Source organism: Shewanella saliphila, from assembly GCF_014648295.1.
GTDB lineage: Bacteria > Pseudomonadota > Gammaproteobacteria > Enterobacterales > Shewanellaceae > Shewanella > Shewanella saliphila.
This window is the reverse complement of the sequence record NZ_BMQV01000027.1, coordinates 1-57,671: the sequence shown is the minus strand read 5'-3', so window position 1 is coordinate 57,671 and position 57,671 is coordinate 1. Positions and strand designations below refer to the sequence as shown.

49 protein-coding genes (1 of these 49 running past the window's edge) are annotated in these 57,671 nt (G+C 44.1%); 15 read left to right on the top strand and 34 right to left on the bottom strand.

What is annotated here, in order from left to right; genetic code table 11:
• The 15 genes from IEY48_RS13170 to metA all read right to left on the bottom strand — a co-directional run.
• Positions 1–1,894 carry the 5' portion of a methyl-accepting chemotaxis protein gene (locus IEY48_RS13170; RefSeq protein ID WP_188921031.1) on the bottom strand. Its footprint begins 107 nt before the window's first position, so 1,894 of the gene's 2,001 nt are visible here — the first part of the coding sequence; the start codon lies at positions 1,892–1,894; its stop codon lies off the left edge, out of view.
• A gap of 205 nt (positions 1,895–2,099) precedes the next feature.
• Positions 2,100–2,912, bottom strand: coding sequence for an alpha/beta fold hydrolase (locus IEY48_RS13165; protein WP_188921029.1), 813 nt, complete (start codon positions 2,910–2,912; stop codon positions 2,100–2,102).
• Positions 2,913–2,941: 29 nt separating this feature from the next.
• Positions 2,942–3,307: a hypothetical protein gene (locus IEY48_RS13160; RefSeq protein ID WP_188921027.1), complete on the bottom strand. Its 366-nt coding sequence runs from the start codon at positions 3,305–3,307 to the stop codon at positions 2,942–2,944.
• A 121-nt stretch (positions 3,308–3,428) separates the two neighbouring features.
• The gene (locus IEY48_RS13155; protein WP_188921025.1) at positions 3,429–5,021 is read right to left on the bottom strand and encodes an ABC-F family ATPase; all 1,593 of its coding nucleotides are present in this window, start codon (positions 5,019–5,021) and stop codon (positions 3,429–3,431) included.
• Positions 5,022–5,298: 277 nt separating this feature from the next.
• Positions 5,299–6,216: a M14 family metallopeptidase gene (locus IEY48_RS13150; RefSeq protein ID WP_188921023.1), complete on the bottom strand. Its 918-nt coding sequence runs from the start codon at positions 6,214–6,216 to the stop codon at positions 5,299–5,301.
• A 26-nt stretch (positions 6,217–6,242) separates the two neighbouring features.
• Positions 6,243–7,241, bottom strand: coding sequence for a DMT family transporter (locus IEY48_RS13145; RefSeq protein ID WP_188921022.1), 999 nt, complete (start codon positions 7,239–7,241; stop codon positions 6,243–6,245).
• A 21-nt stretch (positions 7,242–7,262) separates the two neighbouring features.
• Entirely contained in the window at positions 7,263–7,469 is a 207-nt protein-coding gene (locus tag IEY48_RS13140) for a hypothetical protein (RefSeq protein WP_188921039.1), read from the bottom strand.
• Between the two features lie 136 nt (positions 7,470–7,605).
• Entirely contained in the window at positions 7,606–8,364 is a 759-nt protein-coding gene (locus IEY48_RS13135; RefSeq protein WP_188921020.1) for an SDR family oxidoreductase, read from the bottom strand.
• Between the two features lie 12 nt (positions 8,365–8,376).
• Complete coding sequence (gene mmsB, locus IEY48_RS13130; RefSeq protein ID WP_188921017.1) at positions 8,377–9,276, bottom strand: 3-hydroxyisobutyrate dehydrogenase; 900 nt, start codon at positions 9,274–9,276, stop codon at positions 8,377–8,379.
• Between the two features lie 14 nt (positions 9,277–9,290).
• The gene (locus IEY48_RS13125) at positions 9,291–10,409 is read right to left on the bottom strand and encodes an enoyl-CoA hydratase/isomerase family protein (RefSeq protein WP_188921015.1); all 1,119 of its coding nucleotides are present in this window, start codon (positions 10,407–10,409) and stop codon (positions 9,291–9,293) included.
• Positions 10,409–11,191, bottom strand: coding sequence for an enoyl-CoA hydratase (locus IEY48_RS13120; protein WP_188921037.1), 783 nt, complete (start codon positions 11,189–11,191; stop codon positions 10,409–10,411). Before IEY48_RS13120 ends, IEY48_RS13125 begins: the two co-directional genes overlap by 1 nt.
• 77 nt (positions 11,192–11,268) lie before the next feature.
• Complete coding sequence (locus IEY48_RS13115) at positions 11,269–12,426, bottom strand: acyl-CoA dehydrogenase family protein (protein ID WP_188921013.1); 1,158 nt, start codon at positions 12,424–12,426, stop codon at positions 11,269–11,271.
• Positions 12,427–12,619: 193 nt separating this feature from the next.
• Entirely contained in the window at positions 12,620–14,113 is a 1,494-nt protein-coding gene (locus IEY48_RS13110; RefSeq protein WP_188921011.1) for a CoA-acylating methylmalonate-semialdehyde dehydrogenase, read from the bottom strand.
• A 165-nt stretch (positions 14,114–14,278) separates the two neighbouring features.
• Positions 14,279–15,469: a thiolase family protein gene (locus tag IEY48_RS13105; protein WP_188921009.1), complete on the bottom strand. Its 1,191-nt coding sequence runs from the start codon at positions 15,467–15,469 to the stop codon at positions 14,279–14,281.
• Positions 15,470–15,773: 304 nt separating this feature from the next.
• On the bottom strand, positions 15,774–16,721 hold the full coding sequence (gene metA, locus IEY48_RS13100) for a homoserine O-acetyltransferase MetA (RefSeq protein ID WP_188921007.1): 948 nt from the start codon (positions 16,719–16,721) through the stop codon (positions 15,774–15,776).
• 336 nt (positions 16,722–17,057) lie between these two features.
• Here metA and IEY48_RS13095 point away from each other — a divergent pair, with 336 nt between their 5' ends.
• Positions 17,058–17,801: an SDR family NAD(P)-dependent oxidoreductase gene (locus IEY48_RS13095; RefSeq protein ID WP_188921005.1), complete on the top strand. Its 744-nt coding sequence runs from the start codon at positions 17,058–17,060 to the stop codon at positions 17,799–17,801.
• Between the two features lie 90 nt (positions 17,802–17,891).
• Here IEY48_RS13095 and ompW read toward each other — a convergent pair whose 3' ends face one another.
• From ompW to phhA, 6 genes are all read right to left on the bottom strand, one after another.
• Entirely contained in the window at positions 17,892–18,539 is a 648-nt protein-coding gene (gene ompW / locus IEY48_RS13090; protein WP_188921003.1) for an outer membrane protein OmpW, read from the bottom strand.
• Between the two features lie 469 nt (positions 18,540–19,008).
• Entirely contained in the window at positions 19,009–19,659 is a 651-nt protein-coding gene (maiA, locus tag IEY48_RS13085) for a maleylacetoacetate isomerase (RefSeq protein WP_188921001.1), read from the bottom strand.
• A 118-nt stretch (positions 19,660–19,777) separates the two neighbouring features.
• On the bottom strand, positions 19,778–20,764 hold the full coding sequence (locus IEY48_RS13080; protein WP_188920999.1) for a fumarylacetoacetate hydrolase family protein: 987 nt from the start codon (positions 20,762–20,764) through the stop codon (positions 19,778–19,780).
• A gap of 240 nt (positions 20,765–21,004) precedes the next feature.
• Complete coding sequence (tyrR, locus tag IEY48_RS13075; RefSeq protein WP_188920997.1) at positions 21,005–22,543, bottom strand: transcriptional regulator TyrR; 1,539 nt, start codon at positions 22,541–22,543, stop codon at positions 21,005–21,007.
• Between the two features lie 160 nt (positions 22,544–22,703).
• Complete coding sequence (locus IEY48_RS13070) at positions 22,704–23,042, bottom strand: 4a-hydroxytetrahydrobiopterin dehydratase (RefSeq protein ID WP_188920995.1); 339 nt, start codon at positions 23,040–23,042, stop codon at positions 22,704–22,706.
• A 78-nt stretch (positions 23,043–23,120) separates the two neighbouring features.
• On the bottom strand, positions 23,121–23,918 hold the full coding sequence (gene phhA / locus IEY48_RS13065) for a phenylalanine 4-monooxygenase (RefSeq protein WP_188920993.1): 798 nt from the start codon (positions 23,916–23,918) through the stop codon (positions 23,121–23,123).
• Positions 23,919–24,166: 248 nt separating this feature from the next.
• On the opposite strand from phhA, the gene galE reads away from it, so the two are divergent.
• The 3 genes from galE (at position 24,167) to IEY48_RS13050 (ending at position 26,220) form a co-directional block, all read left to right on the top strand.
• Complete coding sequence (galE, locus tag IEY48_RS13060; RefSeq protein ID WP_188920991.1) at positions 24,167–25,189, top strand: UDP-glucose 4-epimerase GalE; 1,023 nt, start codon at positions 24,167–24,169, stop codon at positions 25,187–25,189.
• 64 nt (positions 25,190–25,253) lie between these two features.
• Entirely contained in the window at positions 25,254–25,739 is a 486-nt protein-coding gene (gene napF, locus IEY48_RS13055; protein WP_188920989.1) for a ferredoxin-type protein NapF, read from the top strand.
• Between the two features lie 97 nt (positions 25,740–25,836).
• On the top strand, positions 25,837–26,220 hold the full coding sequence (locus IEY48_RS13050; protein ID WP_188920987.1) for a bactofilin family protein: 384 nt from the start codon (positions 25,837–25,839) through the stop codon (positions 26,218–26,220).
• A 24-nt stretch (positions 26,221–26,244) separates the two neighbouring features.
• Here IEY48_RS13050 and IEY48_RS13045 read toward each other — a convergent pair whose 3' ends face one another.
• The 8 genes from IEY48_RS13045 to fucP form a co-directional block, all read right to left on the bottom strand.
• Positions 26,245–26,649: a GFA family protein gene (locus IEY48_RS13045; protein ID WP_188920985.1), complete on the bottom strand. Its 405-nt coding sequence runs from the start codon at positions 26,647–26,649 to the stop codon at positions 26,245–26,247.
• A 36-nt stretch (positions 26,650–26,685) separates the two neighbouring features.
• Positions 26,686–27,360 carry a DUF2982 domain-containing protein gene (locus tag IEY48_RS13040; protein ID WP_188920983.1) on the bottom strand — a complete coding sequence of 225 codons (675 nt, stop codon included), beginning with the start codon at positions 27,358–27,360 and terminating at the stop codon, positions 26,686–26,688.
• The gene (locus tag IEY48_RS13035; protein WP_188920981.1) at positions 27,361–28,134 is read right to left on the bottom strand and encodes a YdcF family protein; all 774 of its coding nucleotides are present in this window, start codon (positions 28,132–28,134) and stop codon (positions 27,361–27,363) included.
• 140 nt (positions 28,135–28,274) lie between these two features.
• Positions 28,275–29,180: a fructokinase gene (mak, locus tag IEY48_RS13030; protein ID WP_188920979.1), complete on the bottom strand. Its 906-nt coding sequence runs from the start codon at positions 29,178–29,180 to the stop codon at positions 28,275–28,277.
• Positions 29,181–29,239: 59 nt separating this feature from the next.
• Entirely contained in the window at positions 29,240–30,040 is an 801-nt protein-coding gene (cysQ, locus tag IEY48_RS13025; protein WP_188920977.1) for a 3'(2'),5'-bisphosphate nucleotidase CysQ, read from the bottom strand.
• Between the two features lie 336 nt (positions 30,041–30,376).
• On the bottom strand, positions 30,377–31,447 hold the full coding sequence (locus IEY48_RS13020) for a glycoside hydrolase family 16 protein (protein ID WP_188920975.1): 1,071 nt from the start codon (positions 31,445–31,447) through the stop codon (positions 30,377–30,379).
• An 87-nt stretch (positions 31,448–31,534) separates the two neighbouring features.
• Entirely contained in the window at positions 31,535–34,171 is a 2,637-nt protein-coding gene (locus tag IEY48_RS13015; RefSeq protein WP_188920973.1) for a glycoside hydrolase family 3 protein, read from the bottom strand.
• Between the two features lie 9 nt (positions 34,172–34,180).
• Positions 34,181–35,494 carry an L-fucose:H+ symporter permease gene (fucP, locus tag IEY48_RS13010; protein ID WP_188920971.1) on the bottom strand — a complete coding sequence of 438 codons (1,314 nt, stop codon included), beginning with the start codon at positions 35,492–35,494 and terminating at the stop codon, positions 34,181–34,183.
• A 345-nt stretch (positions 35,495–35,839) separates the two neighbouring features.
• Between fucP and IEY48_RS13005 the strand changes: the two genes are divergently transcribed.
• From IEY48_RS13005 to IEY48_RS12965, 9 genes are all read left to right on the top strand, one after another.
• On the top strand, positions 35,840–37,171 hold the full coding sequence (locus IEY48_RS13005; RefSeq protein ID WP_188920969.1) for a GH1 family beta-glucosidase: 1,332 nt from the start codon (positions 35,840–35,842) through the stop codon (positions 37,169–37,171).
• Positions 37,172–37,259: 88 nt separating this feature from the next.
• Entirely contained in the window at positions 37,260–38,588 is a 1,329-nt protein-coding gene (locus IEY48_RS13000; protein WP_188920967.1) for a glycoside-pentoside-hexuronide (GPH):cation symporter, read from the top strand.
• A gap of 66 nt (positions 38,589–38,654) precedes the next feature.
• Positions 38,655–39,656, top strand: a complete 1,002-nt coding sequence (locus IEY48_RS12995) for a LacI family DNA-binding transcriptional regulator (protein WP_188920965.1) — start codon at positions 38,655–38,657, stop codon at positions 39,654–39,656.
• A 476-nt stretch (positions 39,657–40,132) separates the two neighbouring features.
• Positions 40,133–43,036, top strand: coding sequence for a TonB-dependent receptor (locus IEY48_RS12990; protein WP_188920963.1), 2,904 nt, complete (start codon positions 40,133–40,135; stop codon positions 43,034–43,036).
• A 282-nt stretch (positions 43,037–43,318) separates the two neighbouring features.
• Positions 43,319–44,899 (top strand): tryptophan halogenase family protein, encoded by a 1,581-nt coding sequence (locus IEY48_RS12985; RefSeq protein ID WP_188920961.1) that lies wholly within the window; start codon positions 43,319–43,321, stop codon positions 44,897–44,899.
• Between the two features lie 82 nt (positions 44,900–44,981).
• Positions 44,982–45,704 (top strand): SapC family protein, encoded by a 723-nt coding sequence (locus IEY48_RS12980; RefSeq protein WP_188920959.1) that lies wholly within the window; start codon positions 44,982–44,984, stop codon positions 45,702–45,704.
• A gap of 72 nt (positions 45,705–45,776) precedes the next feature.
• Positions 45,777–46,736: a cupin-like domain-containing protein gene (locus tag IEY48_RS12975; protein ID WP_373293728.1), complete on the top strand. Its 960-nt coding sequence runs from the start codon at positions 45,777–45,779 to the stop codon at positions 46,734–46,736.
• A 44-nt stretch (positions 46,737–46,780) separates the two neighbouring features.
• Entirely contained in the window at positions 46,781–48,274 is a 1,494-nt protein-coding gene (locus IEY48_RS12970; protein WP_188920955.1) for a tryptophan halogenase family protein, read from the top strand.
• A gap of 7 nt (positions 48,275–48,281) precedes the next feature.
• Positions 48,282–49,004 (top strand): DUF6445 family protein, encoded by a 723-nt coding sequence (locus IEY48_RS12965; protein WP_229786456.1) that lies wholly within the window; start codon positions 48,282–48,284, stop codon positions 49,002–49,004.
• Between the two features lies 1 nt (position 49,005).
• Here the strand turns inward: IEY48_RS12965 and IEY48_RS12960 are convergent, their stop codons facing one another.
• Complete coding sequence (locus tag IEY48_RS12960) at positions 49,006–49,560, bottom strand: DTW domain-containing protein (protein WP_188920954.1); 555 nt, start codon at positions 49,558–49,560, stop codon at positions 49,006–49,008.
• A gap of 152 nt (positions 49,561–49,712) precedes the next feature.
• Here IEY48_RS12960 and IEY48_RS12955 point away from each other — a divergent pair, with 152 nt between their 5' ends.
• Positions 49,713–50,327 carry a LysE family translocator gene (locus IEY48_RS12955; protein ID WP_188920952.1) on the top strand — a complete coding sequence of 205 codons (615 nt, stop codon included), beginning with the start codon at positions 49,713–49,715 and terminating at the stop codon, positions 50,325–50,327.
• Positions 50,328–50,335: 8 nt separating this feature from the next.
• Positions 50,336–51,334: an NADH:flavin oxidoreductase gene (locus IEY48_RS12950; RefSeq protein ID WP_188920950.1), complete on the top strand. Its 999-nt coding sequence runs from the start codon at positions 50,336–50,338 to the stop codon at positions 51,332–51,334.
• A gap of 432 nt (positions 51,335–51,766) precedes the next feature.
• Here IEY48_RS12950 and IEY48_RS12945 read toward each other — a convergent pair whose 3' ends face one another.
• The 4 genes from IEY48_RS12945 to IEY48_RS12930 form a co-directional block, all read right to left on the bottom strand.
• Positions 51,767–51,958, bottom strand: a complete 192-nt coding sequence (locus tag IEY48_RS12945; protein WP_188920948.1) for a hypothetical protein — start codon at positions 51,956–51,958, stop codon at positions 51,767–51,769.
• A gap of 22 nt (positions 51,959–51,980) precedes the next feature.
• A complete protein-coding gene (locus tag IEY48_RS12940; RefSeq protein ID WP_188920946.1) occupies positions 51,981–55,187 on the bottom strand; it encodes a DEAD/DEAH box helicase in 3,207 nt (1,068 codons plus the stop codon).
• A 399-nt stretch (positions 55,188–55,586) separates the two neighbouring features.
• Positions 55,587–55,901, bottom strand: a complete 315-nt coding sequence (locus IEY48_RS12935) for a hypothetical protein (protein ID WP_188920945.1) — start codon at positions 55,899–55,901, stop codon at positions 55,587–55,589.
• Positions 55,902–56,039: 138 nt separating this feature from the next.
• On the bottom strand, positions 56,040–57,164 hold the full coding sequence (locus IEY48_RS12930) for a HupE/UreJ family protein (protein WP_229786451.1): 1,125 nt from the start codon (positions 57,162–57,164) through the stop codon (positions 56,040–56,042).
• Positions 57,165–57,671 lie beyond the last annotated feature (507 nt).

The following is a 57,671-nucleotide window of genomic DNA, read 5'->3' as shown; positions in this document are numbered from 1 at the left end:
TATGATAAATCTCAGTAATTTTCATCGCATTGCGGTTCACTTCTTCAGCGACTGCGGATTGTTCGTGGGTGGATGCGGCAATTTGTTCGTTCATGCTGTCAATCACGCTAACGTGATCTGCGATTAACTTAAGTTCGTTTCCGGCATGTTTGGACTCATCAACACTGACTTGTGCTTGTTGTTGCCCACGTTTCATTGCGCTAACGGCAGTTGCTGCACCGGCTTGTAAACGCTCTGTCATGTTTTTGATATCTTCAGTGGAGGTTTGTGAACGTTGGGCTAGCGTCCGTACCTCGTCTGCAACGACCGCAAAGCCGCGACCTTGCTCACCTGCCCTTGCCGCTTCAATTGCGGCATTAAGAGCTAACAAATTGGTTTGTTCTGCAATAGAGCTAATCACATCAAGAATGGTCACAATGCTTTGAACATCAACATCTAAACGCCCAATCGCGTCTGCAGCATCTGCTATCTCATTCGCCAAAATTTGTATAGCATCGCTGGTTTTATTGACATCATTTTCACCATTTTTAGCTTCTAAGTTGGCTTTAGCTGAGGCGTCGGATGCTTGCACTGCATTGGCGGCAATTTCATTAACAGTGGCGCTCATTTCTGTCATTGCTGAGGCAACTTGCTCAGCTTCTGATGAACCTTGTTGAACATCGCTTTGTAATGATCGTGTGTAACCATTCATTTGCTCAACAGCATCCACAAGATTAACGGCATTGCTGTGCACTTGACCGATAACCTCTTCAAACTCGGCCATCATTTGATTAAACGCCAGTGATATTTGGCCAAACTCATCTTCTGATTGATGAGGTAAACGGGTGGTTAAATCAAACTGGGTGCCTGCGTGAGTAATCTCTTTGTGCAGTACGCCTAAGCTGTGGTGTAAATATCGAGTCACCGCTAAACTCATAAAAATCACAAATGCTAACGCGATAATTAATACCGCGATACTGATATACATTTGCTCGGTTGCTTGCTCAAGTTTTTGTTGGCTAAGCTGAGTTAAGTCATCACCAAATTGTTTTTCTAGTTGGGTCAGCATGGTAATTCTTGCAGTCGATATTTTGAACCAATCTTCAGGGTTTTGTGCAAGCATTGCGGCACGGTTTTGCGTAAAAGCGACTTCACGTAATGCTTGTACATCGGCCATCGCTTTGCTGCGTTGGGCCTGTTTAAATACTTCAATGTTATTGCTATGGGCTGCCGCCATGAAGCGTTCGGCATAGGTCTGTTGCTCTGCCACTAGGGTGACAAACTTACGATATAAATTAGGGGCAAACTCACTATGACCAAAGGTGGTGCTTAACACTGCGCGCTCTATGCCTGCTCGTTCTTTCAATTGCAAATAAGCCGCAAATGATTTGAGTCTCATCGACAGCTCACTGTCTTTGCTTTGACTGGCTGCAGCATCGACCATAGACAATAGTAAGGTATTCATTTGAGTGTAATAGCTTACTTGCTCGGCCACTGTAATCGTTAAATTACTGACATTGCTGCGCATGGCGTTTAATTGGGTTAACGATGAAGCAACTTGATTGTATGTAGCTTGTAAATGTTGAGGAAAGTCATCTTGTTGAGCAAATTGTTTAAAACGAGCAATTTGAGAGTCGGTGAGCTTACGTTGACTGGGAAGTGCGTCTTTAAAGGATTGACCTTTTGAGCCAATAAATCCTGCACTCATACCGCGCTCTTTTTGTAATTCATGCACTAATGCGCTGTTTATAATGGCCACATTAGACAGATCTATCACCAGTTCAAGCTGTTGCTTACCGCGGTATTCATCACTGACAAATAACCCACCAAATACAATACTTAACAGTAATGGCGGTAGTACAAGTAAGGCAAGTTTGCGCGATATTTTAAGGTTGCTAATCCATTGCCAGTTCATATTGGAGCCTTATGTCAAATGATTTAATACTCAGTCATGTTTGCAATAACCATAAACGAATTAAAAAAATTTACATTAATTGACAATCTAAACTCAGACATTGCTCACAGCTAAATTAGCTTTTGTCGTTTTAAACTGTCGCGATTTATCTACAAAGAGGTATGTGTGTTTATTCAACTATTTAAGATGTAAATCAGTTTAGCCGCTAAGGCTTTAAACCGAGACAAAACTCACTGATAAGCTCTGGCCAATCATTAACATGCTCCATTGTGCTGGCAACACGCAAAGTCGAATTTGGAAGTGCTTTGTTTAATGCTTTTGCAGTTGAAACAGGGTGTGCTTCATCGCCTTGCCAAGCCAAAATCAAAGTGGGTACTTGTATAGTGGAAAGCTGTTGTTTAGTGGGTAAGTCGTTTAATGCTGCGGCAGTAAACAACTGATTTAAGGTGTGGCGTTTCATCGATTTTAAGCCATCTAGCATGCCTAACACGCTATGCTTGTGGGCATCGATTATCCAACTTGGGAGCATTTTGTCTAAATGTTTAGCGTTCATTTGCGCAAGACCTTTACCGCCTAATATCCGCGCTGCTTTGGCTATTTTATGGTAATAATCCACTTTTGCGGCCCTTGCTTGCCATGCAACAGGCGGCGTCATTAACACAAGCCCTTTTACGTTTTCGGGCTTTGCTAATGCAGCAAATAAACTGGTGGCGCAGCCCATTGATTGGCCGCCTAACATAAACGGCTTAGGCGCGTGATAATGCTGAGCAATATTGAGCATATCCTGGGCGAGACTTGACCAAAGATAATCATCAACGCTGTCAGCGGTGTCTGACAAACCATGCCCAACTGCATCATAACGAATAAGTTGTAACTTTTTAGGAAACCGATGCCATGCATACACACCAATGGCATCTTCACTTTGCATACAACCACATAAACCGTGCGCCCAAATTAGGCTTTGTCCTGAACCACTAATGGAACAATTAAACTGATTGATATTAAATGGCTCGGTCATGGCGTGAAGGTCTCCTAATAAATCGTGGATTATCCTTTGACGATTTCAACCAATCGCTTAATGAATAATCTGACTGCTTCAGCATTATCAAAACGGAATGCGAGGCCGTAGTGGGTTTCGTTTAAGCCTTTGTATTGCCTTGTCGGAAACCGTGTCATTTGTGCATTGTGGTAATAGTCGTATTTGGCGTGCACGCCGTCAATGGTGGCTAACTCACTTGAGAAAACTTCAAATGCAGGACGGATAATTAATAATGGCACTTTACCCTCTACATGCAAATACACGGGTTCTTTGAGCTCTGGCAACATGTATTCGGTAACATTCTTAATATTAAAATTAGTACGACATTTGAGTTCATTCAAGGTGGTTGAAGCTTGTTCGAGGGTAATGCTCATAAATTTGCCTGCCTGTTATCATTTTAATTGAGTATATTTCTAAATCTATAATATAAAAACAAAAAAGCCCCGAACATATGTTCAGGGCTTTTTTTATTAACTTGCTTGAAAGCGAATTAACTTAACCTTCAATACCTTTACTGGCAAGGAACTCATCGTAAGTACCTTTAAAGTCATTAATGCCTTGTGGCGTGACTTCAAGGATACGTGTCGCCAAAGACGATACAAATGCACGGTCATGCGATACGAACATTAACGTGCCTTCGTACATTTCTAGGGCGTTGTTTAATGATTCAATCGATTCCATGTCCATGTGGTTAGTCGGTTCATCAAGCAATAAGATGTTTGGCTTTTGCATGATAAGTTTACCGAAATACATACGACCTTTTTCACCGCCCGATAACACTTTAACCGACTTTTTAATGTCGTCTGAGCCAAACAACATACGGCCTAAAATGCCACGTACTGATTGGTCGTCATCGTTTTCTTTACGCCATTGACTCATCCACTCGAACAAGGTCATGTCGTTAGCAAAGTCTGCTTCGTGATCCTGTGCGTAGTAACCAATGTTGTTGTTTTCAGACCAGTGGATCGTACCTTCATCTTGTGGGATGTCATGCACTAGAGTACGTAAAAGAGTCGTTTTACCCACACCGTTTTGACCTAAAATCGCAATGCGCTCGCCGACTTCGACCATCAAGTCAAATTTGCTGAACAAAGGTGTGTCGTAACCTTTTGCTAGGTTTTCAACAACTAATGCGTTACGGAACAATTTCTTTTCTTGTTCGAAACGAATAAACGGGTTAACACGGCTCGATGCTTTAATATCATCAAGCTTAATTTTATCAATCTGTTTTGCACGCGATGTCGCTTGTTTTGCTTTAGATGCGTTAGCCGAGAAACGCGCTACGAAGGTTTGCAGCTCCGCAATTTGGGCTTTTTTCTTGGCGTTGTCGCTCATTAAACGTTCGCGCGACTGCTGTGCTGCCATCATGTATTCGTCGTAGTTACCTGGGAATACGCGCAGCTCACCGTAATCTAAGTCAGCCATGTGAGTACACACTGAGTTTAAGAAATAACGGTCATGCGAGATGATGATCATGGTGCTGTTACGTTGGTTCAACATATCTTGTAACCAACGGATGGTGTCGATGTCCAAGTTGTTGGTTGGTTCGTCTAGTAGCAATAAATCCGGGTCAGAAAACAGCGCTTGCGCTAGCAAGACTCGTAATTTAAAACCCGGGGCGATTTCGCTCATTAAACCAAAGTGCTGCTCAGTGCCAATGCCGACGCCTAATAGTAAGTCACCCGCGCGAGATTCAGCGGTGTAACCGTCCATTTCAGCAAATTCCATTTCAAGCTCGGCCACTTTAATGCCGTCTTCTTCGCTCATTTCAGGTAGTGAGTAGATGCGGTCACGCTCTTGCTTCACTTTCCATAATTCGCGGTGGCCCATGATCACAGTGTCTACGACTGAAAAGGCTTCGTATGCAAACTGGTCCTGGTTTAGTTTACCCATGCGCTCGTTAACGTCTAACGATACGTTACCGCTTGAAGGCTCTAAATCACCGGCAAGGATTTTCATAAAGGTGGATTTACCACAACCATTCGCGCCAATTAAACCGTAGCGATTACCGCCACCAAATTTGACAGAGATATTTTCAAACAGTGGCTTAGCGCCAAACTGCATTGTGATGTTAGCTGTTGTAATCAAAATGAAATTCCAAATCGTGTTGTGTGTTTAAACCGGTATCACATTATAGCTTAACGGTGCGAGTTGACATCTGTATGACTCAAGTCAGCTCTTAAAAAATGTTAAACAAATAATAGTGAGATTTAAACTGATATACGGCATCGCCGAAGGGGTAGATATAAAGCGCGACATTGTAAGGATTTTTGGTCTATTTATCAACCTAAACCCAATCATAATGCTTTGCCGTTGATGCAATGAAAAACCGCAACAGCAAAGCATTTGCAATTTAACGACTTTGTTAATTTAAATAACCCACAATGTAATCTAAGCCGCCTGTAATGGCAGCCACTTGCGCATCGTTACATTGTTGCGTCGTAACATGTGGGCTGTCTGGATACACTTCTGTGGTGGTATTGAAATGATTTACGGTGATCCCTGCGCACAGGCTGAGCTTTTTAACCGGGTAATTAATCACCCCAAATTGTTCAATCGGTACTTCAATTAATTGACCGTCATCATCTGGTGCAATATGAGTCACTTTGGCCACCGAATCGATAATGGCTTTTTGAAACTCAGGGGTTGGATTATCACTGTCGCCAACCAAATAAAATCCGTCAGGAATAACGCCTTTATCGTATTCAACGCCATCACGGGCAGACAGTAGCGGTCTAAACTCTAGCTCGTCTGTGTCGGTGGTTTCATGCAAATCGATGTGGGCATACACCTCACCTAATGTGGCGACAAACGCCATTAAGGCCGCAGACTCTTCTGCTGGGCTATTGGCATAAAATGAGCGGTTTGGGTCTATCGCTTTTGGGTTCCAACGATTAATGGTTTCATAACCCCACGGGCTGACACAGGGCGCCACGGCAATGTTAAAATACTGGCTGTAGTGTTTGGCTTTAGTGGCTAAAAATTGAATTGCGCCATGGACACCACTGGTTTCGTAGCCGTGTACGCCACCGGTCACTAAAATGGTCTTTTTGTTGCTGTCCCAGTTAGGCGTTTTAAAGCCAAATAACGGATACTTGTCAGTGTCATAAGATAATGCGCCGTATTGCACTTGCTCAAATTGGTTTGCCAGCGGGGTTAATTTACTCACCACTTCTTCTTGATATGAGCGCTTAATCGTCACTTGGGCAAGCCATTGGGCTTTTTCAGCGTCGGTCCATTTTTGTCCCGGTGTGCCAATTGGGTATACAGTCGAATCTGTCATGAAACCTCTTTTATCGTTAATTCTCGTTAAAGTTTATGTTTTGTTTTGGCGAAAATAACCAGGGCAATGCCAAACAAAATAATACTGGTACAAATAATAAGATGAACACTGATTTGCTCGCCAACAAAGATAACGCCGCCAACGGCTGCTATCACAGGCACAGACAGTTGTAATACTGCGGCATGATTAGCACTTAACCCTCTCAGTGCTTGATACCATAACGCATAGCCCACACCCGAGGCCAGCGCGCCAGACAGTATAGCCAGTCCAACCCCTTGAGCACTTAATTGAAATGCTAGCCCTGCCGGTTTTGATTGCATTGGGTCGACGGGCATTAACATCGATAATAACCAAACGCTGGCAAGCATTAACAACACTAAGGGTAAAGTGCGAATAAAGTTGTATCCTGTGGCAAACAATGGATTTGCCGTGCCTTTGCCCATCAAGGTATAACCGCCCCAGGCGCAACCACTGATGGCCATCAGCACTAAGCCGCTAATTGATAATGTTTCACTGCCAAGGCTGAGACTTGGCCACACTAAATAGCCAAAGCCTGCAAACGCCACTAGCGCGCCAACTATCTCAAGCACATTCAGTCTGTGACCTTGTAAATAACTGATAAACATCATGCTAATTTGCACCGCGGCAAATAATACTAATGCTCCGGTCGCGGTGTCTAGCAGTACATACGCGTACGAAAACCCAATGGCATAAACAAACAACAGGCCTGCGGCTAAAAAACTGCCATGGGCTTGTGTTGGCAATGTATGTTTTGTTGCTCGGTTTTCTGTTGCGAGATCTTGTGTTGATCGCTTTTTTGCCGATGTTAGCAGCATCAATAAGACCAACATCAATGCACCAGATGTTAATCTGATGGCGGTGAAACTGCTTGGGTCAATCAGTGGCACAGCCTGCTCATTTGACAACGCAAGGCGGCAAAATACTGAGTTAGCCGCAAACGCGATTAAAGCGATTAAGGTATAAAATGTGAGTGCGGTGCGAGATAGCGGCGTGGCAGAAGCCATAAGTTAACCTTGCTGAATGCGTTATTTAGATGACTTTCTAAAACTGAACTTATTGGCAAACCAGCTAATCACCGCCACTTGTTGTACGTGGCTTAAACCAAAATACACACAAATCCACGGAGAAATAAGTAAGAACCACGGCAATGCTGCAGTTGATCGCCCGGAAAAAAACAAATACAAAAAGCCGCCGTATATAATGACAACGCCGAAAGTGCCCACGATAAGCATGATTTTTTTTAATATAAGTTCTAATTTTGCCACGTGATCAATCCCTAAAAATAAAAAAGTCACGCCGAGCGAATACACATTGTATTGCTCGGCGTGACTGCATCATAACAAACTGACTAAGCTAAATACCACCGCTCTATAAGCGAATACCGCCGTCAATTTCAAATACGCGGCCGTTTACATAATCATTTTCGATAATAAAACGAACCGTTGAAGCGATTTCTTCTGGCTGACCTAAACGACCTGCTGGGACCATTTTTTCTAAACGCTCGAGCGCCTCTGGTTTCATAGCTGCGGTCATTTCAGTGGCGATAACACCCGGAGCCACTGCGGCGCTACGGATATTGTAACGGGCGAGTTCTTTAGCCCAACCTACCGACATTGCAGCGACACCCGCTTTAGACGCCGAATAGTTTGATTGGCCCATATTGCCGCATTTAGCAATACTAGAGATATTAATGATCACCCCAGCTTGCTTGGTTTCAATCATCGCAGCGGCGGCTTCACGGCCACATAAAAAACTGCCCGTTAAGTTAACATTAATGACCGATTGAAATTGCTGATAAGACATACGCTCAGTGACTTTGCCCTCTTTGGCTTTAATCATTAAACCATCACGTAGAATACCGGCGTTGTTAATCAGCACATTCACCTGGCCAAAGTCTTCAATGATGTATTGAAAACCCGCAACCACGTCTTCTTCATCAGTAATGTCTAGGGCATAACCTTGCACTTCAGTTGTTGCGCCTAAATCTGCACAAGCTTGCTCTAGCTTGGTTTGGTCAACATCGATAAGCGCCAATCTAGCACCCTGGGCAGCTAAATCGTGAGCCATTGCCAGACCTAAACCGCCTGCTCCGCCAGTAATGACGACAACCTTATCTTTTAATTCCATCAACTGAATCCTTTATTTTTTCTTTGCAAACTGTTCAAAAATACTCGAGAAATCGCGGCTACCATTGCCTTGACGCGCATGATTAACATACAAACTACGTGCAAGTGAGCCCATCGGTGTACTCGAGTTAGAGGCTAATGCCGCCTGTTGCGACAAGCCTAAATCTTTTACCATGAGGTCGACCATAAAGCCGCCTTGATACCCTTTAGACGACGGCACATTTTCCATCACATCTGGACATGGATTGTACTTTTCGAGTGTCCAGTTACCGCCGCTGCTGACTTTCATGATATCAGACAACACTTTAGGATCTAAGCCATTATCTAATCCTAATTGGATTGATTCACTGGTACCAACCATCAATACTGATAACAGCATGTTATTACAAATCTTGGCAACTTGCCCTGCACCCACTGCACCCGCATGAAAAATATTACCGCCCATGACGGTTAACACGGTTTGTGCTTGCGTGTAAGCAGCCTCTGAGCCACCACAAATAAAGGTTAAGGTGCCCGCTGCAGCGCCTGCGGTGCCGCCCGATACTGGTGCGTCCATAAACTCAATCCCCATGTCGGCAGCTTTTGCACCCACAATACGGGCACTGTCGGCATCAATGGTTGAGCAATCAATTAATAAGGTGTGCTTTGACACCACCTCAAGTAAACCTTTGTTATTGGCATCGCCTAAATATAAACCCAGAACATGTTTGCTTGCAGGCAACATGGTAATCACAAAGTCTGCTGATGCTGCTGCGCCGCAAGCAGTTTTGGCGCAAAGCGCTCCTTGTGAGGTGAGTGCTTCAACGGCCACTGGGTTTAAGTCAAACACTGTGACTGTCATGCCGGCTTTGATTAAATTGGCCGCCATTGGGCCACCCATGTTACCTAAACCAATAAATGCTACTGTTGCCATGTTATCAATCCTTGTTAAATAAAATCTGCTAATGGGTGGTGACTAACGTCCCAGGGAGAGGTAATCAATTGCTCAATGGTGCTTTGTTCTACTGCTTCAACATCGCTAAATAGCCATTTAGGTTGGCGATCTTTATCAATCAATAACGCCCGAACCCCTTCGCAAAAATCACCCATTGAGCAACAATTCACGCTGACGCCAAGCTCCCACTGGAAACATTGTGCCAAACTAAGTTCAGTACCTAATTGGGCTTGAGCAAAAATTAAATGCCAGCTAATTGGGCTTCCCGCTAATGCAGTTTTTTGTGCTCGTTGCAGCCACTCAAGATCAGTATTAAGAGTGGATAATTGATGATGCACATCCAGAATATCCCCTGACATCAATAAATCGATTTGAGTTTGAAATTGTGCGAGGTGGCTTATGGGGAGTTGAGCTAAATGAGGCGCCGACATTTGCGCTAATAAATCGGTTAACAGCTGATGATTGAGCTCAGCGTCCTGGCTCCAGTTAAGCTCCGCCATTGCATCGAACAATGACTCTTGTTGATCACTGGTTAAATAATGATTGCCCAGTTCAACATATAGCGCATCGCTCGCGTTCATGTTGTAGGCGGTTAAGCCTAAAAACAACCCTGTTTTGCCTGGCATGCGATTTAAAAAATAGCTGCCGCCGACATCAGGGTATAAACCAATGGTGACTTCTGGCATGGCAATTCGGCTACGCTCAGTGACAATGCGATGGCTACAACCGGCCATTAAGCCTAAGCCGCCACCCATCACAATGCCATCACCCCACACAAGTAGCGGTTTACCAAACTGATGCAGTAAGTAATCGAGTTGATATTCTTGGGTGAAAAAGCCGCAGGCTTCGTCGTTAATGGTATTGGGGCTGGCAATGGATGCATGGTAAATCGCCCGCACATCACCACCGGCACAAAATGCCTTATCACCCGCACCTTGAAGCACCACACACGCAATATTGTTGTCGGCTTTCCAGCGAGTGAGCTGTGTTTGCATTGCGGCCACCATATCGAGGGTTAACGCATTGAGCGCTTTTTCAATATTAAGGGTCACGATGCCAATTGATTGGCCTGAAAGCGTACCAAGAGTTTGAAATATTACCTCTTGAGTCATTAGCGATTCCTCCAGTTGGCTGGGCGTTTTTGTAAAAAGGCGTTAACACCTTCAGCTTGATCTTCGGTATCAAATAACCCCACAAACAATTCACGCTCAAGCGGTAATGCTTGGCTGCGCGGCATGGTTCGCCCGGCATTAATTAAGGTTTTGCATACACTCACACTACTCGGAGACTGTTTAGCCACTTTGGCTGCTAAGGCAACTGCAGCATCAAGAGCCTGGCCTTTTTCGACAACCTCTTCAACTAGGCCAATTCTTTCTGCTTTGGCGGCATCGATACGATCGCCACATAAAATCATGCGCTTAGCCCAGCCTTCCCCCACTAATGCTGTTAAATTTTGAGTGCCACCCGCGCAAGGCAGTAATCCTACGGTGGCTTCTGGCAGCGCCATTTGTGCTTGTGCTTCGGCAATGCGTAAGTCACAGGCTAAGGCGACTTCTAAGCCGCCGCCCATGGTGTAACCGTTAATGGCGGCAATCGACACGCCACGAAACGCGCTTAGGGCTTCAAAGGCTTCACCAAAATGCTTTGCCATGGAAGCGGCAGTGCCTTTATCACCATCGGCAAATAGATTTAAATCGGCGCCGGCAGAGAAAAACTTTTCGCCTTGTCCGGTGATCACTAACGCATAAATATCGTTGTTTTGATTTAACTTGATAACGGTTTGCTTCAGCAATTGTAAGCTGTCTGCGGTCCAGGTATTCGCTGGCGGATTATTAAGCGTTAAAATAGCCGTGTGACCAATAATATGTTCAATTATGGCGGTATTTGCTGTCATCATTTACTGTCCTTGAGTTAACCCGCTTGCAGGTTGCGCTGTCAACATAGTCGTTAAGATTATCTGTGAACTATCCATTACAAAATTGGATGGGCGTTTTCATCTAACAAGCGGCGGGCAATAATCAGCCGCATAATTTCGTTAGTGCCTTCTAAAATCTGATGCACTCGTACATCGCGGAAATGACGCTCAAGCGGATACTCGCGGATATAACCATAACCACCATGGATTTGCAGCGCGCTGTCACACACCTGGAAACCCACATCGGTCGCAAAGCGTTTGGCCATAGCGCAATAGGCGCTGGCTTCTGGGTCTTGAGTATCAAGTTTGAATGCCGCTAAACGCACCATTTGACGGGCAGCTACTAACTCTGTTGCCATGTCGGCTAATTTAAATTGCAGTGCTTGGAACGCCGCTAATGGTTTACCAAATTGCTTACGCTCATTCATGTATTGTGTTGCACGTGTTAATGCCGCTTGTGCAGTGCCAATTGAACACGTGGCAATGTTAATGCGCCCACCGTCGAGGCCTTTCATGGCAAAAGTAAAACCCTGGCCTTCATCGCCAAGTAAGTTTGCTGCAGGCACACGCACGTTTTCAAAACTAATCAGTCTGGTCGGCTGGGCATTCCAGCCCATTTTATCTTCGGCTTTACCATAAGTAATGCCGGCAGCGCCAGCCGGTACCGCAATGGCAGAAATGCCTTTTGGACCCGCCTCTCCTGTGCGGCACATCACCACTAATAATTCGGTTTCACCGGCACCAGAGATAAACATTTTTGAGCCTGTAATTAAGTAGTCATCACCGTCACGCACAGCTTTAGTTTGCAATGAGGCGGCATCACTACCAGCACCGGGCTCAGTTAAGCAGTAAGAAGCTAATAATTGCCCTGTGGTTAAGCCTTCTGACCACTGTTTACGTAAGGTTTCGGTGCCCCAAGTGGTTACCATCCAGGTGGCCATATTGTGAATGGTTAACATGGCAGTGGTAGCAGTGCAGCCATGGGCTAGCTCTTCAAAAATAATTGAGGCATCTAAACGAGATAAGCCCATGCCACCTTCTGACTCAGGCGAATACAATGAACAAAAACCCAGTTCACCGGCTTTTTGGATTACATCTTTGGGAAAGTGATGTTCTTCGTCCCATTTAGCGGCAAATGGGGTTAATTCTTCTGCGGCAAATTGACGTGCTAAATCAGCAAATTGGCGCTGATCTTCGTTTAAATTAAAATCCATGTCGGACTCCTGTTTATTGTCTGATTATGACTCTTGGGTCATTTAGTCACTTGCTCACTGCAACTTAAGTTGCTTGGCCATTGTGTACAAAAAAAGCAATGGTGTAAGTCAAGATTGTCTTGTTGTATTTAGCATAAATTGTCGCGATATATCGATGATGTATCGCGACAAATGGGGACTCACCACAGCATACTTATTTTAAGTTAATGCTCATGTTAGGACCGCTAACAGCTTCTGAGTCAAACCAACGAGTGGTGATGGTTTTGGTTTCGGTGCAAAAACGCACAGCTTGCTTGCCATAGGCGTGTTGGTCGCCATAGAAACTGCCTTTCCAGCCGGTAAATGAGAAGAAAGGTAGTGGCACAGGAATAGGCACGTTAATGCCCACTTGACCCACTTCAATTTCATGCTGGTACTTACGCGCTGCGCCGCCTGATGCGGTAAAGATTGAGGTGCCGTTACCGTATGGGCTGTTGTTCACAAGCTCAATGGCATCGTCTAATGTTTCTGCTTCCATACAGCACAATACTGGGCCAAAAATCTCTTCTTTGTAGATACTCATGTCGGTGGTGACATGGGTAAACATGGTTGGACCCACCCAGTTACCTGATTCATAACCGGCAACAGTGAAATCACTACCGTCGAGTAAGCATTCTGCGCCTTCCGCTTTTCCTTGGGCGATCAGTTTTAACACGCGCTCTTTGGCTGCAGGGCTGATGACAGGCCCATATGCCGCATCTTTGTCATCCCATAAACCTGGGCGCACTTTGGCAAGCGCTTCTTTTAACTCAGGGATCCACTCTTTGGCTTTACCGACAAATACTGCCACTGAAATGGCCATACAACGTTGACCCGCAGCGCCAACTGAAGCGCCGACCATGTTGTTGATCACTTGCTGCTTGTTAGCATCTGGCATGATCACGCAGTGGTTTTTAGCACCCGCAAAGGCTTGCACACGTTTTAGATTGTCGGTACCTGTCTTGTAGATGTATTGGCCTACACCGACTGAACCGACAAACGAAATCGCTTTAATCGCGGGGTCAGTTAACAACATGTCTACTGCCGTTTTGTCGCCATGAATAAGCTGTAACACACCTTTTGGCGCGCCGGCTTCAACAAACAATTCAACTAAACGTTGTGGTGTCATTGGGTCTTGTTCAGAAGGTTTTAAAATAAAGGTGTTACCGCAGGCAATCGATAGCGGGAACATCCATAAAGGGATCATCGCCGGGAAGTTAAACGGGGTAATACCGGCGCAAACGCCAAGTGGTTGCGTGTAGCTATAGGTGTCAATATTACGCGCGACGTTTTCAACAGTTTCGCCCATCATTAACGACGCAACGTTACAGGCATGTTCGGCCACTTCAATACCGCGCCATACATCACCTTTTGCATCTTCAAAGGTTTTACCGGTTTCTTGCGCCAAAATGGTCGCTAACTCGTCGTGATGTTCTTTTAATAAATGTTGGTAACGCAACATGACGCGCGCACGCTCTGACACTGGCACTTCTTTCCAGCTTTTGAATGCTTCTTTAGCGCTGTCGATCGCCAGCTCGACTTCTGCGGTCGTGGCACAGTTAATCTTAGCAATAACGCTATTGTTAGCTGGGTTAGTCACATCAATATTGCGCTCGCCGTTGCCATGAGTGAATTCGCCATCAATGTAATGCTTAACTTGTGTGATCATGTTGCTTTCCTCGATCCTTGAACATCGTGAGTGAGCTTGGCTCACTGGTATTGAGTGACTGTGCAGATGATGCGATTATTTTGGTTGTCAGTCTCACATGTTATGTGGCTGCATTTGCCTCTATCTGCACAGTGGTCTTGTTGAACTTAATCTTGTCTAACTTGCTTAAACCTCAATCGCCATAGCCGTGGCTTCGCCGCCGCCAATACAAAGCGAGGCAACACCACGCTTAAGCCCTTGAGCTTTTAATGCATAAATCAAGGTGACTAACAAACGTGCGCCCGAACAACCAATAGGATGACCAAGAGCACATGCACCGCCATTGATGTTAACTTTACTGGCATCTAACCCAAGCTCAGATACCGCTAACATGGTCACCATGGCAAACGCTTCGTTAATTTCATACAGATCAACGTCATATTTGCTCCACTGCACTTTATCGAACAGCTTTTGCATTGCGCCGACGGGAGCGGTTGTGAACAATGACGGCTCTTGCGAATGAGTGGTGTGGCCTTTAATGGTCGCCATAACGGTTAAGCCTAATTCATTAGCTTTGTCGCGAGTCATTAACATTAATGCTGCGGCGCCGTCTGAAATTGAGCTTGAATTTGCTGCCGTAATGGTGCCGTCTTTAGTAAAGGCTGGACGCAGAGTTGGAATTTTTTCAGGGCGGGCATTACCCGGTTGCTCATCGGTGTCGACAGTAACATCACCACGACGGGTGCTAATGGTCACAGGCACCACTTCATCTTTAAAGGCACCAGAGTTAATCGCGGCATTGGCTTTGTCGAGTGAACTTAATGCAAAGGCATCCATTTGTTCACGCGTGAGACCAAAGTCATCTGCGGTTTTTTGGGCAAATGTGCCCATCGCACCGCCGGTATAGGCATCTTCAAGACCGTCTAAAAACATATGGTCCATGACTTTGCCGTGCCCCATGCGCATACCACCACGAGCTTTGTCGAGTAAATATGGTGCTTGGCTCATGCTTTCCATGCCACCTGCTATCACCACATTACTGCTGCCCGCTTTAATTAAATCATGGGCTAACATGACGGTTTTCATCCCAGAGCCACACACTTTATTGACCGTGGTTGCGCCAACACTTAATGGTAAATCTGCACCCAATGTTGCCTGGCGAGCTGGCGCCTGGCCAAGACCTGCAGGTAATACACAGCCCATTAGCACTTCATCAATGCTGTCGCCGCTTACGCCGGTTTGCGCTAAAAGGCCTTTAATCGCGGTAGCGGCTAACACGGGAGATGCTACCTCAGCCAATGCCCCCTGAAAGCCACCCATAGGGGTACGCTTGGCGGCAACAATAACGATATCTTGACCTGTTTGCTCTGTACTCATAACCACTCCATTTTTTGCGCATATAAAATCAAACCAATATCACACCACTTTGACGTTGACGCTAACGTAAAGCAAGTAAAAAATGATCTATTTTGTGATGTTCATCTCATTAGCTTGTCATTGAGGATTTACACTTGAGATTTAAATGAGAATATTTATAGGTAAGATTATGTTTTAATAGCAATAAAAACATCAGGGTTTAAATGGCGAAATGAACTTGAGCACACATTACACTTTAGTCTACAAGGCATAAAAAAGCCGCGATACCTTAGGGTATTGCGGCTTTTGGCTTATGAGTGGCTGATTATGATTTTTTGTTTTCCCATGGCGTTTTCGCGCTCATGTCATTTAAATCATACGGCGTTAACTGGTAAACATAATAGTTAAGCCAATTGCTCACCAATAAGCTGCCGTGACTGTGCCAGCGGGCAATAACGTCTTGGCTTGGGTCGTCGTTACGATAATAATTTTGCGGAATGTCTGGGTTTAACCCTTGGCCAACATCGCGAGTATATTCATCATTTAGGGTGGCTTTTTGATATTCAGGATGGCCCATTACAAACAAATTGCGATTATCTCGACTGAGGACAATATAGGCGCCGGCTTGGTCAGAGTCAGCCAATACTTCTACCTCCGGATGTTGACGTAACTCTTCAACATTCATTTCGGCAAACCGTGAGTGCGGCGCATAAAACTCATCGTCAAAACCACGCAGTAGCGGATGTGGATCGCTAGTGCGACTGTGATTAAATACGCCTGAACGTTTGTTTTGCAGCAACTGACGCTTTAAGCCATATAAATGATACAAGCCAGCATGGGCTGCCCAACATAAAAACAGTACCGAGGTGACATGATTTTGTGACCAGTCAATAATTTCGCGAATGTGATCCCAGTAAACCACATCTTTAAAATCGATTTGTCCAAGCGGCGCACCTGTGATGATAAGGCCGTCATAATTGTTATTACGCACATCTTCAAAATCACGGTAAAAGGTATTCATGTGGTCAATCGAGGTGTGTTTCGACTCTTTGTCGTGAATGCGTAATAAATCGACGTCGACTTGCAATGGCGTGTTACCGAGTAAACGCAATAATTGTGTCTCAGTTTCGATTTTATTAGGCATTAAATTCAAGATCAGCACCCGCATAGGACGAATGTCCTGATTGGCTGCACGGGTTTCAGACATCACGAAAATATTTTCAGACTCTAAAATACCTGCAGCAGGGAGATTATCTGGAATTCGAACCGGCATACGACTCACCTTTTTGATTAATTAAACACAGACAGCTTGTTTATTGTGCGATAAATTAGCAACGCCCTATAAACCAATATGTTTAGCCGATCACAGTTTCAACATTCTGTAAAAAGACGACTTTATTGAGCTTACCTTAAATAAACACTACCAATAAATAACGCTAAACATTGATATCACGCGATATAAACCAATACTCACACAAGCAATCATTGATGTCATCAATCATACACAAGGATGTCTAGAAGTCTACACGTCTTAAGTTGAATTTTTTTCTCTCTTGTTATCAAACGGCGTTATTCCTATTATGAGCCATTGATAATTATGAGGTTAACTATGTCAGTCGCAACAGCAATGATCATTGGTGCGGGTTCGCAGCTCAGCCAGGCCCTTGCGAAACAATTGTCGGCACAGCAAGTGTCATTAGTGCTTTTTGTACATGATCCCGAGTCTCTCAAGCAATTTGCTGAAAGCCTTCCAGGCGAAGTAGCCGTGTATCCACTGAGTATTGACCAACCACAAGCGGTGATAGCTCAGCTTAATGAAGCCTGGACCACCCATAACGGCGCCCATTTGGTGATCGTGAATACTGGTGTTAATGATTACGACCCAGCCTTGCCATGGAGCATAGATCAGCACGCCATCGATGTGAATGTGATGGGATTTGCAGCGGCTAGCCAATGTATTTTCAAATTGATGTGCGAGCAAGGTTATGGTCAATTAGCGGCGATAAACTCGATTGCTGGTCAACGCGGCGGCCCAAATGTGGCTTACCATGCCTCTAAAGCCTTTGCCGAAAATTATTTACAGGGGTTAAGTATGCATGCGCAGCGCTTAAAACTACCTGTCACCATAAGTGATATTCAATTAGGGTTATTTGATAAAGCGGTGCACTTAAATACTCAGATGTTATTGTCGCCCATTGATAAAGTGGCCGGGCAAATATTAACAGCACTTAAAAAAGGTAAACGCCGAGTGTATGTCACCAAACGCTGGCGAATTGTGGCGTGGATAAACCGCATACTGCCCGAATATATTTATAATACTCGCCATTGGAAACCGAAAAAGAAACGCGGTTAACTTGACGCTTGGTTAATCTCACATAACAAAACAGGAACCCAAAAGATTCCTGTTTTGTTACAATGAAAAGCTGATGCTAATCAACTACAATTAGAAAGTATAACCCACGCTTACCATATAAACCCATGGGTCGATGTCGGTTTCAACAACGACATGGTCAGCGCCCATATCAAAACTCACGTCGGTAGAAATTTGTGCATACCATACCGAGGCATTCACGAGCCATTTTTTATCAATTTGGTAATCAAGCCCTACCTGCGCCGCTACGCCCCAGGAGTTAGACATAGACAAGTTATCTAAACCTAAACCTTTAGCATCTTGGGTAAATTCATTGTCGAAAAAGTTAGTAAAGTTAACCCCTACCCCAACATACGGACGAAGTGCAGACTGCGAATCACCAAAGTAGTATTGAGCAACCAATGTTGGCGGTAAATGTTTAGTCTCAGCAATTTTACCAAGTTCGCCCAGTGACACATCGTGGCTAAAGGGTGTGGCAGCTAAAAGCTCTATGCCAATGTTATCTGTCAGCATATAGCCAAAGTTAAGACCTAATTGAGTATCACTATCAACACTGAACTCAGCAACGCCGGCCACCACAGGGCTTGATTCATTAGGTGATACCGTTGCTGTACCTGCACGCACAATAATGTCGCCCGCTTGGTGCGCAGCAGCACCAAAAGATAAGCCAGCAGATAGTAATGATGCAGCAACTAAACCTAGGGTAATTTTCTTATTCATTTTCAGACTCCATGACAACAATAAATAGACGCAATTCATTAACATTATTAACAATTGCCGCCAACCTACCCAAGTTAATCATTAACAACATTGATTTAGATCAAACAAACACCTCTACCTATATTTGAGTACCCAATTAGATAGCTTAAGCTTGATTTAGATCACAAAGTAACCACCAAAAGAGACTAAAGGTGTATTTTATAGTTAGGTTATTGTGGTGTAGCGCAAGTTAAAATGTAAGCCTATTACGTCCAGTCACAGGCATAGATAAAGGCTTTCTTCTGTGGATTATTGTGTGACTGATTGAGGTAATAACGGTGATAATTGGCGTATAAATTTTGTTCAATTAATGACGTGGAATTGATGTTTTCGTGCAGTGTAATAGTCGAATACAATTTGAGGGCTAAAAGTGTTGCACCTAACATCGGTTAGGTGCCATTTTAACGTTTATAAAGTCATGACGCCTCAATTAACTGGCATCGTGTTGCAGTTCTGGCGCGGCATCGGCAAAAGGCGCTAATTGGTTACACGCTTGGTCAATGCGTACAATATTAGGAAAATCATCAAGCGGTACATTAAAGCGTTTTGCGTTATACACTTGTGGCACTAAACAAATGTCGGCAAGTGTTGGCGTATCACCGAAACAATAACGCCCAGAATACTGGCTTAATTGTGCCTCTAATGCCGTAAACCCAACAATAATCCAATGATGATACCAACGCATTTTATCATCGTCTGACACGCCCATGTCGTTCACTAAATATTGCAGTACCCGTAAATTGTCCAGTGGGTGGATTTCACACGCAATCGCTTGTGCCATACTGCGCACTATGGCGCGATGCTCTATATTGCTCGGCAATAATGCGATCTGCGGGTGCTTTTCTTCAAGGTATTCAATAATCGCCAATGATTGCGATAAGCTCAGTTCAACATCAATGCCATTATAAACAAGAGTGGGCACTAAATGTTGTGGGTTTAATCGATCATAAGCCTGCGAATGCTGCTCACCGCCATTTTTCACCAAATGAACTGAAATCTGCTCTGCCGACAACTGCTTTAAATTTAACGTAATGCGCACGCGATAGGCTGCGCTTGAGCGCCAATAACCATAGAGTTTCATGTGTCCTCCTCTTTATTGTTTTTATCGTTTTTTGCTTTTGATTTGTTGAGCCACCAATAATAAAAAAGGCAATAACGATGATGCGCTATTGCCTTCTAAAAAATATCGTTATCGATTTTTAAGCTTTATATTCAACGACTTTTTGGTCGATAGAACCAAAAATACTCACGCCGCTTTCGTCAAACATTTCAATGCGTACTGTGTCGCCAAAATGCATAAACGGGGTTGAGGCTTTGCCGTCGGCAATTATTTCTAACATGCGCTTTTCAGCTAAACAGCTTGAACCTGCGCTACGATCGTAGTTTGAAATAGTGCCTGAACCAATAATAGCGCCTGCAGCAAGTGGGCGTGTTTTAGCCACATGCGACACTAACTGGCTAAAGTTGAATGTCATGTCGACGCCGGCATTTGGGCGGCCAAATAATTCACTGTTTAAATGAGTCACTAAGGGTAAATGCACTTTGCTGTCTTGCCATTTATCACCGAGTTCGTCTGGTGTAATCGCTACCGGTGAAAACGCGCTTGATGGTTTAGATTGAAAAAAGCCAAACCCTTTAGCCAGTTCACCTGGGATTAAGTTACGCAGTGATACATCATTAACCAACATCAGTAGCTTGATGTGCTTAGCAGCATTGTCTGTCGATACGCCCATGGCAACATCATCAGTGACAATGGCAATTTCTGATTCAAAATCAATACCGTATTCTTCACTGGCCATTTCAATGTCGGCTTTAGGTGCAATAAAGCTGTCTGAACCACCTTGATACACTAGCGGGTCGGTCCAAAATGATTCTGGCATTTCAGCGCCGCGAGCCTTACGAACTAGCTCTACGTGGTTAACATACGCGCTACCGTCAGCCCACTGATAGGCTCGCGGTAATGGCGATAAACAACGTGACTCATCAAAGGCGACGGCGTTATCCATTTGGCCATCATTGAGTGCGTCATATAATTCGCTTAATTGTGGATACAATAAATCCCAGGCATCGAGTAACTGCTGCATTGTTTTAGCAATGGCTGGCACTGCGACCGTTTTGGTCAAATCTTTACTGACTAACATCAATTGGCCGTCGCGACGTCCGTTGTGATAACTTGCAAGTTTCATTGGTGCTCCTAAATTCTGGGTGGCATTCGCGCTTAGTCTCTATAGCATGAATGGCTTAGCTCATTCATTGTGACCATACAAGGTCGTTAAATCCTATAGCGCGGGGCAAATCACGCTTTACCCATGCAAACGGTGATTTGTACATTATTATTTACAAACGATAAAAAACCTTGCCAATGCTGGTTTGCAGCACTGAAATAGCCAAAATGCCAGCACTTTAGCTGGCATTAAATCGTTACGTTATTTTTTCTTGCTAATATTGTAGTCACGCAGTTTATTGGCAATGGCGGTATGCGACACTCCAAGCTTTTTCGCCAACTGACGAGTACTTGGGTAAGCGGGATATAACCGTCGCAATAACCCCGCCTCATAGTCTTTCATGGCTTCATCTAGTGTGCCTTCAAACTCTTCGTCAAAATAACCAAAACCTTCAGCATATGACGGCAGTTTAAGCTGCTCAACGGTCAACTCTGTTGAGCCATCCCACATGGATACGGCTCTAAAAATGGCATTTTTAAGCTGACGAACATTGCCAGGCCAAGCATACGTAAACAGATAGTCACGGCAACTGGCTGAAATACGTCGCAGCGGACTTGATAGCTGCTGACTATAGTGCTCTAAAAACATCTCTGTAAGCGGGATAACATCCACACGCCGCTCACGCAAAGACGGCATGTGATAACTCAATACATGGATGCGGTAGTATAAATCTTCTCTAAACTCACCGGTTTGGCACAACTCTGCGAGGTTTTTCTGGGTCGAGCAGATAATGCGTACATCGGCTCGCACTTCTTCATCACCACCAATACGTCTAAACGTGCCGTCTTGCAATAAACGTAACAACTTCACCTGGGCAGCTTTGGACATTTCAGCAATTTCATCTAAAAATACCGTGCCGCCTTTTCCTTCCTCAAATAAGCCACGCTTAACCACAGTGCCATTGCTAACAAAACCAAACAGTTCTTCTTCGGCGACGCTGTCAGGCAATGCCGCGCAGTTTATGGCAATAAAGGGGTGCTCACGGCGCATACTGGCATCGTGACTCGCACGGGCCATTAACTCTTTACCCGTACCGGTTTCGCCGGTGATCAATAACGGCGCGTCGAGCTGAGCCATACGTTTGGCTTGCTTTAACACGTCTTTCATTTTATCGCTCATCGCCAAAACGTTATCAAAACCTGTGGTTTGATTTTGCAGCGCATTAAATTGCTTGCCGACTCTGGCAGGTGATTTAAGTGACACCACTGCACCAGCTAAAATAGTGGTGTCGTTATCGTCAGGTAAATAAATCGGCAGCATTTCGGCTAAATATTCATTGGAATTAATCTGCACACGGGTAGCTTGAGCCAATACTGGGGTTTCACTCATCCAGCGAGCAAAATTAAAGCCTTGCACCCAATGATTTAATGATTCTTCGACCACCTCATGCTCTGCCATGTCCAACGTCAGCAGAGCAGATTCATTGGCAATACGAATACGGCCTTTAGTGTCGATTGAAAACACCGAATCAGGCAAGGTTTTCAATAATGTTTTTAAGGCGTAGTGTTCTTGCTCTGATGGCATAAAAGACACGGTACGCACGTCGTGCACGCTTTCGACTTTTCGAATTTGCGGCATGAGTTCTCGTAAGGTTTCGAAACTGATTTCTGCAAATTGCAAAAATAGGAAACCTTTATTACTGGCATCAATGGCAATTAAGTTAATGCCATGTTTTTCAAGCACGACGAGGATGTCTTTCGCTAAACCCACGCGATCGATACAACTGACTTCCAAACGCATATGTAACGATTCCCTAGTTATTAATGTTTGTTGCGGAAATTTGTCACAACGTTAGAGGGATATTGCTTCGGTGGCAAGCGAAGTTTACAGTAGAATTGTAACAGACAAATTATCCAGCATGTTACGTTAACGTAACATGCTGAAATAAATGTCAATATCGTTAGTCTAATAACTGGTCTGTCTTGGCAGCCATAATGAAGTCATTCTTGTGTAAACCTTTAATCGAGTGCGACCACCAGGTTACGGTGACCTTACCCCATTCGGTTAAAATACCTGGATGATGAAACTCAGCTTCGGCTAAGTCGGCCAGTTTATTGGTAAAAGCCATCGCCAACTTAAAGTTTTTAAATTTATAAACGCGCTCTAATTGCATAATGCCGTCGCGTACCTCAACTCCCCAATCTGGGATCATGCCAATAAGCTCGGCTAATTCTGCCTCGGTGACTTTTGGGGCGTCTGCCTGGCAAGCTTCACACTTCATCTCGGTTAATGCGTTCATTGGTACTCCTTGGCTTAATGTAATGCTGTCGTGACTGTAGGCTCAAACATTGTTGCTTTGCTCAACTGTCATCATGGGTTAACTGGCTTGATTTTTGGGTGAAAACTTAGGCTCAAACATGCCTAATTGCTGCGCTTTTTTCACCATACTCATAATGTCCATTCGTGCAATTTCATCTAAGTAGTCAATATTTTCAATCACGTAATAAATGGGTTGCATAATATCAATGCGATACGGGGTGCGTAGTACATCGAGTAAATCAAACGGTCTGCGCTCTGGTTTATCGCTAAGCGCATACATGGTTTCACCAGGCGAACTTAAAATACCGCCGCCATAAATTTGTAAGGGCTCATCTTTAGCCTGTACTAAACCAAACTCAATGGTAAACCAATACAAACGCGCTAAAAATACCCGCTGCTCTTTGGTTGCTGCGAGGCCTAACTGACCATACATATGCGAAAAGCGCGCAAATGATGGGTTGGTCAATAATGGGCAATGGCCAAATATTTCATGAAAAATATCAGGTTCTTGCAAATAATCGAACTCTTCTTTAGTGCGAATAAATGTCGCCACAGGAAACGCTTTATTGGCGAGCAATTCAAAAAAACGTCCAAATGAGATTAATGCTGGCACCGCTGCGGTTTTCCAGCCCGTAGCCTCTAATAACACCTTGTCTATTTCAGGCAGTTGCGGAATGCGGTCAACCGACATGGCTAATGCATCTAAACCTTGCAAATACGCAGGGCAAGCACGCCCGGGCATATTGGTCACCTGGCGTTGATATAACTGCTGCCATAATTGATTCTCATGTTCTGAGTAATCAATATAACCTTGGGCATCAGCTTGATGGGCAATATACTTTGTTGCTGTCGTCATAGGTTCCACTTTACGTAAACTTCACTCTCTACATAGTGTGCTAACCTTGTGCTTTTGTTAACTCCTTCACAGTTTATTGTCAGCCAATAATGCAGTACTAAATGTAAACAAATGAATACAAGATCGAGCTCCTCCTTTAACAAACCGCGGTAATTTAGGAGTGATATCAATAATTTTACTGATACTTGAACTGTGATAATTTACAATGTAGACCAACATGACTCATTTATTCACAGGACGATTAAACTATGGCAATTTTGGTAACCGGTGGCGCTGGCTATATTGGTACGCACACTGTAGTGGAGCTACTAAATGCTGGACAGGAAGTGGTCATCGTAGACAATTTATCAAATTCAAGTGTTGAAGCGTTAGCACGTGTTCATACGATTACCGGTAAAGATGTGACTTTTTATCAAGGTGACATTCTCAATAAAGCGCTACTGCAAAAAGTTTTTGCCGATCACAGTATCGAATCGGTTATTCATTTCGCGGGCTTAAAAGCCGTTGGCGAATCTGTTGCAAAACCCCTTAAATATTACGAAAATAACGTCACTGGTACCATTATTTTGTGCCAGGTGATGGCTGAGCATAAGGTTAAAAACCTGGTATTTAGCTCATCGGCAACGGTTTATGGCGACCCAGCTAGCTTACCCATAAAAGAAGACTTTCCTACTGGCGCGACTAATCCATACGGCCAGTCAAAATTAATGGTTGAGCATATTTTAGCGGACTTATATCAGTCAGATAACAGCTGGAACATTGCCCGTTTACGTTATTTCAACCCGGTTGGTGCCCACGAAAGTGGCTTAATTGGTGAAGACCCAAATGATATTCCAAACAACTTAATGCCGTTTATTGCCCAGGTTGCTGTGGGTAAACGCGATAAATTAAGCGTATTTGGCGATGACTACAACACGCCTGACGGCACCGGCGTACGTGATTATATTCACGTGGTTGATTTAGCTGTGGGCCATTTACAAGCACTTAAAAAGTTACAAACCAAACCCGGCTTAGTGACTTATAACCTAGGTACTGGCATTGGTTACAGTGTGTTAGACATGGTAAAAGCATTTGAAAAAGCCTGTGGAAAAACCATTGCGTATCAAATCAGCCCTCGTCGCCCAGGTGATATTGCCGCCTGTTATGCCGACCCAAGCTTTGCCGCTGCACAATTAGACTGGCGTGCCACCCATAGCGTTGAAGATATGGCGAGCAGCAGCTGGAAATGGCAATCAAATAACCCTGATGGGTATAAATTGCCAAGCGCTTAACAATTTTTTGCTGCAGCTAATGCTAATATTCGCTGCAGCAACTAATACAGTTATTGGAATAGAAATGACCCAAGGTATTAACCAAAGTCGCCGCAATCTCTTTAGCCGCCGCAAAACCAATGTTATTCGCCCGCCGTGGAGCAAGCCAGAACGAGCATTTACTGATAATTGTACCCGTTGCGATAAATGCATGAACGTGTGTGAAACTCAAATTATTAAGCGTGGTGAAGGTGGTTTTCCTGAAATTGACTTCAGCAACGACGAGTGCACCTTTTGCAAACAATGCGTTGAGGTGTGCCCAGAGCCAGTTTTTGATACCACGTTGGCACAACCATGGACTAATGTTGCCAGCATAAAAGACAACTGCTTAACCGCTAAAGGTGTTTGGTGCCAAAGTTGTAAAGATGCCTGTGAGCCACGCGCAATTAGTTTTAGTATGGCCGTGGGCCAAGTTCCAAAACCCGTGATTGATATCGATGCTTGTACTGGCTGCGGCGCGTGTGTATCACCTTGTCCGGCTGATGCCATTACGTTGACGCCAACAGAGTAAGTCGTCAGTTAACAAAACCCACAGTTTGTCGTTTTGTTATGCTTATTTTAACGCTATATTAGCACCCCTATTTAGCCATATACCCAAGGGCACTAAGATGTTTGGTCAAAAAAAGCCGGTAAATCCGTTGAGCTTTATCGCTCAAGAATGTCACTTAACTGGAAAACTTATTTTCAGTGGGGATGTATTGATTGCTGGCCATGTTAGTGGCGATATTCAAGCACAAGGCAATGTCACCATTGAACCTAGCGGCACGGTTGAAGGCGATATCTTATGCCGCGAATTAATGATTGCGGGGCAATCGTCAGGTGAAGCACGCTGCAAAAAAATCACCTTACATGAACAAGGTATTTTTGAAGGCGATGCCTATTGTGAACACATTGAAATTTTAGATGGTGGCCAATTTTTAGGTTATCGCCATCGCGATCCGCTCTCAACCACTGAGACCAATACTGACGTTAATACAGCTGAGAACGCTTAAGTTATACATGGGTAAAGTCTGATATTAAGCATTGGTTTTATTGGCATTAAAGCGCTGACAGGTGTCATTAATGTTCAGCCAGCTGACTTGCTCATTGGTGTAGATATGATAAGTCGGTTGCACTAGGTTCGGCTTATCGAGCGAAGCAATCGACAGAGTACAATATTGTGGATAATCCACATGTCGATAGGTCATTGTGGTACCACATTGCTGACAAAAGCCGCGGCGAATATGAGCAGACGAAGCAAACTCAGTCACCCGCCCTTGCAACCATGTCACCTGCTCAGAGTTAAAATCCATCCAACTCATTACAATCGCACCAGTACTTTTTCGGCATTGGTTACAATGACAATGGTCAGCATCAAATGGCATGTCAGTCGTCTGGTAGCGTATTGCTCCGCATAAACAACCACCTTGTAACATAGTCATAAACCACCTCGCACTTTATTGGATCGGCTAGCGATATTACTCAGCAGTAACACTGGCTTGTTGTTGCCATTGGCGTAACAGGTTAACAAACTCTTTGGGGTCGCGATCGACACTGTCCGTTGATAAATATAAGTGATAACCCAGTTGTTCATTTAAGGTTTGGCAGCGGTGACCAAACATAGCAAGTACACCTCGATAACGATCGCCATTAACGATTAACGGCGTATATTCAGTGCCTAAATAGCCCTCTAGGCTTTGTAAATCTTCATCTTGAGTGGCTGCCGTCATTAATAGCGGCCGTTGCTCAGTTAACAAACCGGTCGCTAAACGCGGTGAAATGCAGTCTAAAATCGGATTGATTTGTTTAAGTTTAACGCCGATATAGGGTAGCTCAATTAACTGTAGATTTTGGTTTACTCTTACATTATCAAGGCGTTGAATATTATCCCACTGAATAAACACCTGGCCGCGACGATGGAAAAAGGCCATGCCTTCTGCCGTTAATTTAAAACTCACGGCAGGCTGATACACTTTGGCGACACCTAAAATTAAACCTACTGAACCCAGTGCAAAAAACATCATACCGAGTGCAAACAAGCTACCAAAGGCAATAAAAATAACCAAGCTGATAAGCATGCTTAGCGCACCAAGCAAGGTTAAAGTAATGCCGTTGCGTTTAGAAAAAGGACTGATCGATAACTCATCGGTCATTTAGATTGTCTCCCCAGTGTGCTGCTTTAAGCCTTTAATATTCAGCCATATCATGCCGACATATTCATGAATAGAGCGCTGTGATGCATGTAATTGCTCAGCATCAAGACGCCACCAAAAGCCCTTGTGAGCAATAAAATTGGTTGGCGCAGGCTGTGGCTGCATGCCTAATTGAGTAAAAATACTCATGGCACGTGGCATATGGGTGGCAGAGGTCACCAATGTAAAAGGTTGCTGGCCGATTAATTGCTGTAATGCGTATGCTTCTTCGATAGTGTCTTTTGGCTGGTCAAACTTAATGATATTGGCTGGGTTAACCCCAAGCTCAACCGCCGCGTTAGCCATTATACTGGCATGGGGTGTCGGTTGTTGGCCGCCACTGTAACCACTTACCACTAAGGTGCAACCTTGTCCCAAACTCAGTTGCCGGATCCCTTCACTTAAGCGCGCTAATGCTGTGGCAGATAACTGCTGTACAGCTGTTAACCCAGGCTTTTCAAGATTCCCAGAGCCTAATACCATCACCACACAGGATCCAGTTTTTAACTGATTATTAGGTGAATAACGAGATTCTAGTGAGTCGGTTAACCAATAACTGACTTGCGACTGACTGCACAACAGCAGCACAGCTATGGCGAGTGATAAACTGGCTTTGCCGAACTTCAGCAGCAATTGACGCTGGCTGCGCCACAATAACGCAGCAACCAACAATAACAACACAGTTAATGGAATGGGCATCACCAATTGCGACAAGACTTTTTTTAACCAAAACATCAATCATTCACTCAATTTTTATTCAGTCAGTAATAACAACTCTAATTTTGACGCTAGTGTAACTTAGTCAACACAAAACAAAAACGGCACTATTGAGTGCCGTTTGTGTATATGCCAACTTAATGCAGAACAAGGGATGATTACTTTTCGTCTTTGCCCCACAGCCACGCTGCGCCGCGAACACCAGATGATGCTCCAAATTTATTTTTCACAACCTGGGTCTCACACTCACGGCCCACCACATATTTAGGTAACACTTTAGGTAACTCAGTATAAATCGCATCAATGTTTGACACGCCGCCACCTAATACAATCATGTCTGGGTCCATCATGTTAATCACATGCGCTAACGAACGTGCTAAACGGTCAATGTAGCGATCAAAAGCGGCAGTGGCTAATGGGTCGCCCTGCGCCATCATTTCAGCAATTTGAATCCCACTGGTGGCATCGCCACCCGCTTCGCGAAAATCACGCACAAAGCCCGTACCAGAAATAAAGGTTTCAATACAATCACGATTACCACAAAAACAGGTGGTAGAATTGAATTCATCTGGAGTCATCCACGGTAATGGGTTATGCCCCCATTCGCCGCCAATGCCATTGCCACCAGCATGCACCCGACCATTTATTGCAATACCTGCACCACAGCCAGTACCAATAATACCGCCAAAAACCACACCTTTACCGGCTGCAGCGCCGTCGACAGCTTCTGATACCGCAAAACAGTTTGCATCATTGGCCACGCGCACTTCACGGCTTAAAACATCACTTAAATCTTTATCTAACGGGTGACCGTTAATCCAGGTTGAGTTTGAGTTTTTAACCAAACCGGTAAAGGGTGATACCACACCTGGGATGCCAACACCCACTGAGCCAGTTTGTTTTGTTGCTGTTTCAGCATCTGTCACTAGGCTGACAATAGCGTCTACGGTGCCAGGATAATTTCTAGGAGTAGGGATACGCTTTCTGAATATTTCAGTGCCATCTTCGGCTAACGCCACTATTTCAATTTTGGTACCACCGAGATCGACGCCCATGCGCATCATAACTAGCCTCTCCATTATCAATGTAAAGTTATTTCCATATCAGCAAAGTGAGGTAACACCTAACTTTTTGCAAACCACGCCGGTGACGCAGCAATAAAATATGGATTTAAAATGTTTTCTTTTTGATTATATTCAAGTGGTTTCATGGCAGGATATGCCAACACAACGCCACCTGCACTTTCTAAAACAGCTTGCGCGGCTGCAGTGTCCCATTCGCTGGTTAAGCCAAGCCTTGGGTACACATCTACCTGTCCTTCGGCCACCATACAAAACTTTAATGAACTGCCGACACTGAGCATATTATGCTCGCCGACCTGTTCTAAATACTGAGCAACATCTGGGCTCACGTGCGAGCGACTGCCCACAACAATGGGCGGTGTTTGTATCTGGCGCTCGCTAATATCAAGCGAGGTGACCGTGCCATCTTGCTCAAGCCAGGCACCTTGACCGAGAATGCCGCTATAACACTTTTTCAACACTGGGGCGTAAACCACCCCCGCAACTGCTTTGCCTTGATGAATAAGCGCAATATTGACGGTAAACTCGCCGTTGCGTTTAATAAACTCTTTAGTGCCATCAAGTGGGTCAATTAACCAGTAGGTTTGCCATGTTTGTCTTTCGGCCCAACTAATATCAGCCGCTTCTTCACTCATCACTGCAATATCAGCAAAATGGCGCTTCAGCCCAGCAACAATCACATTGTGACTGACGATATCAGCCGCGGTAACCGGACTATCATCTTGCTTTACGTCAACCCCTAAATCGGATTGAGCATATACTTGCATAATGGCGTCGCCAGCCTCTTTGGCCAGCTCAACGATTTTTTGTAAATCTGCGGCTGTAAATGTAATGTTCGACAAATCAATTCCCTTAAAAATTTATAGCGGTCCGATACCATTAATAATCATTATGCCATCGTTCGCATCATAAATTGATATAATCATTTGTTCGTAGTTAAACCTAAACGCGCAAATTGGTCGTTAAAAACCTCACACCACAACAACAAATCGGTAACACTTTATCTTGTTGCTCGATACTAAGCTAAGCGTTGCGCTGCTCAAAGCAAACAGTGCATCTTTGCATTCGTATTCAATCCCACTTGCACAGTTTGCACCACGTAAACAAACCCAAGAAAACACTGGATTGACTGTATAATTAACACCACAAAAACTGGGGAACCATCGCGATAATCAAGGTTATTGAATAGTGTCGGTAAGTGTTTTGCCTGATACCAACTGCGCATCTTCATCAATGGTTTCACAGCCTGCACCTGTGGTGGATGAATCGCCGCATTGATAAACACGAACATAATCCACTAACATTGATTGAGGAAATACCTCAGGATCAATCCCTTTGTTGTGCACGTTTGCCGCCCAATCGCCACCCACAGCAAGATTTAGCAACAGATGAAAAGGCTGATTAAAAGGCGCATCATTGGGCGCGTTCACTGTTTCGCCCTTATCATCGACATATTGGCTATACCAGCCAGGTGAACGTTGCGTGGCAAAATGAACATCATCGACATACCAACGTATTTCATCCTGTTGCCATTCAACGGCGTAAACATGAAAGTCATCGGCAGGGTTAACACCATTCGCTAAGTGATATTCTTGACCTGTATAAACATTATTAGGCCATTGTTTGCCGTAATGTAGTGTGCCGTGTACGGCTGAAACCGGCGCGCTATCCTCAACAACCACTTTAAGATTTACCGCTTCCATAATGTCAATTTCGCCAGAACCTGCCCAGGGGCCATATACCCAATCGGTCGGCAGCATCCAAATAGCAGGCCAGGTACCTTGTCCTTGGGGCAATTTTGCGCGAATTTCAAAACGGCCGTATTTCCAATCGCCTTTGTTTTTTGACACTAATCTTGCCGAGGTATAATCCAAGGTTTTACTGGTGTCATTCACCTCATAGCTTGGATCAGAATCGTTAACGGCAGGGCCAGAAAAGCGCTCTTTAATCGCGGTAATGGTCAGTAAACCATCGGCAACTGAAGCATTTTTGGCTCTTGCGGTATAACACTGTGCTTCATTATTGCCGCCGCCATAACAGTCAACTGCAAAACTCCATTTGTTGGCATTCACTGCATTGCCGTCAAACTCATCTTGCCACACTATTTGCCAGCCAGAATTTACCAGGCTGGTTGCTGTTTGAGTTTGGCTTTCGGTATCGACTGAATGACAACCCGAGAGAATAAACGAAGCCAACGTAAAAACTGTTAAGCCCGGTAACAACGAGTTGTTGTTAGCAAAATGCGTCATTAGTTTACTCATGATATTGAATATTTAACAAGGCTTGAGCCAGACCGTACCAGTGTAGTTAGGGTCTGGCCAAGCTCTCAGCACAATTTACTTTTTACATTGAACCGTGTTTTCACCAGGCTGAGTATGGATCACCACATCACTGAAGCTCACATCAACTTTATCGCTGGTCGCGAGATAGAACGGCATAGTGATTTTGCCAAAGTCCATTGGCTCGCTAGCAAAACACGCCAATGACACACTAATATTCTGCCACTCACCTAACTTGCCATTCACTTGCTGAGCAATATCAACTTGCTTGCGACAATCACCTTCACAGGCCATGCCTAACCAAAGTGGCTTTTGCAGTGATGTAGTGGCTTTTATACTTAAGGTCAACGCTGAATCGCTATTGCTGTAGGCTCTAAAGTCACGTGGGAAGTTACTGATTAAGCCAACGACACCTTGCTCGCTACCATTAAAGGACACCAATCGAGCATCTTCTTGCACGACGCGATCCATAGTACGGATCGTTAACGCGCTGTTTTGTGCCACACTGCTCGACAATCCCTGACGCTCTGCGCTATTAGCAATGTACATTGACCACGGCGACTTAACTGCACGCTCAAATAACGGCAAGTCGACTAGTGTTTGCTCAGCAGCTAAATTGTCTTCAGATAAATTATCAAGCACCACGGCATCACTGGCATTGGACTGATAAGTTAACCCGTAACCAAATGGGATCAATGGCTGATATTGCGCTTTAACTTCAGTTGATTCTGTTGCTAAAGGCACGTTAACCCTTGTTTGCTGTGGCGTTGCTGGCCATGAGAACGATAACTTACCGCCAAAGTCATGTTTGACCTTACCGTCTGCATCAGTAAACAACACATCGGCAATGCCCTGGCCTTCAGAGCCTGGTAACCATGCGGCAACAAAGGCGTCCGATGCGTTAAATTCAGCATTCACCCACATTGGGCGGCCACTGATAAATACCGATACCACAGGAATGCCTTGTGCTTTAAGCTGCTTTAACAAGGCTAAATCGCGCTTGTCGCCACGTTGATATTCAAGGTTATCAATATCGCCATTGCCTTCGGCGTAAGGCTCTTCACCAAACACTACAATGGCGACATCTGGCTTTTGTTGTTCAGTAAACTCGCCATTAACACTTAGCATTGCTTGACCACCTGCCTGACTGACCGCTTGCTCAATACCTGAGTAAATAGATGTTGCGCCAGGGAAGTCGGCATTTTGGTTGTCGGTACCCTGCCAGGTAATAGTCCAGCCGCCCGACTGCTTACCAATATTGTCGGCTGCATCACCCGCTACCAAGACCGATAGCTTAGGTGAAAGCGGCAACACATTTTGATTATTTTTCAGCAATACCAAAGATTCACGCACCGCCTGACGGGCAACCTCACGATGACTTGCTTGGCCGATCAGCTCTGTCTTACCCGATAATGGGCGCTTAGCAGGGCTTGGCTTTTCAAACAAACCGGCTCTCAATTTAACCCGTAAAATACGTGATACTGCATCGTCTAATCGAGCCTGACTAATTTCGCCACTGTTAACTTGTGCCACCGTGTTTTCAAATAACGGTTTCCACGCAGCAGTTGGCACCATAAAGATATCTAGGCCCGCATTAGCCGCTTGAGCACACGACTCATTGCTACAACCCGGAATTTGTCCATGGCCATTCCAATCACCCACCACAAAACCGTCAAAGCCCATGCGATCTTTTAATACGTCGGTCAGTAAGTATTTATTGCCATGATTTTTTTCACCATGCCAGCTATTAAACGAGGCCATCACACTTTGTGCGCCTGCATTTAAGCCGCCAACATAACCTTGAGCATGCACATCGACTAACATTTTTTCAGTGGCAATATTGTCGCCCTGATCAATACCCTTTTCTGTGCCGCCATCACCTAAGAAATGCTTAACGGTCGACAGCACACGTTGATCCGATAAAAAGTCACCATTAACGGCACCTTGTAACCCTTCAACAATCGCAAATGAGTAATCTCTGACAATGGCGGGGTCTTCAGAATAGCCTTCATAACTGCGGCCCCAACGGTCATCCCTCACAACGGCTACTGTGGGTGCAAATACCCAATCAATACCAGTGACCATCACTTCTTTAGCGGTTATCGCTGCAATTTGTTCGATCAATTTTGGATTATTGGCCGCACCTAGACCAATATTGTGCGGAAATAGCGTGGCACCAATGACATTGTTGTGGCCATGTACAGCGTCAGTTCCCCACATTGTCGGGATATTAATGCCATCGACAGAGTCGTCAACTGAGGCTTGATATAGCGATTCAGCTAAGGCAATCCAATCCGCTGGCGTGGCATGTTTATCGTTATTAGGGTAAGCACCGCCGCCATTGAGATACGAGCCAAAACCGTACTTGCGCATATCTTCAACGGTGATATCGCGAATTTCAGGCTGGATCATCTGCGCCACTTTTTGCTCTACCGTCATCTTGCTCACCAGCGCGGTAATTTTGGCTTCGAGCTCAGCATCTTTGGCAATGGCAGGTGTTAATGCCGGCCATAAATCAATGGTGTTTTTTGCGCTAGTTTCTACTGTAGCCGCTTGTGGTGTAACCGTGTTAGTAGGAGCGGCTTGTTGCGCTTCGCCGCAACCACCCAGACCCAATAAAACCGCAAAACTTAAGTAGCTTACCGTCGTGAGCTTGGTTGATTTACGCTCAGTTTTTACAGAAATAATAGTCATGTGATGTCCTTATCCTTGTTGCTTAACGTTAGCGGTAGGGCGCGCAGCATGGCAACCGACTAAACCGTAATAACCAATAAAACCGTAACATAGTAGCGGCACGATAAACGCTAATTGAATACCTAAACTGTCTGCCAAAATGCCTTGCAGTAACGGTAAAACCGCGCCGCCGACAATGGCTAAACATAAAATACCTGAGCCCTGGCTGGTATGCTGTTTTAAATCTTGTAACGCCAAGCTGAAGATGGTCGGAAACATAATAGAGTTACATAATCCCACTAACAATAATGCCCACATGGCGACCGTGCCAGCACTAAACATCGCCGCCACAATTAATACACAAGCACACAGAGCATTAAAAGCTAACACTTTGCCAGCTTGAATTTTTTGCATCACACCTGCACCAATAAAGCGCCCTACCATGGCACCGCCAAAGTAATAAGCGATGTAATGCGCAGCCTGGGATTCTGATAAACCACCAATGTCATCTTGAGTTAAAAAGCTAATCAAAAAGCTGCCAATGCCCACTTCGGCGCCAACATAGACAAAAATACCTACAGCGCCCAATACGAGGTGAGGATATTGCCATGCACTGCCTTTGGCCGTTTTTTGGCTAGTCACCACCTTCTTGCCCAATAGGGGCAGCTTTAACAGCATAAAAATGACCGCAAGAGCTAATAAAGACGCTGCCAAAATCAAATACGGTGTTTGCACCGCACTGGCTTGTTGTTGTACCGATAATTGGCCAATGACCTCACCGACTTCAGTAAGTTTTTCATCGTGTTCAACTGTCGATAAAATTAACCAACTGCCAAAGAAAGGCGCCACCGTAGTGCCTAAGGAATTAAACGCTTGGGTTAAGGTTAAACGAGATGATGCGGTTTCAGCAGGGCCTAGCACACTCACATATGGATTGGCTGAAACTTGTAAAATGGTAATGCCCGATGCTAAAACAAAAAAGGCAAACAAGAACATATTGTATGAGCCATAACTGGCTGAAGGATAGAATAATAAACACCCAACACAGGCAATCACTAACCCCGTGATAATCCCTTTTTGGTAACCAATTTTACCCACAAGCGAACCTGCTGGGATCGACACAATAAAGTAAGCACCAAAGAAACAAAACTGCACTAACATTGCTTGAGCATAGTTAAGCTCAAACATGTTTTTTAAGTAAGGAATTAAAATATCGTTGAGGCAAGTTAAAAAGCCCCACATAAAAAACAACGAGGTTAACGCGACTAATGCAAAGCGAAAATCCCCTTGTTGGTGAGTAGAGTCAACATGAGTTAACTCTGGTTGGTTGTGTGAAGTCGCCATGACATCCCCTGATTTATAAGTCGTTATATTGGGTTAGTTACTACTCGAGCTAAACATGACCATAAATCGTTCACTCAGCATAAACGCGTGTAAACGATATCCCCTACTGGCCTGTTGTGATTAATTCGCTAAATCAAATATTGACCTTTGTATCATTAATCACTAATCTCAATGTAAGCGCTTTCATTTTTAACATATCGATAACTGATGTCAACGATTTTTAGATGTTCAAACAGAATTTTTCATCTAACAGGTGAGTGGCACAATAGCGTAATCATCGGTGTTTCAGCGCAATAAATTGCCAAAAAAAGACTCAAACTTAATCAATACTAAGTGAAAATTAATATGAAAATAATGTTACCAGCCAATTCGAAAATGCAGTCAAAAGCGTTCACATACGGTGTTGCAACCGCATCATTTCAAATCGAAGGCGCAGCTGATTCACGTTTAGCGTGCATTTGGGACACTTTTTGCGCCACACCAGGCAAAGTACGTGACGGTTCTAACGGCGACCAAGCTTGCGAACACGTAAAACTATGGCGTGAAGATATTGATTTAATTGAATCATTGGGTGTAGATGCATACCGTTTATCGATTTCTTGGCCTCGCGTGTTACACAAAGATGGCAGCTTAAACACTCAAGGCGTACAGTTTTATACTGACTTATTAGACGAGCTAAATCGTCGCGGCATTAAACCGTTTGTCACCTTATATCACTGGGATTTACCACAACACATTGAAGACAATGGCGGCTGGTTAAACCGTGAAACAGCTTACTTATTTGCTGACTATACCGACAAAGTCACCCAAGCCTTTGGCGACCGGGTATACTCTTATGCCACATTTAACGAGCCTTTTTGCAGCTCGTATCTAGGTTATGAAATTGGCGTACATGCACCTGGTTTGGCTAAAAAATCTTATGGTCGTCAATCAGCGCATCATTTATTGTTAGCCCATGGTTTAGCCATGAAAGTATTGCAAAAAAACAGCCCAAACACTGAAAACGGCATCGTGCTTAACTTTACCCCTTGTTACAGTGCCACCGACTCAGCCGAAGATGTACAAGCCGCCAGTAAAGCTGACCAGTATTTTAATCAGTGGTACATTAAGCCGCTGTTTGATCGCTGCTACCCTGAGATTATTAACGACTTTGCACCAGAGGATATGCCGGTTATTGAAGCAGGCGACTTTGATATTATTGCCCAACCCATCGACTTTTTAGGCATCAACTTTTATACCCGTGCTGTGTACAAAGCAGATGCAGTCACAGGCTTTAGCCAAATTGATATGGTTGATAATCCTAAAACCGATATTGGTTGGGAGATTTACCCGCAATCATTCACTGATTTATTGACCTCATTACATGCACTTTATCCGTTACCGCCGATGTACATCACCGAAAATGGTGCCGCTATGGACGATAAATTGATTGACGGTAAAGTGGATGATCAAGACAGACTCGCTTATTATGATGCCCACTTAAATGCTGTGAATAACGCCATAGAACAAGGCGTTAATATTGTGGGTTACTTTGCCTGGAGCCTAATGGATAACTTTGAATGGGCTGAAGGGTATTTAAAACGCTTTGGTATTGTCTATGTTGATTATGACACCCAAAAGCGTACGCTTAAGTCTAGCGCTTATGCCTACAAAGACTTATTAGCTAACAGAAAATAACTCTACAGTTAAGCCGTTCCTAATGAGCGGCTTTATTGTATTTAACGCATCAAATTAAAAAAATATAACAACAATTATTGAGGCACGTATGATCAGTATTAAAGAGAAAATGGCCTACGGGCTTGGTGACACAGCCAGTAACATTGTGTTCCAAACGGTGATGCTTTTTTTAACCTTTTTCTATACCGACATTTTCGGTATTTCACCTGCATTTGTCGGCACCATGTTTTTAGCCGTGCGTTTAATTGATGCGGTAACCGATCCATTAATGGGCGCACTGGCCGATAGAACCAATACCCGCTGGGGTAAATTCAGACCTTACTTGTTATGGTTTGCCCTGCCCTTTGGCTGTATCAGTGTGTTGGCATTTACCACACCCGATTTAACCGAAGACGGTAAAATGATTTATGCCTTTGTGACTTACACAGCCTTGATGATGGTCTATACCGCTATTAACATTCCTTACTGTGCTTTGGGCGGCGTATTAACCGCTGATCCTAAAGAGCGGGTATCAGTGCAGTCATACCGTTTTGTATTCGCCATGTTAGGTGGTTTGCTGGTGTCAGGACTGACATTACCTTTAGTCGAGTTTTTAGGTCAGGGTGATGAGGCAAAAGGTTATCAACTAACGATTACCGCAATGAGCATTTTAGGCGTGGCGATGTTTTTAGTGTGTTTTTGGGGCACCAAAGAGCGCCTTCACCCGCCAGTCGATCAGCAATCAAGTTTTAAGAAAGACTTTGGCGACATGCTTAAAAATGATCAATGGCGGGTACTTTCTGTTGCTTCGGTGTGTTTATTATCTGGCATGGTACTGCGCACTAGCTTAGCCATTTACTATGTTAAGTATTACCTCAACATGCCAGACTCCATCACCCTGTTTATCACCCTGGGGATGGTCGGTAATATCTTTGGTTGTATTTTGGCTGAACCGCTGGCTAAACGCGTCTGTAAAGTGAAAGCCTATATTAGCCTGCAAATCCTTGCCGCAACATTATGTGTACTCAGTTACTTTGTACCAAGCGATCAAGTTATATTGGCGTTCTTTATGTTTATTGCTTGGGGCTTTACCTTCAATATGGCAACGCCGTTGTTATGGGCAAAAATGGCCGATGTGGTCGATTATGGCCAATACAAAAATGGCGTACGAATCACAGGGATGATCTATTCATCAGTGATATTCTTTATTAAGTTAGGGGTTGCCATTGGTGGCGCGGCTGCAGGTTGGTTGTTAGCTGGCTATGGTTATCAAGCCGATACCGCACAAACAGAAGCCACCCAGCAAGGTATATTATTGTCCTTTACCATTTACCCTGCCATAGGCTCTATTTTGGTGGCGTTTGTCATGCGCTGGTATGTACTGGACAACCAAAAAGTGGATGAAATTCACTTAGAATTAAATAGAGATGCAAAATAAAAGCATGCTAGTCTTGCAAATCAATGTTCCAAGGCTAACTTGAATTAATTAACAAGAAAAGGCGATATGGCAACGATTTATGATGTATCAGTAATGGCGGGTGTGTCTCTGGCTACGGTGTCTAGAGTGATGAACAACAACACCAAAGTCAGTGATAGAACCAAGCAAAAAGTATTGGATGCGATGCAAACCTTAGGGTATCGCCCCAATACGATTGCTCAGTCTTTAGCGTCTAATCGTTCTAATAGCGTTGGCGTGTTGGTGTCGCAACTTGATGGTCCGTTTTACGGTCCAATGATGACCGAAATCGAAACGGCGCTGCGAAGCGCCAATAAACACGTGATTATTGCCGCGGGCCACAGTGATGAAGCCCAAGAAAAAGACAGTGTCGAATTTTTAATGAGTCGTGGTTGTGATGCGTTGATTTTGGATGTTGAAGCCGTGTCTGATGATTATTTAATTGAGCTCAGCAAAGGCCCAACACCAATAGTCTTTATTAACCGCTATATTGAATCCATTAAAGACCGCTGTGTTTACCTTGAAAATGAACTCGGTGGCTTTATGGCTACCGATTACATTTTGTCGCTTGGACATACCCATGTTGCTTATATTTCAGGGCCACTGTTTAAACTGGATGTAAGAGATCGTTTAAAAGGCCATAAACGCGCCTTAGCACAATATAATGTCCCATTTGACGAATCACTTTATTACGAGAGTGATTTTAAAGAGGCTGGCGGCAGCGACGCAATGGAACATTTGTTGTCATTAAACAAACCCATCACCGCTGTGGTATGTGCTAATGACCAAATGGCCTCTGGAGCAATTGCGGTGTGCTTAGAACATGGCTTAAATGTACCCGATGACATTTCATTTATTGGTTACGATAACATCCCTTTCCCGCAGTATATTTCCCCTAAATTATCCACGGTAAGTAACCCTATTCATGAGATGGGTAAAATGGCGGCTCGCTGGGTGTTACAGCAGGTTTACAATGACCAAGACATTGCAGTTGACAGTTCGTTTAAACCAGAGTTATTTATCCGCACTTCGGCAAAAAAAGTCGACTAAATCGATTGGCATTGCGTTATACCTTATCCCCTAAAAAACCAGCATCCGCTGGTTTTTTACTTTTATAATCATCGGTTTCACTTGAACACTGATATTTGCCATGAACTATGCGACATTACATTGGCATTTATCATTTAAACCTGAGCCGAAGCTGTAACAACTTCGGCAACAAAAAGAAAGCGCTTACATTCATTTGCACTTACCTCCCTAACAATAAAATCTAATAAAAACAATAGCAAAGTTTAAGGTGCGACTTTCCCCTAGCACGATCGGTTAATGAAATGTAATAATTTAAACTTGTTTTTGTTGACTGTTATCACATTTTACACTAGTTTTATGTAAGCGCTTACATTAGCTGTTTTATAAGGCAATGATTATAAATAATGAATAACGCGCGGATGGAGAATTACAAAAACGATTTGCGCCCTACTCGCAATATTGAAAGAAATAAAATCTAGTCAATGGGGATTTCCTAGATGAAAACGACAAAATTTACAAAAACTAAGCTCGCGACCAGTTTATCGCTAGTGCTTGGTGTTGGCAGTATGTTACCTGCCTATGCTGCAGATGAGACCAGCGAAGAAAACATTGAAGTGATTTCGGTGACTGGCATCCGTGGTAGTTTGATTAAATCAATGGATGTTAAGCGTTCATCAAGTGGAGTCGTCGACTCTATTTCTGCTGAAGATATTGGTAAATTTCCAGACACAAACTTAGCTGAATCATTACAACGTATTACCGGTGTATCGATTGACCGCTCTAACGGCGAAGGCAGTAAAGTCTCGGTACGTGGTTTTGGTCCAGACTACAACTTGATCACCCTCAATGGTCGTCAAATGCCAGTCACAACTGGCACTCGCTCATTTGACTTTGCTAACATCGCCTCTGAAAGTATCAGCGGTGTTGAAGTCAATAAAACCAGTAAAGCATCAGACTCTACCGGTGGTATCGGTTCAACCATTAACATTTTGACTCACAAGCCATTAAGCTCTCCAGGCCTTAAAGCGACTGTGGGTGTTAAAGCGGTTGATGACAAATCAACCGATAACGGTTCGGTAACCCCAGAGCTGTCTGGCTTATATTCAAATACCTTTGCTGATGACACCTTTGGTATTTCATTGTCTGCAAGCTACCAAGAGCGTGAAAGTGGTAACCAACAAGCTCAAGTCGGTACAGGTTGGCGCACATTCCCAGGTACCACAGACAACAGTGAATGGGGCGGCGTAGCCAATGATGACAGCCAAATCAATCGCCCAGGTGATGAAGACTTTTACTCGGTACCACAAACCACAGTGTATCGTTTTGAAGAGCAACAACGTACCCGTACTAACGGCCAGTTAGTATTGCAGTACAGCCCTGTAGACAGTGTCGTGGCAAGCTTAGACTACACTTACATGCGCAACGACATCGACACCCAATCAAATGACGTATCAGCATGGTTTAACTTTGTTCCATCTGAAAACGTATGGTCTGACGGCCCGTATGCAACGCCACTTATTTATTCAGAAACCTACGATTCACCCGCTGACTTATCAATGGCGGCAGGTGATTATGGCGTGCGTAACGAAAGTGGTTCATTAGGTTTCAACATCGAGTGGCAAGCTACCGATGACTTAAAACTGACTTTTGATGCGCACAACTCAGTGGCTGAAAACAAACCCAACAACCTTTACGGTTCAAGCAACAATTTAAGTACAGCAGCCTTTATCCGTACCAGCGCAGCAACCGACTTTAGCGGCGACTTACCCGTGCTTGCAGTGGGTGGCGGTAACGCTGTAACCGCGGCAGATATGATGGTAACCGGTTCTGTATTTACCAACTCACGCAACAAGTCTGAAATCGACCAGTATCAATTTGACGGTGAATACTACCTTGAAGATGCGGGTAGCATTGATTTTGGTATTGCGATAACTAACGTCAATAACCACTCTCAAACCGTTAACGTGCAACGTAACGACTGGGGCGGTGTAGGCTCAGCAGGTGATTTAGATGATGCTTGGTTCCCAGCTGACACCATCCATGACAAATTTGATGCCAACGGCGGTGACTTCTCTCTTGCTGATGGCGACTTTGACATCCTAAACACCATTTTCATGTGGGACTTTGACTCTGTGCGTGATTACGCAGCGGCTAATTACAGCTCTTCAGTGAGTGGTGATTGTGGTAATGGTTTCTGCCCATCAACTAACTATGCGTCTGAAACCGACCGTTACACTGAAGAAAAATCGCAAGCGGTTTATGTACAGTACAACTACGACAATGAAATTGCAGGTATGCCATTTGATGTGCATTTCGGGCTTCGTTATGAACAAACCGATGTAACCTCAACTGCGGCAGTTGCCGGTTACGATGGCGCAGATTGGATTGCTGAAACTGAGATTGCGTTATCGGCAACCGGTGAGCAAGTCTTTGAAACGAAAAAAGGTGATTATGACTACTTATTACCAAGCTTTAATTTCAATATTGAAGTGGTAGAAGATGTCATTTTACGTGCTGCATACAGCGAAACCATTGGTCGTCCAGATTATACCGCAATTCAAGGTGGTACCGTCTTAAGCACATTGGCTAACCGTACTAATGGTGGTGGTTCTGCGGGTAACCCAACGTTATTGCCACTAGAGTCTGAAAACATCGACTTCTCGGCAGAATGGTATTACGCGCCATCAAGCTATGTGTCAGTCGGTTATTTCCGTAAAGACACTAAAAACTTTATTAGCTCTGAAATTGTCCAAACCACTAACGGCATTTATAACCCTGCATCGGGTGATTTATATAAAGCCGCAGTAGCAGCAACAGGCACCACTGAAGCCGGTGCAGTACGTGACTATATTTTCGCAAACTATGCCGATAACGCAGCGGTAGATGCTGATAACCAAATCATTAGCGGCAGTGCAGATAACAACGATGAATTATTGAACTTCAATATTTCTACACCTTCAAATAGCGCTGATAGTGCAGTTATTGATGGTTGGGAATTTGCAGCGCAGCACTTCTTCGGCGAAAGCGGAGTGGGTGTTATTGCAAACTACACCTTGGTTGACAGCGATCTGGCCTTAGTCGGTATTAGTGATACCGCTAACGCGGTATTAGTGTACGAAAATTATGGTTTCCAGGCTCGTGTGGCTTACAACTGGCGTGATGAGTTCTTAAGCGCAACAAGCCAAGGCACTGGTTTATTCCCACAGTATACTGAAGCATACTCGCAAATCGATTTGTCAGTAAGTTACGACATTGAGCAAGTGGAAGGCTTAACTGTGTTTTTTGAAGGTCTTAACATTACCGAAGAATACACACGAGTTCGTGGATACACAGACGATCAAGTGTTAAACCTAACCGAAACGGGCGCACGCTACAGTATTGGTGCACGTTATACTTTCTAAGTGATAACCCACTTGATGTTATCCCGTCTGACCCCAGTTTGAACGGGATACATCAAGGCTTTATTTAGGTCGTTGGGGTGAGCAAACTTTGTCACCTCTTTTATTGCAAGATATTAAGTAACAAGGACGTTACTATTTTTTTAGGGATAACTCGCTTACCCTATAAAACAAATCACTGAAACAGCTTACATTTTACCAAATTCTACTTATGATGTTTCTGATGCCAATAAACATCATAGAACCGTTAAAATAACAATAACGCCCAAAGCGTAGGTAGAGATTATGCAAAAACCAATCACCCAAATCGTCATTGTTGGTGGCGGCACCGCAGGTTGGATCACCGCTGGATTACTGGCGGCTGAGCATAATGTCGACAAGGGCGTATTAGCTCACTCTCCTAAGCTCGACATCACCTTAATTGAATCGCCCGATGTGGCCACTATTGGTGTGGGTGAAGGCACCTGGCCTTCAATGCGCTCAACCTTGAGCAAGATAGGCATTGATGAAAATGACTTTATTCGCCGTTGTGATGCCAGCTTCAAACAAGGCTCTCGCTTTATTAATTGGCGCACCGACGCGGTCGATAAATCCAACAGCTACTTACATCCTTTTAGCCTGCCACATGGACATCAAGAACTCGATTTATGCCCATTTTGGTTGCCTCACTCAGATCAAGTCAGCTTTGCGCAGGCCGTCAGTAGCCAGGAAGTATTATCACAGCTCGGTTTAGCGCCAAAAACTATCTCATCAGCGCAATATCATTTTCAAAACAATTACGGTTATCACCTCAATGCCGGCAAATTCAGCCAACTACTGCTCGAGCATTGCACCCAAAAACTGGGAGTGACTCATGTTCGCGATCATGTCGAACATATCGTCAATAATGAGCAAGGTGACATTGAAAAGCTTATCACCCAGCAACACGACGAAATAAGCGGCCAATTGTTTATTGACTGTACAGGCGTTAAATCATTGCTATTAGGCAAACATTTACAAGTACCGTTTTTATGCCAAAAATCCGTGCTGTTTAACGACAGCGCTTTAGCGATGCAAGTGCCTTATGAAGACCCAGCAACCGAGATTGCCTCTTGCACTCACTCAACCGCGCAGCCAAACGGCTGGATTTGGGATATAGGCTTACCTACCCGCAAAGGGGTTGGTTATGTGTATTCATCAAGCCACAGTAATGACAGCCAAGCTGAGCAAGTGCTACGAGATTACGTAACTGCCCACGGCACCAGTAATGAACTTGCCTCACAACTTGAGCCGCGAAAACTCAATATTAGCCCGGGTTATCATGCTAAATGCTGGCAAAACAATTGTATTGCCATTGGAATGGCCGCAGGGTTTATCGAACCATTAGAAGCCTCAGCCCTTGCGTTAATTGAGTGGACAGCTTCTACACTCGCGCAGCAATTACCGCCCAATCGCCAGGTAATGGACACGATTGCAGATCGAGTTAACTTACGTTATCAGCAGCATTGGCAACAAATTATCGACTTTTTAAAACTGCATTATGTCATTAGCCAACGCGAAGCTGATGCTTATTGGCACGACCATCGTGACAGCAGCTCAATACCCGAACGCTTACAGGCACAGCTTGAGTTATGGCGTTACCAGGCGCCAAGCCAGCATGACATTAGCTATAAAGAAGCGCTCTTCCCTGCCGCCAGTTTTCAATATGTGCTTTATGGTATGGGCTTTCAAACCCAATTACCAAGCCATGTTAAACCGTCTCAGTTGCAACTTGCACAAGGATTATTTAACGATAACCAACAACGTACCCTGGCATTGAGTAAAAGTTTACCGACTAACCGTGCTTTATTAGCTAAAGTGGCCCAATATGGTTTTCCTAAGCTTTAATGGGATAAATTGACATAGATAACATCACTTACAAAAGCCATAACAACAAACTGTATTTGAACGAATAAGATAGGACATCAACATGAGCCAACACGTATTATTGAACAGCATCGACCATAAAGACTTAAAGGTGAATACCAGCCGCTCTGCCGCCTTAGGCGACAACCTGTGGTTTAGCGTCACTTTTCCGCAAGAGTTTCGCAGTATTCAGGCTCATTACCCTATTTTCTTTCATAAAGATGCCGCTACCGGTCAATTTTATTCAATGGCATTGTTTGGTTTTCAACAAGATGAAAACCTGTTTTTATCAGATGCCGGTTGGAGTGCCTCTTATGTGCCGCTCAGTGTGCGCCGCCAGCCCTTTTTAATCGGCCAACAAACCGTGCGCGAAGATGGCATAGAGCGTCAACAACGGGTGATTCATGTGGATTTAGATCATCCAAGAGTGAGTCAAACTGAAGGCGAAGCATTATTTTTACCTTACGGCGGTAACACCCCACTATTAGATGAAGTCGGTGAAATGTTAGAAGTCATTCACCACGGTCTTATCGACAGCCAGCGTTTTATTGACGCGCTCATTGAGCATGAGTTACTTGAGTCCTTCACCTTAGATATCGAACTCGACAACGGTAAAAAACATCAAATGATTGGCTTTTACACCATTAACGAAAATACCTTAGCCACGCTATCTGCCGACACGCTCGCCACCTTGCATCAACAAGGTTACTTGCAAGCCATTTATATGGCGCTAGCTTCACAAAGCAAAGTGCGCGATTTACTAAACCTTAAAAATGCTCAAGGCTAAGGAATAGCGCTGATGTCCAATGACACATTAACGCCCGTCGACTGCGTCAGCGATTGGACGTTAGCGCAAGTGATGGCGCACATTGAGCATGCCGACAAACCCATGGTATTTAAAGGTTTGTGTCGTCATTGGCCTTTAGTGCAAGCAGGGCTTGAATCATCCGACAAGGCATTAGACTATTTACGCCAGTTTTATCAAGGTTCTGCTGTAACGGCCTACTACTTACCACCAGAGCAACAAGGACGAGTGTTTTACAACCAGCAGCTCGATGGTTTTAATTACCAGGCCGGCCGACTTGATTTTAATCAACTACTCGCACGCTTACAGCAAGAAAACGCCAGCGCTAATCCTGCCGGCATTTACATGGGTTCTACTGATATTCATCAATGCCTGCCCGGACTTGGTGAGCAAAACAGCCTTAATTTACAGCCTATCAATCCACTGACCAGTATTTGGTTAGGCAACAAAACTAAAGTGGCGGCCCATTTTGACTTTCCGCTAAACCTGGCCTGCAACGTAGTGGGTAAGCGCACTTTCACCCTGTTTCCACCAGAGCAAATCAGCAATCTTTATGTTGGCCCAATGGAGTTTGCTCCTGGCGGACAGGACATCAGCATGGTGGATTTTGATAAACCCGATTTTGAACGTTTCCCTCAATTTAAACAGGCATTAGATGCGGCGTTAACCGCTGAATTAACGCCCGGTGATGTGTTATTTATCCCTAGCATGTGGTGGCACCATGTACGCGGCATTGACGATATTAATGTGCTCATTACCCACTGGTGGCGTGATACGCCAGGTTATTTAGGTCGTCCTAATAACGCATTATTGCACAGCATGTTAAGCCTTCGTTCATTACCAAAGGCGCAGCGCCAAGCGTGGAAAGCTATGTTCGACCATTACATCTTCGATCATGATGATGTAGACGACAGTTATATCCCAGATGACGCTAAAGGCATGTTAACCAAACCGTTAGATGAGTTAAATGCGCGTAAGTTACGCGCAGATTTAATCAATAAATTAAAACGATAATGCTGAATACAGCAAAAACTAAGATATGAAACAGGAAGCCCGAGATGAATAAATCAATCAAAAAAGTCGTCATTGCTGGCGGCGGTACTGCAGGTTGGATGGCCGCAGCCGCGTTTAGCAAACTCATGGGCAAAAACCTAGATATTGTATTAGTTGAGTCTGACGACATCGGTACTGTTGGCGTCGGTGAAGCGACCATCCCTACCCTGCACATTTTTCATCGATTATTAGGCTTAAAAGAGCAAGATGTCATGGCCGCCACCAACGCCACATTTAAACTGGGGATCCAATTTGAAAACTGGCATGACGTCAATAAAGACTATTTGCACTCGTTTGGATTTTTAGGCAAAGACTGTTGGGCATGTGGCTTTCAGCACTTTTGGCTTAAAGGCAAGCAGCAAAATATGGTCAGTGAAATCGGCGATTACTGCACAGAGCATTTAGCCGCTCGCCAGGGCCGTTTTGCAGTATTACCCAATCAAGATTACAACCATGCATACCATATGGACGCCAGTTTATACGCCAAATTCTTACGCAAATTTGCCGAGCAACACGGTATGACGCGCATTGAGGGTAAAATTGCCGATGTATTACAGCATGATGATTCAGGCAATATTAAAGCGTTACAGCTTGAAAATGGCGACATCATTGACGGCGATTTATTTATCGACTGCACCGGATTTAAAGCCTTACTGATCGAACAAACGCTAAATACAGGCTTTGAAGATTGGAGTCACTGGTTACCGTGCGACAGTGCCATAGCAGTACAAACTGAAGCGGTACAACAGCCTATACCTTATACTCGCTCTATCGCGCATCAATCGGGCTGGCAATGGCGTATTCCGCTACAAACCCGTACAGGTAACGGCTTGGTGTTTTGTAGCAAATTTATTTCGGATGCCGACGCCACCGAGTTACTGCTCAATAACATTGAAGGCCAACCGATTAATCAACCGCGCGTGATTAAATTCAAAACTGGCACGCGTCGCCAACATTGGAACAAAAACTGTGTTGCGGTTGGCTTATCTGCAGGCTTTTTAGAGCCACTCGAGTCCACCAGCATTCATATGATCCAGCGCAGTATCGTGCGTTTACTGCAACTGTTTCCGGCGCATGGCGTCATTCAGGCTGACGTCGATGAATTTAACCAACAAACCAAAATTGAAATGGACAATATTCGCGACTTTATAATTTTGCATTATAAGGTTACCGACCGTGAAGACAGCCGTTTTTGGCGCTACTGTAAAAACATGCCAATCCCCGCCTCATTGCAACATCGTATTGATATGTTTAGTCAATCTGGCAAAGTTTATAAATACGGTAATGAGCTGTTTGGCGAAAGCTCATGGATCCAGGTGATGATGGGACAAGGCTTGATACCTAAAGAATATCACCCGATTGTCGATTTAATGGAGCCCGCTGAGTTGCAAAGCTTTTTAAACAACATTAAAGCCACGGTTAAACGCAAAGTCGATACCCTGCCACCGCATCATGACTTTGTGCAACACTATTGCAAGTCAACCACGATGCAAGGCTAAGCTAACGATGTCGTCGCAAGCCACTCAACCACTAATACAGGTCAATCCTATTGCGCCGCAGGTGCAGTTGATTGGCCAACAACAAACACCAGTTATCGTGATAGATAATTTTGCAGGCGATATCTCTGAGTTGATTGATATTGCCATTAATGACAGTCAATTTGACCAGGATAAAAGCTCGTTTTATCCTGGTCAACGTACTGCACTGCCAAGGCAATATATTATCGATGTGCTTAATGCGGTATTTCAGCTTATTTACGATGTGTATCGTATTCCAACAACCCGGCGCTTAAAACCGCAACAAGGGGTGTTTTCGTTAATCGACACCCAGGCAAAAGACCTGGTACCACTGCAATGTTTGCCCCACTTTGACACGCCTAATCCATATTACTTTGCCATTTTGCATTACCTTAATGACGGTCCCCATGGCGACACCGGATTTTTTAGGCATAACGCCAGCGGTTTTGAGCGGATTAATAACGACAACATTGACTCATACTTTACTCAGGCACAGCCTTTTGTTGACCAAATAACCCAATCAAGTCCGCGTTATTGCGTTACCAGCAATGAGCATTACAACTTGTATCATCGGGTAGCATATCGGCCAAATCGGGTGGTGATTTACCCCGGCAACTTGCTGCATTCAACCCTAGTCAATCCAGATACCGACATTGATGCCAACCCGCAAACCGGTCGCCTTACCGCCAATATATTTATCGATTTTCAGTAACCTAGCGCTCAATAAACCCTTTTAAGCATTCAGTCAGTTGTTGCGCTAACCCAGCCTCTCCGGCTTTTTCAAGTAATAACGCCACGCACTCTGCGGTGCATAACCCGCCCTCAAGTTGATTTCGCCTTAGGGGATAAATAGAGGCATGTGTTGGCTGTAATCCCACTTTGACTAAGCTTTTAAGATATGGGCTTTGATTATACATTTTACGGGCTTCTTGCCAGGTGGCATCAAGCAACAATAAATACTCGAGATGGGGAGCACAATCTTTTGCAGGCGCATTTACATGTTTCGCAGAGTCTACATTCACGTTTAACGAATCATCATCGGTTGGAAACACTAAACCCACACGTCCAGCTTCAATGGCCGCCAGTAATGCCATATCAGGCTGCTTACGATGCCACTCAATCACACGAGCGCGATCGCCTAACACTTGCAGCACTAATTGGCCGGTGTTACTGGCACGAAGTAACTCTCTTGAGTGGGTTAATAAGATGAATTGCACAACAATCCTTAAAAAAGTGCTATACGCCTGAATAATCGAGCAATGTAACACATCTACGCTCTAATTTTCAGACATAATGGATTACATAATTGATAGTTTTTAGCACCTTCCAAATGGCGTTTTTATGACTCATTTACGCTATAATCGCCAATAATTAGCACAGGTGCCATCCGCCATAATAAAAACAGAACTGAAGAACATTAATGGCTTACCAACAGATTATCGCGTTATTTTTTACTATGCTGGTTTTAGCTATTGTGCCTGGCCCAGCAGTGTTTGCAGTGGTATCGCGCTCATTCTCAAATGGCTTTAGCCATGGCGCTGCTTTAACACTTGGCGTATTACTTGGCGACTTTGTGTATATCTTATTAGCCCTGTTTGGTTTATCTGCCATAGCTAATGCAATGGGGCCTGCATTTGAACTGATAAAATATGCCAGCGCCTTATATTTGTGTTGGCTTGGTATCAGTATGCTGCGCGCAACAGCACATGGCGTTCAACTTGTTGATACGGCTAAAGCCAGTTTAACTAAAAATGTATTCACTGGTATTTTGATTACTTTAGGTAACCCTAAAGCGCTGATTTTCTATGTGAGCTTTTTCCCCGCATTTGTGCCTATGACTCAAGTCAGCTTGTTGGATGTCATCATTATTTTAACCATCGCCACAGCTGCTTTTGGTTCGGTAAACCTCGCTTATGCTTACCTGGCATCTGGGGCTAAACGAGTGTTTACCTCAACTAAAGCTGCCAACATTATTAATCGCACTGCAGGCAGTATTATGCTGCTTGCGGGTATCTTGGTTGCCATTACCCTATAGGAATTTCAATGACTGCACTGCGTTTTACCCCGTTAACCTTAACCAACGGATTAACCTTTAAAAATCGTTTAGTGGTCCCGCCTATGGCATCTCAAACCGCAAACGAAAATGGTTTGGCAACCGAAAAAACCTTTAGCCATTATCACAATTTAGCCCAATCGGGTGCTGGCGTTGTGATGGTTGAATATAGCCATGTGAATCTGGCTGGGCGAAGTGAGAAAAAACAACTCGGGGCCCACGATGATGCGTGTTTACCAGGGTTAACCCAGATAGCCAGTACACTGCATAATGCTGGCGTTAAAACGGGCTTACAGATCACCCATTGCGGCGGTAAAGACAGTGCCGGTATTAGCTGCGATATCATGGGGCCTTCTGGTATTACGGTGCCCGCATACGACCGTGTATTACCGACCCCACGTGCCATGAAACTAGATGATATTAATCAATGGCAACAAGACTTTGTGGCTGCTGCTATTCGTGCCGACAAAGCCGGCTTTGATTTAGTTGAAATCCATTGTGCTCACGGTTATGGCATTAATCAGTGGTTATCACCATTGACCAATCAGCGTGAAGATGAATACGGCGGTAAGCTTGAAAACCGCGCTAGAATATTGATTGAAATTGTCGCTCAAATTAAACAAGTCGCGCCGAAGTTAGCGGTCATGACTCGCATTCCGGGCCAAGACGGATATCCTGGTGGTTTAACTCATGCAGACATGGCGCAGGTGAGCCAATGGCTAGTGACTGCGGGTGTTGAAATACTCAATGTATCATCAGGTATTGGTGGCTGGAATCGTCCTAAAGATAAACGTGGCGAAGGCTTTTTAGTCGAAGATGCCGCGCCGTTAACCGGCAAAACTACTGCGGCGGTTATTGGTGTTGGCGGCATTGAAAACGTGGATTACATAGAAACCATTTTAGCCACCAGGCAAGTGGATTTAGTCGCAGTAGGGCGAGCTATTTTGGCCGGCCCAGTGGAGTTTGCTCACCAGGTGATGCAAGGCTAGTCATTATCTACCGCATTGGCTGCCGTCGATATAATACCTTTAAAAATCAGCGGGTAGCGTCTTACCCGCTGACCAATATCGTCACTCATCACCTGCCTATAGAGCAATTAAATATCATCACTGTCTTCACTATCGTCAAATGCCAGTAGCTGTCTATCAATGGCGGTGTGCCATACCATTCCGCGTTAATAAGTGACGACTCAGCGAGAGTTTAAAAGGGCTTAAACAAGGCGCATGACTGAATGAATAGTTATTCTCTTTCGAAGTCATGCAACGCAGTGTAAGCCCTTTTAAAACTCGCCTGAAAGGAATGCACCAGCCGCTTTTGCTCTGCGTTCTCGCTATTTGGGAACAACCATTACTACATAGCGACGCCTTAATCAAAAAACGCTGGACGCATTCTGAGAGGACACTTACTAATGCGGATTGGTATTAGCCCTTTTTCAAAAAAGGCTGTGCTTGAAATTCTGCAATATTGTGTCTAACAATAGCAATTTTTTCAGGATGACGGCGCAGCTCAGCAAACACTTGCTCAAAATAGTCCATATGCAGCGCAGGCGTTGCACGATTGCCACGTCTTGACCTTGGTGCACCAGAACCGCGTTTATAATACATTGATGGCAAAGCTGTAACCTCAAATAGGTAATTAACTCAATAGCGCCAGTAAATCTTCGGCGTTACCCTGCCATGGCCCTTGAGTGCCATCAGATAAAATGCTGTCGGCTAAACCTTGTTTATGCTGCTGCATTTCTTGGATTTTCTCTTCAACCGTGCCCTGGGCAATTAACTTGTACACAAATACCGGATTAAGCTGACCAATGCGGTGGGCGCGATCGGTTGCCTGACGCTCTGCAGCGGGGTTCCACCATGGATCGAAATGGATAACCGTGTCTGCCGCAGTTAAATTAAGCCCTGTACCGCCCGCTTTTAAACTGATTAAAAACACCGAGTTGTCGCCTTCTTGGAAAGAATCTATCTGAGGTTGGCGGTCGAGTGTTTGGCCGGTTAATTTACTGTAACTAATGTTTAGGGTTTTGAGCTCATCTTCAATCAGCGCCAGCATGCCGGTGAATTGACTGAAAATAAGGATTTTACGACCTTCTTCAATCATCTCGGGCAGGTTTTGAATTAACCAAGTGAGTTTAGCGTTGTCTTTCACTTGTTGCGCCTGTTCGAGCTTAACAAGGCGCGGATCGCAACAAGCCTGACGTAATTTTAATAACGCATCTAAAAACTCAATATGGCTACTCGACACGCCTTTTTTAGCGAACAGTTCGCGCAGCTTTTTCTCCATCACTAAACGAATAGACTCGTAAAGATTACGCTGATCTTTTTCGAGTTCGAGTGTTTGAATAATCTCGGTTTTCTCTGGCAGCTCAGACACCACTTCTTTTTTGGTGCGGCGCAACATAAACGGCGAAATACGCTTACTCAGCAATACTGATTTCTCAACATCCGCTTGTTTTTCAATTGGGCCACGAAACTCTTTATTAAAATAAGTATGCTGACCTAATAACCCAGGTAAACAGAAATCCATTAACGATTTAAGTTCGCCCAAGTGATTTTCAAGCGGGGTGCCAGACAAACATAAACGGAATTTACCCTTTAAGGTTTTGATCACCTGGGTAACTTTAGCCTGGGCATTTTTAATCTGCTGGGCTTCATCCAAAATGATATGGTCGAACACATAATCGCTATAAATGGCTTCATCGCGCAGCATTAACGGATACGTTGTCACCACCACATCAAAGTCATCGATTTGCTCTAACAATGGTTGGCGTTTATTGCCATGAATAACCACCACATTAAGTGACGGGGCAAATTTGTTGGCTTCTTTAAGCCAGTTACCCACCAAACTAGTTGGGCACACAATTAAACTGGTGCGATGCGTCTTGGCTTCTTGCTTGGCTTTCAGTAAAAAGGCCAGCGTTTGAATGGTTTTACCTAGGCCCATGTCGTCGGCTAAAATGCCGCCCAGTTGGTACTCTTTTAAAAAGCACAGCCAATCAAACCCTTGTTTTTGATAATCACGCAGCGTGGCATTTAACCCCACTGGTAACTCAACCTCTGTTACCCCTTTAAACTCTGCTAGTTTTGCCGCAAGGTTGCGCACCCGCTCCCCATTAAGTAAACGTACATCGCTGGCAGATAAATCATTAAGAATGTGGGCGCGGTTACGCGGTATAGCAATTTGGTCACCTGAATTGCGGTTAAACAACTCTTGAATGATTGAAATCAGTGGCTTAATGGTTTTAGCTTTAATTTTAATAAAGCCACCATTAGGGCCTGGTAGCAGTAATTCATCGTCATCTGCTGGCTCACCATTTTGTTGCAGCCAACGGGCAACTAAAGCTAATAACGGTACATTTTGGCCTTCAATATCGGCGCTCAGCGACAGCGAAAACCAGCCAGACTCGTCATCGTCAACCAAATCAACACCTAACTGTGCATCGACAATTTTTAAGTCAAAATCATCTTCAAACTGAATGTCTACGCCAAGCGCGGTTAATGCCTCAAGGCCATTTTCAGTTAAGTCAGACCATTCGAAAATCGATTCGGGCAATAAGCCAACACTTAAAAAATATTCAGGTTGTTTACCATATTCGCTCGGAATAAACGTCACTAGGCCGGCTTCGGTCAACGCTTGTAAAATGGCGAGTTCCTGGTCGACTTGACGATGCACTTGATATTGAACGCTGCCCTTTTTAACCAGGCTAATACGTTCTGGTTTCAATGAGGCATTAAAACTGACATCACCATAATGCTGCTCAACCCGAATCACCGGTTGCAATACAGGATTATTGGCATAGATTTCACGCGTAAAAATCAGTTTGGTTTTGAGTGGGTCGTTGATTTCACAAAAGTCGATTTCGCTGGGTACTGGCACGGTTTTAGGCGAAAAGTGTTGCAACATTTTGTGGCTAATCTGGTCCACTTGAGCCAATGGTACAGGCGGCATATGTTGCAATAAACTGAGTTTTTTGGCCGATAAATCAGTGTCGATTTTGCCTAAGCGTAAGTAATCAAGTTCGGCATATAATGGCGGCTCAGTGGCAATAAACTCCCAGTTTTCAAGACCGGGCATGCGCATTTGCATTTGTGTATGCTTTTTATCCATCTCACACCAAATAAACTCAGGTGCAATTGATTTTGACCAGGTTAACGGGGTACGATTTTCTTCCCAAAAACACACTTGTTCCGCCAGCATTTTGGTTAAGGCTAAATAGGATATTTCGCCGTCGATATAGATTTTTGAACCGTGATTATTAGATGAAAGTAATAAACTAATAATTTGCTTGTCTTCAGGGTCAATCCACCACGGCATACTGTAACGAATATCGGTTAACGCCAGCTTACTGCCTTTGTTATATTGACCTTTTTTATTGAGTTTACTGCGCTTAAATTCGACAAAGATACCGTTAGGATCGTTAGACAGCACATAAATAATGCGGTCTTTTTCTTCTTCCTCATCTTCAAAATCAGTCACCGTTTTTTGCTCGTCAAGCTGACGTAACCACTGGTGGATACGCTGCTCTTCTACGGGCTTTTTGTCCACCAGCGCCAGCATCGCAGCGGCAACGTGTTTGCAGTTGGTGCGCACAGGGCAAGTACAATGCGAACGCATTACAATTTTGTGGTTTACATTAACGAGGGTGATTTCTTGGCGGTAAGGCTCATCTGCAGAGCCTTCGACATAAGCTTCGATATCATGGTTATTACTGCTGGCAGTCACTTCAAGTACTCGACCCTGGATCAAGTAGTTTTGTGCTTTTTGAATTTGGGTAGCCGAAAACAGTTTAGCAATCATCTCTAATGAAAGCTTAATGGGAAGATTAAACAGTTTCGCCGACATCAATATACCTAATAAAAACCCAGCAGAAATTATCACTGCTGACAAAAAGTTAACTTACCATTCTATGGAAGAAAGCATGTAATATCTAGCTTTTGCGTATGGTTATCGATGAATTATCGACGAATAAATCCAAAAGCCGTATGCAGAGTGATACGAATATCAACAAGCAAGGGTTTACCGTTTATGACTCAGCTCGGTTAATTAACAAAAGCCAGCCTTAGCATTGGTTGACAAAGAGGGCAGGACTGCACTGCTAGTGCGCCAAATGTTATGCCTTAAGCGAGATTTGTCTTGATATCAATAGCGCTGAGTAAACGCACCATTCACCGCAAACAGAATGTAGTGCCTAGAATGATAAGGTATCTGCCGATAGGACAGGCTAAACCTCTTGCGACGCTTTTAATTAGTCCAGGGCTCAGCAATGATGGTTATCGTTAAAAATATCAATGTTGGTGATAAAATGAATAGGGCTTTCAAGCGACTGAGACGTTGACGCATTTGTTGCAACGCTGGGTCGTCAATATTTGCCAGCTTACCAGAATTAAAAGACTCCATAACAAACAACGACGTATTGTGACGCCCTCCCCCTGCGTTACGACCAAGCGCATCACAGTGTTGGTATTCATCAGGGTAATGCTGTTGAATATACAGGTAAATACTGTGTGTACACTTATTCAGTCGATAAATAGCAAATGTCGCTGCTATGAGTGTCACTATTGTTCCAATAATTGTAACCAATACGACTTCTACCTCTATTTAATTGAATATTAACGCCATCAGCATGCTAATTTGCCGATGGCCATATTATTTAACGGATACTAATGAGGCTGTCGTTAAGATGAATGAGCACGTTTAAAAACGCTCTACCGACCATTGAACCGCCATTATACCAATTGCAACCGAGCCTATTTGCATGCCCCACACACGATACCATTGTTGATGGCGGCAAAAAATCAGAATGGGTAACACTACGGCTAAAATGGCTAATTGGCCCACTTCAACACCCAAATTGAACGCTAAAATGGCCAATAACTTTTGATTTTCAGGTAATCCCAACTCACCAAGCACGCCGGCAAACCCCATACCGTGCAATAAACCAAAGCCAAAAGTTATCCAACCTAGGCGCAATACAATCGGCCAAATATTATTAAGCGCTGCAAATAAGACCGATAAAGCAATGCCAAGTTCAACCCAATGACTACTAAAATCTAAAATACCTAATGCTGTGGCCGTTAAAGTTACCGAGTGAGCCAAGGTAAATGCCGTAATAATCCATGCAGTTTGTTTGATTATTTTTACTGGACTTTCAATTGCTTGCCAATTTTTTTGCTCGCGAATAAGCACGCAAGTTAATAATAAGGCCAATAAAAATAAAATATGGTCAGTGCCTTTCCAAATATGAATCATTCCTTGGTACACATATTCAGCGAACGTGTCGTAGGTTGAGCTCTCGGTTAAATTCATCAGTAATGTACGGTTATCGTTACTGATAACCCGTGTATATTGATACTCGGGAGTATCAATCGTGACAATCGATTTATGGTCGGCATCAACATCAAAAAAAGCTTGATAATCGATTTTTAGCGCGCCATCACTCTGGCATTGGCCACTAAATGATATAACTAAATAATCTTCGTTAACATGTTGGTCAACTTGCTGGGCGACATCAAACACCAGTTTGCAGTCTTGATTACGGCTTATGATTAAATTTGATTGTAAATATTGGGTTACCACAGCTTGATTGCGCTGTAACTCATTCCAGGTTAACTGGCCATTTTGATTCTGGTCGATATCAATCACTTGATACAGATCGAAAAATCGCACTTGCCAAGCGCCCTGTAATTGCCCTTGTTGATCTAAGTTTACCGACAAATAACTGGTACTCATTTGATGAGCAATGCTGGCGTGACTGATAATCAATAGGCTTAGCAACACCACACTTTTAGCTGCGGTAAAAAACCACTTAGTTAGGTTCACAGTGTATTCCTTTTACTGGCAACGGCTTAAACCGTCTCTTTGGTTTGTTCATGTTTGAGCAATAAACGTGCTTATTTAAGCAAAGCGCGATCGTTAATTTTCCTTGATATACGCCTGTATACTTTGGCCAACCCGCTCAGAGTTAGAAATCACTAAGAATCTCTCAGCGAGGGCTAAATCTAGCAAGAGTGCATTATCTTGCAGCGGATTTCTGTTAACCACATCACCTAGCTTATCAATTACTTGTTTACGGTTGTTTTGTACACCGGCTCAATGGCGCGCACAGCCAATCTACTTGATTTAAATGCATTAACGAATTATCAGGCAAGCCTTATCGCATCACCATATTGACCAATATTGCACTATCTCATACTGTTCTTGCCCCCTGTGTCAGGATAGTTGTCGCCTCAATTAATTTACAAATAAACAGGGCGCGGTAAGTTAAAGCAAGTGAATTATCAAAGGCATTCAGTTCAATTTAAAGAAGCGATATTAAACAAGCTTAGT

Bases quoted from the DNA above. Each gene is read 5' to 3' on its own strand.
- IEY48_RS13110 (WP_188921011.1), bottom strand. From the start codon at position 14,113: ATGATCACACAAGTTAAGCATTACATTGATGGCGAATTCACTCATGGC.
- IEY48_RS13040 (WP_188920983.1), bottom strand. From the start codon at position 27,360: ATGACCGATGAGTTATCGATCAGTCCTTTTTCTAAACGCAACGGCATT.
- IEY48_RS13070 (WP_188920995.1), bottom strand. From the start codon at position 23,042: ATGAACGCATTAACCGAGATGAAGTGTGAAGCTTGCCAGGCAGACGCC.
- IEY48_RS12950 (WP_188920950.1), top strand. From the start codon at position 50,336: ATGACTGCACTGCGTTTTACCCCGTTAACCTTAACCAACGGATTAACC.
- napF (WP_188920989.1), top strand. From the start codon at position 25,254: ATGACCCAAGGTATTAACCAAAGTCGCCGCAATCTCTTTAGCCGCCGC.
- IEY48_RS13020 (WP_188920975.1), bottom strand. From the start codon at position 31,447: ATGACGCATTTTGCTAACAACAACTCGTTGTTACCGGGCTTAACAGTT.
- IEY48_RS13120 (WP_188921037.1), bottom strand. From the start codon at position 11,191: ATGACAGCAAATACCGCCATAATTGAACATATTATTGGTCACACGGCT.
- IEY48_RS12975 (WP_373293728.1), top strand. From the start codon at position 45,777: ATGGCGCACATTGAGCATGCCGACAAACCCATGGTATTTAAAGGTTTG.
- IEY48_RS12940 (WP_188920946.1), bottom strand. From the start codon at position 55,187: ATGTCGGCGAAACTGTTTAATCTTCCCATTAAGCTTTCATTAGAGATG.
- ompW (WP_188921003.1), bottom strand. From the start codon at position 18,539: ATGAATAAGAAAATTACCCTAGGTTTAGTTGCTGCATCATTACTATCT.
- IEY48_RS13035 (WP_188920981.1), bottom strand. From the start codon at position 28,134: ATGTTTTGGTTAAAAAAAGTCTTGTCGCAATTGGTGATGCCCATTCCA.
- maiA (WP_188921001.1), bottom strand. From the start codon at position 19,659: ATGAAACTCTATGGTTATTGGCGCTCAAGCGCAGCCTATCGCGTGCGC.
- IEY48_RS13105 (WP_188921009.1), bottom strand. From the start codon at position 15,469: ATGAGTACAGAGCAAACAGGTCAAGATATCGTTATTGTTGCCGCCAAG.
- IEY48_RS12955 (WP_188920952.1), top strand. From the start codon at position 49,713: ATGGCTTACCAACAGATTATCGCGTTATTTTTTACTATGCTGGTTTTA.
- IEY48_RS12995 (WP_188920965.1), top strand. From the start codon at position 38,655: ATGGCAACGATTTATGATGTATCAGTAATGGCGGGTGTGTCTCTGGCT.
- IEY48_RS12985 (WP_188920961.1), top strand. From the start codon at position 43,319: ATGCAAAAACCAATCACCCAAATCGTCATTGTTGGTGGCGGCACCGCA.
- IEY48_RS13135 (WP_188921020.1), bottom strand. From the start codon at position 8,364: ATGGAATTAAAAGATAAGGTTGTCGTCATTACTGGCGGAGCAGGCGGT.
- IEY48_RS13045 (WP_188920985.1), bottom strand. From the start codon at position 26,649: ATGACTATGTTACAAGGTGGTTGTTTATGCGGAGCAATACGCTACCAG.
- IEY48_RS12990 (WP_188920963.1), top strand. From the start codon at position 40,133: ATGAAAACGACAAAATTTACAAAAACTAAGCTCGCGACCAGTTTATCG.
- IEY48_RS12970 (WP_188920955.1), top strand. From the start codon at position 46,781: ATGAATAAATCAATCAAAAAAGTCGTCATTGCTGGCGGCGGTACTGCA.
- IEY48_RS13015 (WP_188920973.1), bottom strand. From the start codon at position 34,171: ATGACTATTATTTCTGTAAAAACTGAGCGTAAATCAACCAAGCTCACG.
- IEY48_RS13125 (WP_188921015.1), bottom strand. From the start codon at position 10,409: ATGACTCAAGAGGTAATATTTCAAACTCTTGGTACGCTTTCAGGCCAA.
- IEY48_RS13150 (WP_188921023.1), bottom strand. From the start codon at position 6,216: ATGACAGATTCGACTGTATACCCAATTGGCACACCGGGACAAAAATGG.
- IEY48_RS13080 (WP_188920999.1), bottom strand. From the start codon at position 20,764: ATGAAACTTGCAAGTTATCACAACGGACGTCGCGACGGCCAATTGATG.
- phhA (WP_188920993.1), bottom strand. From the start codon at position 23,918: ATGACGACAGCAACAAAGTATATTGCCCATCAAGCTGATGCCCAAGGT.
- IEY48_RS13140 (WP_188921039.1), bottom strand. From the start codon at position 7,469: ATGCTTATCGTGGGCACTTTCGGCGTTGTCATTATATACGGCGGCTTT.
- IEY48_RS13050 (WP_188920987.1), top strand. From the start codon at position 25,837: ATGTTTGGTCAAAAAAAGCCGGTAAATCCGTTGAGCTTTATCGCTCAA.
- IEY48_RS13000 (WP_188920967.1), top strand. From the start codon at position 37,260: ATGATCAGTATTAAAGAGAAAATGGCCTACGGGCTTGGTGACACAGCC.
- mmsB (WP_188921017.1), bottom strand. From the start codon at position 9,276: ATGGCAACAGTAGCATTTATTGGTTTAGGTAACATGGGTGGCCCAATG.
- IEY48_RS13115 (WP_188921013.1), bottom strand. From the start codon at position 12,426: ATGGATTTTAATTTAAACGAAGATCAGCGCCAATTTGCTGATTTAGCA.
- galE (WP_188920991.1), top strand. From the start codon at position 24,167: ATGGCAATTTTGGTAACCGGTGGCGCTGGCTATATTGGTACGCACACT.
- fucP (WP_188920971.1), bottom strand. From the start codon at position 35,494: ATGGCGACTTCACACAACCAACCAGAGTTAACTCATGTTGACTCTACT.
- IEY48_RS13095 (WP_188921005.1), top strand. From the start codon at position 17,058: ATGTCAGTCGCAACAGCAATGATCATTGGTGCGGGTTCGCAGCTCAGC.
- mak (WP_188920979.1), bottom strand. From the start codon at position 29,180: ATGATGCGCATGGGCGTCGATCTCGGTGGTACCAAAATTGAAATAGTG.
- IEY48_RS13005 (WP_188920969.1), top strand. From the start codon at position 35,840: ATGAAAATAATGTTACCAGCCAATTCGAAAATGCAGTCAAAAGCGTTC.
- IEY48_RS13165 (WP_188921029.1), bottom strand. From the start codon at position 2,912: ATGACCGAGCCATTTAATATCAATCAGTTTAATTGTTCCATTAGTGGT.
- metA (WP_188921007.1), bottom strand. From the start codon at position 16,721: ATGCCGGTTCGAATTCCAGATAATCTCCCTGCTGCAGGTATTTTAGAG.
- IEY48_RS13160 (WP_188921027.1), bottom strand. From the start codon at position 3,307: ATGAGCATTACCCTCGAACAAGCTTCAACCACCTTGAATGAACTCAAA.
- IEY48_RS13145 (WP_188921022.1), bottom strand. From the start codon at position 7,241: ATGGCTTCTGCCACGCCGCTATCTCGCACCGCACTCACATTTTATACC.
- IEY48_RS12965 (WP_229786456.1), top strand. From the start codon at position 48,282: ATGTCGTCGCAAGCCACTCAACCACTAATACAGGTCAATCCTATTGCG.
- IEY48_RS12980 (WP_188920959.1), top strand. From the start codon at position 44,982: ATGAGCCAACACGTATTATTGAACAGCATCGACCATAAAGACTTAAAG.
- tyrR (WP_188920997.1), bottom strand. From the start codon at position 22,543: ATGCGTTTGGAAGTCAGTTGTATCGATCGCGTGGGTTTAGCGAAAGAC.